Origin of the sequence: Aeromonas sp. R2-2 (assembly GCF_040908355.1) — a bacterium.
Lineage (GTDB): Bacteria > Pseudomonadota > Gammaproteobacteria > Enterobacterales > Aeromonadaceae > Aeromonas > Aeromonas veronii.
Genome location: NZ_JBFODQ010000062.1, coordinates 1 through 52,517 on the forward strand (window position 1 = coordinate 1; position 52,517 = coordinate 52,517).

General features: G+C 60.1%; 41 protein-coding genes. 21 read left to right on the forward strand and 20 right to left on the reverse strand.

Translation table 11 applies throughout. The features are described 5' to 3' along the window. The 6 genes from AB5Z09_RS12525 to AB5Z09_RS12550 all read left to right on the forward strand — a co-directional run. Nucleotides 1-1,082, forward strand: a 1,082-nt coding sequence (locus AB5Z09_RS12525; protein ID WP_368195402.1) for an IS4-like element ISAs18 family transposase, incomplete at its 5' end; no start/stop codon positions are given. Nucleotides 1,083-1,123: 41 nt separating this feature from the next. Then, entirely contained in the window at nucleotides 1,124-1,381 is a 258-nt protein-coding gene (locus AB5Z09_RS12530) for a hypothetical protein (RefSeq protein ID WP_368195414.1), read from the forward strand. A 160-nt stretch (nucleotides 1,382-1,541) separates the two neighbouring features. Further along, a complete protein-coding gene (locus AB5Z09_RS12535) occupies nucleotides 1,542-1,835 on the forward strand; it encodes a hypothetical protein (protein WP_159157245.1) in 294 nt (97 codons plus the stop codon). A 90-nt stretch (nucleotides 1,836-1,925) separates the two neighbouring features. Beyond that, on the forward strand, nucleotides 1,926-4,025 hold the full coding sequence (locus AB5Z09_RS12540) for a capsular polysaccharide biosynthesis protein (protein ID WP_368195415.1): 2,100 nt from the start codon (nucleotides 1,926-1,928) through the stop codon (nucleotides 4,023-4,025). A gap of 14 nt (nucleotides 4,026-4,039) precedes the next feature. Then, the gene (locus tag AB5Z09_RS12545; protein WP_368195416.1) at nucleotides 4,040-5,284 is read left to right on the forward strand and encodes a capsule biosynthesis protein; all 1,245 of its coding nucleotides are present in this window, start codon (nucleotides 4,040-4,042) and stop codon (nucleotides 5,282-5,284) included. Between the two features lie 112 nt (nucleotides 5,285-5,396). After that, nucleotides 5,397-5,900, forward strand: coding sequence for a hypothetical protein (locus AB5Z09_RS12550; protein WP_368195417.1), 504 nt, complete (start codon nucleotides 5,397-5,399; stop codon nucleotides 5,898-5,900). Between the two features lie 392 nt (nucleotides 5,901-6,292). Here AB5Z09_RS12550 and AB5Z09_RS12555 read toward each other — a convergent pair whose 3' ends face one another. Both AB5Z09_RS12555 and AB5Z09_RS12560 read right to left on the reverse strand, forming a co-directional pair. After that, on the reverse strand, nucleotides 6,293-9,427 hold the full coding sequence (locus AB5Z09_RS12555) for a multidrug efflux RND transporter permease subunit (RefSeq protein ID WP_368195418.1): 3,135 nt from the start codon (nucleotides 9,425-9,427) through the stop codon (nucleotides 6,293-6,295). 15 nt (nucleotides 9,428-9,442) lie between these two features. Next, nucleotides 9,443-10,600 (reverse strand): efflux RND transporter periplasmic adaptor subunit, encoded by a 1,158-nt coding sequence (locus AB5Z09_RS12560; protein WP_368195419.1) that lies wholly within the window; start codon nucleotides 10,598-10,600, stop codon nucleotides 9,443-9,445. A gap of 157 nt (nucleotides 10,601-10,757) precedes the next feature. On the opposite strand from AB5Z09_RS12560, the gene AB5Z09_RS12565 reads away from it, so the two are divergent. The 3 genes from AB5Z09_RS12565 to AB5Z09_RS12575 all read left to right on the forward strand — a co-directional run bounded on the left by AB5Z09_RS12565 (nucleotide 10,758) and on the right by AB5Z09_RS12575 (nucleotide 16,877). Beyond that, entirely contained in the window at nucleotides 10,758-11,486 is a 729-nt protein-coding gene (locus AB5Z09_RS12565; RefSeq protein WP_139473459.1) for a response regulator, read from the forward strand. Continuing rightward, a complete protein-coding gene (locus AB5Z09_RS12570) occupies nucleotides 11,483-12,568 on the forward strand; it encodes an ATP-binding protein (protein WP_368152818.1) in 1,086 nt (361 codons plus the stop codon). Before AB5Z09_RS12565 ends, AB5Z09_RS12570 begins: the two co-directional genes overlap by 4 nt. 433 nt (nucleotides 12,569-13,001) lie before the next feature. Further along, nucleotides 13,002-16,877, forward strand: a complete 3,876-nt coding sequence (locus tag AB5Z09_RS12575; protein WP_368195420.1) for an SNF2-related protein — start codon at nucleotides 13,002-13,004, stop codon at nucleotides 16,875-16,877. Between the two features lie 141 nt (nucleotides 16,878-17,018). On the opposite strand, the gene AB5Z09_RS12580 is transcribed toward AB5Z09_RS12575, so the two are convergent. Continuing rightward, nucleotides 17,019-17,912 (reverse strand): DNA replication terminus site-binding protein, encoded by an 894-nt coding sequence (locus tag AB5Z09_RS12580; protein ID WP_368195421.1) that lies wholly within the window; start codon nucleotides 17,910-17,912, stop codon nucleotides 17,019-17,021. A 523-nt stretch (nucleotides 17,913-18,435) separates the two neighbouring features. Between AB5Z09_RS12580 and AB5Z09_RS12585 the strand changes: the two genes are divergently transcribed. Together AB5Z09_RS12585 and astE are read left to right on the forward strand one after the other, a co-directional pair. Next, a complete protein-coding gene (locus AB5Z09_RS12585) occupies nucleotides 18,436-18,645 on the forward strand; it encodes a DUF1127 domain-containing protein (RefSeq protein WP_033114254.1) in 210 nt (69 codons plus the stop codon). Nucleotides 18,646-18,939: 294 nt separating this feature from the next. Further along, nucleotides 18,940-19,965: a succinylglutamate desuccinylase gene (gene astE / locus AB5Z09_RS12590; protein ID WP_368195422.1), complete on the forward strand. Its 1,026-nt coding sequence runs from the start codon at nucleotides 18,940-18,942 to the stop codon at nucleotides 19,963-19,965. 160 nt (nucleotides 19,966-20,125) lie between these two features. Here the strand turns inward: astE and AB5Z09_RS12595 are convergent, their stop codons facing one another. Beyond that, complete coding sequence (locus AB5Z09_RS12595; protein WP_005361719.1) at nucleotides 20,126-21,679, reverse strand: LysM peptidoglycan-binding domain-containing protein; 1,554 nt, start codon at nucleotides 21,677-21,679, stop codon at nucleotides 20,126-20,128. Between the two features lie 70 nt (nucleotides 21,680-21,749). Further along, entirely contained in the window at nucleotides 21,750-22,514 is a 765-nt protein-coding gene (gene gloB / locus AB5Z09_RS12600; RefSeq protein ID WP_181221659.1) for a hydroxyacylglutathione hydrolase, read from the reverse strand. 72 nt (nucleotides 22,515-22,586) lie between these two features. Here gloB and AB5Z09_RS12605 point away from each other — a divergent pair, with 72 nt between their 5' ends. Further along, a complete protein-coding gene (locus AB5Z09_RS12605; protein ID WP_033138893.1) occupies nucleotides 22,587-23,309 on the forward strand; it encodes a methyltransferase domain-containing protein in 723 nt (240 codons plus the stop codon). On the opposite strand, the gene rnhA is transcribed toward AB5Z09_RS12605, so the two are convergent. Beyond that, nucleotides 23,297-23,761 (reverse strand): ribonuclease HI, encoded by a 465-nt coding sequence (gene rnhA, locus AB5Z09_RS12610; protein ID WP_005353268.1) that lies wholly within the window; start codon nucleotides 23,759-23,761, stop codon nucleotides 23,297-23,299. The genes AB5Z09_RS12605 and rnhA overlap by 13 nt on opposite strands. Nucleotides 23,762-23,840: 79 nt before the next feature. Here rnhA and dnaQ point away from each other — a divergent pair, with 79 nt between their 5' ends. After that, nucleotides 23,841-24,575: a DNA polymerase III subunit epsilon gene (gene dnaQ / locus AB5Z09_RS12615; protein ID WP_368195423.1), complete on the forward strand. Its 735-nt coding sequence runs from the start codon at nucleotides 23,841-23,843 to the stop codon at nucleotides 24,573-24,575. Continuing rightward, nucleotides 24,572-25,837, forward strand: coding sequence for a TIGR03503 family protein (locus tag AB5Z09_RS12620; RefSeq protein WP_368195424.1), 1,266 nt, complete (start codon nucleotides 24,572-24,574; stop codon nucleotides 25,835-25,837). The genes dnaQ and AB5Z09_RS12620 overlap by 4 nt, the downstream gene beginning before the upstream one ends. 102 nt (nucleotides 25,838-25,939) lie before the next feature. Here the strand turns inward: AB5Z09_RS12620 and AB5Z09_RS12625 are convergent, their stop codons facing one another. Next, nucleotides 25,940-27,457 carry an HD domain-containing phosphohydrolase gene (locus tag AB5Z09_RS12625; RefSeq protein WP_368195436.1) on the reverse strand — a complete coding sequence of 506 codons (1,518 nt, stop codon included), beginning with the start codon at nucleotides 27,455-27,457 and terminating at the stop codon, nucleotides 25,940-25,942. Nucleotides 27,458-27,781: 324 nt separating this feature from the next. On the opposite strand from AB5Z09_RS12625, the gene AB5Z09_RS12630 reads away from it, so the two are divergent. The 5 genes from AB5Z09_RS12630 (at nucleotide 27,782) to AB5Z09_RS12650 (ending at nucleotide 32,626) form a co-directional block, all read left to right on the forward strand. Then, nucleotides 27,782-28,585 carry a siderophore-interacting protein gene (locus tag AB5Z09_RS12630; RefSeq protein WP_368195425.1) on the forward strand — a complete coding sequence of 268 codons (804 nt, stop codon included), beginning with the start codon at nucleotides 27,782-27,784 and terminating at the stop codon, nucleotides 28,583-28,585. Between the two features lie 175 nt (nucleotides 28,586-28,760). Beyond that, complete coding sequence (locus AB5Z09_RS12635) at nucleotides 28,761-29,777, forward strand: iron ABC transporter permease (protein WP_258720402.1); 1,017 nt, start codon at nucleotides 28,761-28,763, stop codon at nucleotides 29,775-29,777. A 7-nt stretch (nucleotides 29,778-29,784) separates the two neighbouring features. After that, entirely contained in the window at nucleotides 29,785-30,822 is a 1,038-nt protein-coding gene (locus tag AB5Z09_RS12640; RefSeq protein ID WP_033114265.1) for an iron chelate uptake ABC transporter family permease subunit, read from the forward strand. After that, the gene (locus AB5Z09_RS12645) at nucleotides 30,822-31,625 is read left to right on the forward strand and encodes an ABC transporter ATP-binding protein (RefSeq protein ID WP_368195426.1); all 804 of its coding nucleotides are present in this window, start codon (nucleotides 30,822-30,824) and stop codon (nucleotides 31,623-31,625) included. Before AB5Z09_RS12640 ends, AB5Z09_RS12645 begins: the two co-directional genes overlap by 1 nt. A gap of 83 nt (nucleotides 31,626-31,708) precedes the next feature. Next, a complete protein-coding gene (locus tag AB5Z09_RS12650) occupies nucleotides 31,709-32,626 on the forward strand; it encodes an iron-siderophore ABC transporter substrate-binding protein (protein WP_058058834.1) in 918 nt (305 codons plus the stop codon). Nucleotides 32,627-32,744: 118 nt separating this feature from the next. Here AB5Z09_RS12650 and AB5Z09_RS12655 read toward each other — a convergent pair whose 3' ends face one another. The 11 genes from AB5Z09_RS12655 to AB5Z09_RS12705 form a co-directional block, all read right to left on the reverse strand. Continuing rightward, complete coding sequence (locus AB5Z09_RS12655) at nucleotides 32,745-33,098, reverse strand: copper-binding protein (RefSeq protein ID WP_368195427.1); 354 nt, start codon at nucleotides 33,096-33,098, stop codon at nucleotides 32,745-32,747. Between the two features lie 46 nt (nucleotides 33,099-33,144). Further along, nucleotides 33,145-36,267 carry an efflux RND transporter permease subunit gene (locus AB5Z09_RS12660; protein WP_368195428.1) on the reverse strand — a complete coding sequence of 1,041 codons (3,123 nt, stop codon included), beginning with the start codon at nucleotides 36,265-36,267 and terminating at the stop codon, nucleotides 33,145-33,147. A gap of 73 nt (nucleotides 36,268-36,340) precedes the next feature. Further along, nucleotides 36,341-37,873, reverse strand: a complete 1,533-nt coding sequence (locus AB5Z09_RS12665) for an efflux RND transporter periplasmic adaptor subunit (protein ID WP_368195429.1) — start codon at nucleotides 37,871-37,873, stop codon at nucleotides 36,341-36,343. Between the two features lie 297 nt (nucleotides 37,874-38,170). Further along, nucleotides 38,171-38,671, reverse strand: a complete 501-nt coding sequence (locus AB5Z09_RS12670) for a hypothetical protein (protein ID WP_368195430.1) — start codon at nucleotides 38,669-38,671, stop codon at nucleotides 38,171-38,173. Between the two features lie 57 nt (nucleotides 38,672-38,728). Continuing rightward, on the reverse strand, nucleotides 38,729-39,481 hold the full coding sequence (locus AB5Z09_RS12675; RefSeq protein WP_368195431.1) for a substrate-binding periplasmic protein: 753 nt from the start codon (nucleotides 39,479-39,481) through the stop codon (nucleotides 38,729-38,731). Between the two features lie 115 nt (nucleotides 39,482-39,596). Next, the gene (locus AB5Z09_RS12680; protein ID WP_139473795.1) at nucleotides 39,597-42,707 is read right to left on the reverse strand and encodes an efflux RND transporter permease subunit; all 3,111 of its coding nucleotides are present in this window, start codon (nucleotides 42,705-42,707) and stop codon (nucleotides 39,597-39,599) included. Nucleotides 42,708-42,716: 9 nt separating this feature from the next. After that, complete coding sequence (locus AB5Z09_RS12685; RefSeq protein WP_323917574.1) at nucleotides 42,717-43,916, reverse strand: efflux RND transporter periplasmic adaptor subunit; 1,200 nt, start codon at nucleotides 43,914-43,916, stop codon at nucleotides 42,717-42,719. A gap of 397 nt (nucleotides 43,917-44,313) precedes the next feature. Beyond that, complete coding sequence (xthA, locus tag AB5Z09_RS12690) at nucleotides 44,314-45,120, reverse strand: exodeoxyribonuclease III (protein WP_323917431.1); 807 nt, start codon at nucleotides 45,118-45,120, stop codon at nucleotides 44,314-44,316. 236 nt (nucleotides 45,121-45,356) lie between these two features. Beyond that, entirely contained in the window at nucleotides 45,357-46,319 is a 963-nt protein-coding gene (locus tag AB5Z09_RS12695) for an ion channel (RefSeq protein ID WP_069555464.1), read from the reverse strand. Between the two features lie 66 nt (nucleotides 46,320-46,385). Then, entirely contained in the window at nucleotides 46,386-48,032 is a 1,647-nt protein-coding gene (locus tag AB5Z09_RS12700; protein WP_368195432.1) for a tetratricopeptide repeat protein, read from the reverse strand. Nucleotides 48,033-48,191: 159 nt separating this feature from the next. Continuing rightward, on the reverse strand, nucleotides 48,192-49,238 hold the full coding sequence (locus AB5Z09_RS12705) for an FAD:protein FMN transferase (RefSeq protein ID WP_368195433.1): 1,047 nt from the start codon (nucleotides 49,236-49,238) through the stop codon (nucleotides 48,192-48,194). Between the two features lie 335 nt (nucleotides 49,239-49,573). Here AB5Z09_RS12705 and azu point away from each other — a divergent pair, with 335 nt between their 5' ends. Then, the gene (gene azu, locus AB5Z09_RS12710) at nucleotides 49,574-50,014 is read left to right on the forward strand and encodes an azurin (RefSeq protein WP_005337768.1); all 441 of its coding nucleotides are present in this window, start codon (nucleotides 49,574-49,576) and stop codon (nucleotides 50,012-50,014) included. Between the two features lie 114 nt (nucleotides 50,015-50,128). On the opposite strand, the gene AB5Z09_RS12715 is transcribed toward azu, so the two are convergent. Further along, complete coding sequence (locus tag AB5Z09_RS12715; protein WP_368195434.1) at nucleotides 50,129-50,686, reverse strand: HutD family protein; 558 nt, start codon at nucleotides 50,684-50,686, stop codon at nucleotides 50,129-50,131. Between the two features lie 85 nt (nucleotides 50,687-50,771). Then, complete coding sequence (locus AB5Z09_RS12720) at nucleotides 50,772-51,464, reverse strand: YceH family protein (protein ID WP_368195435.1); 693 nt, start codon at nucleotides 51,462-51,464, stop codon at nucleotides 50,772-50,774. A 67-nt stretch (nucleotides 51,465-51,531) separates the two neighbouring features. Between AB5Z09_RS12720 and AB5Z09_RS12725 the strand changes: the two genes are divergently transcribed. Next, on the forward strand, nucleotides 51,532-52,479 hold the full coding sequence (locus AB5Z09_RS12725; RefSeq protein ID WP_012564931.1) for an IS30-like element ISAeca1 family transposase: 948 nt from the start codon (nucleotides 51,532-51,534) through the stop codon (nucleotides 52,477-52,479). Nucleotides 52,480-52,517: the final 38 nt, after the last annotated feature.

Genomic DNA, 52,517 nt, shown 5'->3' on the forward strand with positions numbered 1-52,517 from the left:
CTAAGCGTGTTCTTTCCCTCGCCAATGCTACCCTCGGGGTTATCGAGTCAGGTTCACTGGCCATCCACGCCATCGGTAGTGGCCTCTCCTTGGCCAACGGTCTCGAACGTAAACATGCGGTTAAACAGGTGGATCGCCTGCTCACTAACACCAAGCTCAATGTCTGGAGCCTCTTTGACGATTGGGTGCCCTATGTGGTCGGTGAACGTACCGAGATCGTAGTCTCCATGGACTGGACCGAATTCGATGCCGATGATCACAGTACCTTGGTTATCAGCCTGCAAACCAACCACGGTCGCAGTACTCCGCTGCTGTGGAAAACCCATCGGAAATCGTTGCTCAAAGGGCAACGCAATGCCCATGAGAAAGAGCTGCTCACCAAGCTCAAGCAGACGTTGCCAGAGGGTATCTTCGTGACGGTAGTAGCTGACCGCGGCTTTGGTTACATGGAGCTGTTCGAACGCCTGGAGCAAGAGCTAGGCTTTGCTTATCTCATTAGATTTAAAGGAAATGTTTTGGTTGGTTACCCTGGTGTAGAGCAGGTTCCAGCTCGGCACTGGCTAACGCCGACCGGGCGCACCCGAACCCTCAAAGCGGTGGAGCTAACTGGGCAGCGACAGCCTGTCGAACGGGTCTATTGTTGTCATAAGAGTGGCATGAAAGACGCGTGGTTTCTGGCCAGTAACCGGACCGACCTGAGCGCCGCCAAGGCGTTGCAACTATACGGCCAGCGCTGGGGTATCGAGACCAGTTTTCGTGATATCAAAGATTACAAATTCGGCATGGGTATGGGAGATGTGCACATCAGTAATCCGGTCCGGCGCGACCGACTGTTTTTATTCAGTGCCCTGGCCATCGTCTTGCTGACGCTGCTGGGTAAGGCTGGAGACAGTGTCGGTCTAGAGAGAACGATCAAGGTCAATACCAGCAAGAGCCGAACCTATTCGTTCTTTCGGCAAGGGGTCATCTATTACCAGTTGCTACCTAAAATGAAAGAAGCCAATGCGGTCTTGTTGATGGATAAATTTATCTACTACCTGAAGCAACACCGCTTATATACCCGCACACTTGGAATTATTTGAGTCTCTAAAAATGAGGGGATCTCTGAGGTAACGATCAGTTATTGGAACAGATGCTGTCTCGCACGGAAGCCGAGCGGGGACCACTAAAAGGGCCAGTGGTGCCCTGCAACGATCTTGGCGGAGAGCTTCCGGATTTTCGGGAGTGGATGATCCGCTTGCAGGAGGAGGCGGGTTATCCGGTGAGTGAATATCCGGGGCTCTTACGTTGGCAAGAGGGTGTGCAGCGCAAGCGACCACTGTGGCGCAAGCTGCGCAAACTCTATCTCAATCCCCGGGCCTTTTTTGCTGATATGCGTTAAGCCGACTCTTCATCTCTATTCAACATTCAGAGGCTGTTTGCCTCGTCAGCTTGGACTTCCCATGAAACCTGTTCTTGTTGTGAATTTGAAAGCGACCTATTCCGCTGGTCGTCATCCTGAAAGCTGTTCCCGCTCTTCGTGGCGAGTGGCCGCAGCTCGGGTGCCTGATATTGATACCGTGGTCGGTGTCTATGAGGGCATGGTGGTGGCGGTGATCCGTGGATGCTCTCTGGTGCCGAGTACACCCGAGGTGGTGGGTGCGGATTGGGATGAGGGCTGTCTTGGTCGTTACTATGCGTTGGGCGGTGTGGCTTTTACCGATCGGGATGTGTCCGTCTGGTCGCTGACCCGTTGTCCACAGTTGCTGGCGCCCTTGTCGAGCGTACAGGGGATCCGTTATCTCTCGCGCGACGAGTTCGACAGGATCCCGATGGGAAATGTGCAGTTGAAGTGATCCGGATTGGCAAGCCCCTTGGTATTCGATTTAACCGATATTTTTAAACCATCCCTCTTTTATCCCCCTTACTGAAACCCGAGATTTTTCATGACTCTATGGACACAATCCAGCGGCATTCTGGCGCGCAGGCGGCAGATCTCTGCCTGTCTCGGTCAGCCATTGGCCCGACTTGAGCCCTCTTCCGAGTGCGTGCCACAAGCGGGCGATGTGCTGGTCGGCTGGGGCCAGAAGGCCAATACCGGTCAGATTAAACAGAAGGCGCAGGAACTGGGGTTGCCCTACTGGCAGCTGGAAGATGGTTTTATCGGTTATATCGGTCATCCCGCCAGAGAGGGGGTGGCGCTCTCTCTTATCGCCGATCCGGTGGGCATCTATTACGATGCTCGCCAGCCCAGCCAGCTTGAGCAGTTGATTGCCACCCCTTGTGATGTCGAGATGCAGGGGCGCGCCGAGCGGCTGATCGGCGAGCTGGTGCGCCTTGGCATTACCAAATACAACTGTTATGCCACGCGGCCCGATACGCTTGCTACCCAGGCGCAGTATGGTGAAGAGCAGGGGGCGCTTGTCTCTTTGGCCGAGGGGTTGCTGCAAGATGGCAGGCCAAGGGTATTGCTGGTCGATCAGGTGGCGGGGGATCTCTCCATCCCGGGGGCGTTGGCTTGTAATGCCGATTTTCTGGCGATGGTGGCCGCCGCTCGGCGCAATCATCCCGGTGCCCGTCTGCTGCTGCGCACCCATCCTGATACGCGTATGGGTAAAAAGATCGGCGTATTGGCGCGATTGGCGCAAAAGCTCCCTGAGCTGGCAGATCTGGAGATAGTGAGCGAGCCCTGTCATCCCCATCTCCTGCTCAAGAGGGTGGATGTGGTCTATACCGTCTCTTCGCAACTGGGGTTCGAGGCGTTGCTGCTTGGCAAGCCGGTCCACTGCTTTGGCATGCCTTTCTACGCCGGTTGGGGATTGACCCATGACAGCAAGCTCTGCTTGCGGCGTGTACTGGCAAGGGCCGATGAGGCGGTTTCGCTGCCACAACTGGTAGCGGCGGCGCTTATTCGTTATCCCCGTTATTGTGACCCTGTGCTGGGAGAGCGTTGCGAAGTCGAGGATGTCGTCGAGCTGCTGGCCCGCCAGCAGATGGCGCCAGCGCGTTGGCGGCGACTTTATCTGGTGGGCTTTTCGCTCTGGAAGCGCGCCTTTATGCGCACCTTTTGTGCCCATCTGGCCGATGAGCTGCGGTTTGTCAGGCGCCCCCCCAAGCGGTTGACTGGCGATGAGCAGGTGCTGGTATGGGGCAGCCATTACCCTGAACTGGTCTCGGCGATCCGGGTCGAGGATGGTTTTATCCGCTCGAGCGGCCTTGGCTCCAATCTTTGTCGACCGTCGTCACTCTCTATCGATCCGGTCGGGATCTACTTCGACAGTCGCCGCCCCAGTGAGCTCGAGCAGCTGCTTAACTACGAGCCGATCGACGAGGCTCTGCTGGCAAAGGGGGACCAGTTGCTGACGCTGCTGCGTGAATCCCGGGTCAGCAAATACAACGTGGGTGAGGCAGAGCCATTCCAGCCGCCGCAAGATGGTCGCGAGCTGGTGCTGGTCGTGGGTCAGGTGGATGGCGATGCCTCTATCCTCTGCGGTAGTCCGAAGATCCGCAGCAATGAGCAGCTGCTTTGGGCGGTGCGAGCCGCCAAACCGCAGGCGCATATTCTGTTCAAGCCCCACCCTGATGTGGTGTGTGGCAACCGGGAAGGGACCATCTCGGCAAGTTGTCTGGCCGAATGTGTCGATAGTCAGGTGATCCAGTGCGATCTCGCCTCCCTCTATCCCTATATCGACGAGCTGCACACCATGACCTCACTCAGTGGCTTCGAGGCGCTGGTGCAGGGGGTCAAGGTCACAACCTGGGGGCAACCCTTTTACAGCGGTTGGGGCCTGACCCACGACATCCATCCGCCTGCCAGACGCGAGCGTCCCTTGCCGTTGGCGGCACTGGTTTGTCTGACCCTTGCCACTTATCCCCGTTATATCGATTGGCAATCAGGCTTGTGGTGCAGCCCCGAACAGTTGATCCGCAAACTGGCGACACACAAGCCCCTCGCCATGAGCGGTGCGAGCCGTTGGCGACGCTGGCACCTCAAGCTCCGTTTTCTGGTTGATACCCTCAAACCCACTCGCTCTCTGTTCTCCTGATGGATCCTCATTGTATGAATGTGTTGTTGTTACAGGGGCCACTTGGCCCCTTTTATCAAACCTTGAGCCAGCATCTGGTTCGGGCTGGTCATCAGGTGGTGAAGATCAATTTCAACGGTGGTGATGAGTGCTGGCCCTGTGCCGGGATCTCTATCAGTTATCACGGCGAGCCAGATGGCTGGAATACGTTTCTGCGGCGGATGTTGAAGGAATATTCAATCAATACAGTGCTTTGTTACGGCGATTGTCGTTATTACCACAAGGTGGCGAGCCAGGTGTGTGAGCTCAAGGGATTGTCATTCTGGGCACTGGAGGAGGGGTATCTGCGTCCCGATTTTGTGACCCTTGAGCCGGGCGGCGTCAATGCGTTCAGCCCCTGGTATGAAGAGCGCGCCAGATTGCCGCGAGTAGACTGGCCTGCCGAGTTTATTGCACCTCTCAAGGTGGGCAAGACGTTTGCCGCCAGAGCCTGGTATGCCAGTCGCTATCACATCAACAAAGCAATCAAGCGGCCACGTTATCCCCATTTTGTCGATCACCGCCCCTGGACGCTCTGGCAGGAGGCGAGGGGGTGGCTGAGAAGTGGGTGGATCAAATATGGTCATCGGCATCGCGATCGAGCACTACTGAATCTTTTCAAGGAACATGCCAGGCGGTTCTTCTTGGTGCCGCTGCAGGTGAGTGAAGATTTTCAAATAAGAGAGCACTCCGAGTTTGGTGACCTGGAGGAGATGATTTCGGAGGTGGTCAGCTCGTTTGCCCGCCACGCCAATCCGGATGATGTGCTGCTGTTCAAACATCACCCCATGGATCGGGGGTATGTTAGCTACCGTGACTGTATCGATCGACTCATCGCCGAGCATGGTTTGGCGGGGCGGATCTTTTATGGTTATGAATGGCCGCTTCCGGCCCTTTACCCGTTGCTCAAGGGGGTGATCACCATCAATAGCACGGTTGGGTTGTCAGCCCTGTTGCATCGGGTACCCACCATCTGCCTTGGCCGTGCGATCTATGACATTAAGGGGTTGACCACCACAGGTCCGCTTTCCTCTTTCTGGCAACATCAGAGCCCGGTCTGTGAAGCGACCTTTCAGCGAGCCAGAAACTCCCTGCTGCACCTCACCCAGCTTAATGCCAGCTTCTATCGCCATCTTGATACGGGGGCTGAGGCGGTGCTCGCAAGGATGCGGCTTGCGGAAACGGCGGTCACTCATGGACCTGCGTTGCACAGAGAGCCAACTCGTTCACGTGGAGCATAGATAAGCAGGGAAATTGATCACCAGAGCCATTCCCCATAGGGACTCCGATATGTTCAACCCACGAATTTCATTCTCTTTCGTAAAAAAATAAATAACCATCAAGGATGCTGATATGAAAACCAAGCCATATATGTTGGCCATTCCGCTATTGTGCTTGCCTATCGTTTCGCGTGCCGCGGATGATTTTTCAATTTTAATTCATGGCGCAGCAATTCATAGTGATTGCACCAAAGGAAAGGGAAAGAAAAGCAAGAGTTGTGATTTTAATAATTTCAATCCGGGATTAGGGTTGGCCTGGGCTTTTTGGGGCGATAACGACACTGGCAAGCTGGCGGTGCGCGGAGGGGCATATAAGGACTCTTTCAGCGAGACGGCTTTATACGGTGCGCTCTCATATCGCAAGGAGTGGTATTTTACCGAGCATGCCTTTGCTGGCCTGGGGTTTCAGGCCGGTTATCTCAATGGTTCTGGCCTGGATGGCTTCGCTGCCTTGCCGATGGTGACGCTGGGCTACAAGTCAGTGGCGTTGGAAGTGGGATATGCGCCAAAGCTCGATTTTGCATTGGGTAGCAAGCATGTTGCCGTGACGACATTCTCTTTACGCTGGAACTTGTGACTATAAGACATCATTAATGATTGGGTTATATGTCGGCGTTCAGATTTGACATGCGTATAGTGATTTAAAACTATGTAAAGTGCATTGCGAATGTCTTTATGGATGTATTTTAATAAGGTTTGTGTTTTTAGGTGTAATGAAATAACAAGGTTTGCTGGCCATTTACAAAGAATAATCCTCAAGGGTTCTAGTCATTAATTTACGGTTGATGACTATAAAAATATAACCATGGCTGGCCTGGCTATTAGCTTCACCGATGAATTCTTTGTACTCGAATTTGATACAGTGGCGAGTTGTCTTTCTGTCCATACCAAGCCCAACCTGTTTAGCAGGTTGGGCTTTTTCTTTTTGGTGATGTGCTGAGGACTATCCGGCCGCCTGTGTATCTGTGGTCATCGATCCGGATGAATGCTGTTGGCTGCTCGTCGTGCCCGCCAGGCCTGAATGCGCGCCTGGGTGCCGATGACGAAGACGAAGAAGACCGGCACGAAGAAGATGGCCAGCAGGGTGCCGCTGATCATGCCGCCAAACACGCCGGTGCCGATGGCGTGCTGGGTCTCCGCGCTGGCGCCACTGGCGAGCATCAAGGGTACCACACCGAGAGTAAAGGCCAGCGATGTCATCAAAATGGGGCGCAGGCGCAGGCGGGCAGCAGTGACAGCCGCATCAAGCAGCGAGCGCCCTTCACTGTGCAACTGGCGCGCAAACTCCACAATGAGGATGGCGTTCTTGGCCGACAGACCGATGATGGTGATCATGCCTACTTTAAAGAAGACGTCGTTGGGCATGCCGCGCAGCATCACGGCCGCGACGGCACCGAGCAGGCCCAGCGGCACCACCAGCATCACCGAGAGCGGGATCGACCAGCTTTCATAGAGTGCCGCCAGCACTAGGAAGACCACCAGCGCCGACAACAGCATCAGCAGGGGGGCCTGCTCGGCCGACTGGCGCTCTTGCAACGACTGTCCCGTCCAGGCCAATGCGAAGCCTGGCGGCAATTGCGCCACCAGACGCTCCATCTCCGCCATCGCCGCTCCGCTGGAGATGCCGGGCGCTGCCCCCCCGGCAATACGCACGGCAGGGAAGCCATCGAAGCGCATCATCTGTTGCGGCGATTCGCGCCATTCCGGTGTCACCACCTCCCGCAAGGGGACCATGCCGCCGCTGGCATTGCGCACCCGCAGGCCGAGCACGTCATCGAGCTGCATGCGCGCCGACGCGTCGGCCTGCAGAATGACCTGCTGCATGTGCCCGCCGTTGGGGAAGTCGTTGACGTAGAGCGACCCCATTGCGGCCGACAGGGTACTGCTTACGCTGGCGAACGAGAGTCCCATGGCTTCGGCCTTCTGTCGGTTGATCTCGAGGTGAATGCTCTCGCCGGGAGGCTGGTTGTCGGGATACACATCACTGACCACCTTGCTGTTGGCGGCCAGTTCCAGCAGTTGTGCCTGAGCGGCCAGCAGCGCGGCATCTCCCCGGTTGGCCCTGTCTTGCAGGAACAGGGTGAAGCCGGAGGCGGTGCCCAGCTCGTCGATGGCGGGTGGCAGCAGGCTCATTACCGTGCCTTCAGGAATGTTTGCCATGGCTGCTTGTGCCAGATCTGCCTCTTCGGCTGCCGTGGCGCCATGACGCTGATCCCAATCTTTGAGCATGGTGAAGGCCATGGCCGCATTGGGGCCTGCGCCGGAGAAGCTGAAGCCCTGCACCACCAGGTTGGTGTCCAGCGCCTCGCGAGAGGCGACGTGAGCCTCGAAGGCCTTGACCACCTCAAGAGTACGCTCGCTGGTGGCGCCGGTCGGCAGCTGGATGGAGGTCATGAAGTAGCCCTGATCCTCGTCCGGCAGGAAAGAGGAGGGCAGCTGGGCGGCGGCGATGGCCAGTACGACGCAGAGGGCGGCAAAGGTTGCCATCATCCGTCCGCTGCGCCCGACCAGCCGGGTTACCCGCGCACCGTAGCCTGCAGTGAACCGCTCGAACCCCCGGTTGAAGGCACCGAAGAAGCCGCGCTTCTCATGATGATCCGGACTGACCGGACGCAGCAGGGTGGCGCAGAGCGCTGGCGTCAGGGTCAGGGCAAGGAAGGCCGAAATCAGAATCGAGACCGCCATCGACAGGGTGAACTGCTGGTAGATGACACCCACCGAGCCGCTGCCAAACGCCATGGGGAGGAACACCGCCGTGAGCACCAGGGTGATGCCGATCACCGCACCTGTGATCTCCTTCATGGCCTGCGACGTCGCCTCCCTGGGCGACAGCCCCCGGGTGGCCATCAGGCGCTCGACGTTCTCCACCACCACGATGGCGTCGTCGACTATGATGCCGATGGCCAGCACCATGCCGAACATGGTGAGGGAGTTGATCGAAAAACCGGCCAGCAGCATCACCGCGAAGGTGCCAAGCAGAGCGATGGGGGCGACGATGGCCGGGATCAGGGTGTAGCGCAGGTTCTGCAGGAAGAGAAACATCACCAGAAACACCAGCACCATGGCTTCCAGCAGGGTGTGGATCACCTTTTCGATGGAGACCTTGACGAAGGGGGCCGAGTCAAACGGGATCGAATAGGCCATGCCCGCCGGCAGGGTGGGAGCGAGCTGGGCGAGACGGGTGCGCACCGCATCGGCGGTACGCACGGCGTTGGCGCCGGGGGAGAGCTGGATGGCGGCGCTGGTGGCGGCCACGCCGTTCTCCCGGTTGGAAAAGGCGTAGGATTGCGCCCCCAGCTCGACCCGGGCGACATCACCCAGAACCAGCTTGGCGCCATCACCACCTGCTCGCAGCACGATGGCGGCGAATGCCTCGGGGGTCGTCAGCTGCCCCTGAACCGTGAGGGGAACCGTCAGGCGCTGCCCCGGCAAGGCGGGTTCGTCACCGAGGCGCCCCGGGGCAATCTGGATATTCTGCTGCTCGATGGCCTGTGCCACCTCGCTGATAGTCAGCCCGTAGGCGGCGAGTTTGGCCGGATCTACCCAGATGCGCATGGCCTGCTCGGCGCCGAACAGTTGCACTCGTCCTACCCCGTCGATGCGGCGCAGCTCCTGCACAATATTGCGTGCCATGTAGTCGTTGAGGGCAACCTCATCGAAGCGGCCATCCGGTGAGGTCATGCCGACCATCATCAGAAAGCCGGATGAGGCGGACTCCACCTGCAGGCCGGTTTGCCGCACCGCTTGTGGCAAGCGAGGCTCGACCGCCTTGATGCGGTTTTGCACGTCCATCTGGGCCAGCTCCGGATCGGTGCCCGGCTTGAAGGTGGCAGTGATCTGCGCGCTGCCCGAGGCGTCCACCGACGACTCGAAGTAGAGCAGGTTCTTCACTCCCGACAGCTCGCGTTCGATAAGGCTCACCACCGCATCATTCAGGGTCTGCGGCGTGGCGCCCGGATAGGTGGCATAGAGGGTCACCGACACCGGCGCCACCGAGGGATAGCGGGAGATGGGGAGCTTGGGGATGGCGATGACCCCTGCCAGCACGATGAACAGGGCGATCACCCAGGCAAACACTGGGCGATGGATAAAAAACTGCGGCATGGATAACTCTCCGATTCAGCGAATGCCGCTGTCAGCCGGTTGGCTGACGGTGGGTGGTTGCCAGGGGGAGGCAATGACCTGAACCCCCGGGGTCAGACGGTCGATCCCTTCGATCACCACCTGTTGCCCGGCACTGAGCCCGGATGCGATGCGGTACTGGCTATTCACCAGTTCAGCGGTGTTGACCGGAACCAGCTGTGCCTGCCCCTGGCCATCCCCCACCCACACGCTGGTCTGACCCGATGTGCGCACTACTGCCTGCTGGGGCACGGTCAGGGCGTTGGCATAGCGGGCACGGGGAATGCGCGCCTGCACGTAGAGACCGGGCAACAGCCGCCTCTCGGGATTGTCCACCAGCACCCGCAGCAGCACATCGCCGGTCCCGGCATCGACCTCGATGCCGGAGAAGAGGATGCGCCCCTGCATGCCCAGCGGTGTGCCATTGCTACCGAGGATCTCCACCGCCAGTTCCGGTGCCGTTGAGCCAGCCTGCTGGCGCAGGGATTCCAGCACCGAGGCCGGTTGGCGCACATCGACGTAGACCTGATCGATCTGCTGGATCCGGGCCATGGGGGTGGTATCGGTGGGGGACACCAGTGCCCCTTCACTCACCAGCGCCTGATCGATACGTCCGGCGATGGGGGCCTCTACGCTGGCAAATTGCAGGTTCAGTTGGTGCCGGGCCAGGGTCGCCTTGGCCTGGGCTACATCGGCAGCCGCCTGATCCCGCTGGGAGACCGCATCGTCATAGGTCTGGCGGCTGATGGCGTCGGTGCGCAGCAGCGGCCGCAGGCGGTCAATCTGGATGCGGGCGCGGGCCAGCACGGCCTCGGCCCGTTGCAATGCGGCGGCGGCGCTGTCGACATCGGCCTTGAAGGGGGCCGGGTTTATCTGGAACAGTACGGTGCCTGCGCTGATCTCGGCGCCCTGCTCGAACAGGCGGCGCTGCACGATGCCGCTGATCTGGGCGCGAATGTCGGCGCTGCGCAGTGCCGCCACCCGGGCGGGCAGATCCTCGCTGATGACCAGCTCCCGACCAGTCAGAGTCAGCACCGATACCTGAGGAAGGGCGGGTGCCTCCTGCTCTTGCGGCGCGACATCGCAACCCGCCAACCCGAATGCGGCAATGACGGCGAGCAGGGCGCCCGCATACCGCTGTTTTACAAACATCATCCACTCACCTCGTTGAACCGTCTCTCCGGTGTGATGTGACCGGAGAGTGCATCGAGCGGTCATTATGGCGAGGGGCTATTGCGAATGATTCGAGGCTTTGTGGAGAATCCATGGAGGCGATGATAAAGTTCAACGCCACCTTTTTTCGAGTCCGACTATGTCCCATCTCAATGCTTCCGCCAGCCCGGCGGGCCAGTCACTGGTACTGATTGCAGAGGATGAAGCCGAGATCGCCGACATCCTCGCCGCTTACCTGCAACGTCATGGCTTGCGCTCCCTGCACGCCGCCGATGGCCGTGAAGCGCTGGCCATGCATCAGGCATTCAAACCCGATCTCCTGCTGCTGGATGTGCAGATGCCGCTACTGGATGGCTGGCAGGTGCTCAGCGAGATCCGGGCGCGCGGCGATACGCCGGTGATCATGCTGACCGCCCTCGATCAGGATCTCGACAAGCTGATGGGGCTGCGCATGGGGGCGGATGACTATGTGGTTAAACCCTTCAATCCGGCCGAAGTGGTGGCGCGAGTGCAGGCTGTGCTCAGGCGCACCCGGGCCGTAAAGCCTGCCACGGCGAACGTGCTGCGGGTCGGCCAGTTTCAGATCGATCTGGAGAGCCACGAGGCCAGCATTTTCCGCGATGACCAGCAGCAGGTGCTGGAGCTTACCCTGACCGAGTTCAAGTTGCTCGCCTCTTTGATGCGGGCGCCGAAACGGGTGTTCAGTCGCGCCGAACTGCTGACTCACTGCTTGCCGGAGGGGGATACCCAGGAGCGTACGGTGGATAGCCACATCAGCAAGTTGCGCAAAAAACTGGAGACACACGGTATTCAGGGGGTCCCCGCCAGTGTCTGGGGGGTTGGCTATCGCTTCGGGGGCGATGCATGAAATCGGCGCCCGGCCTTCGCAGGCAGATCATCCGCTCTCTGGGCTTGATGACGCTTGGTATCATCTCCCTCGCGGTGATCGGCACCTATGTGTTTTATGGTATCGCCGTGGCGTTTGTGCCGGGCAGCATCTCCGAGACCTGGGTGCCCTCCAGGGTCGAGATGTTATGGATCGGCTCCACCATTCTCATTGCATTGGGGATGGCGCTTTACGTGGCGGTGCGCCTCTCTCGCCGCATCCTGACTCCCCTCAACTCGGTGGCAACCAGCCTGCGCGAGGTGGCCGAGGGCAAACTCGATGCCCGTGTGCCGGAGGATGAGCAGGCGATCGGGGAGACGGCGCAACTGGTGCGCGACTTCAACGCCATGGCCGAGCGGCTGCAGAGCATGACCCGCGAGCGGGAGTTCTGGAATGCCGCCATTGCCCACGAGTTGCGCACTCCGGTGACCATTTTGCGCGGCCGTTTGCAGGGGCTGGCCGAAGGGGTATTTCCTCCCAGCAGCGAACTCTTCGAGGGGTTGCTGCGTCAGGTGGAGGGGCTCAATCACCTGATCGAGGATTTGCGGGTATTGAGCCTCAACGACAGCGGCCATCTGGAGTTACAGCGGTCCGAGGTCAGGCTGGCCGACGAGCTTGCCGTGGTGCTTGAGGCATTTGCCAGCCCTCTGGCGGCGAGCGGATTTGTGTTGCAGCGGGAGCTCGATAGCGAACTTCATGCTTGCTGCGATCTGTTTCGTATCCGTCAGGCTCTGATGGCGCTGTTGGAAAATGCCCAGAAGCACGCGCTGCCGGGCCTGCTGACCGTGCGGCTGTATCGCTCGGAGAGTGTGTGCGTCCTGAGTGTGGAAGATGAGGGGCCAGGCATCAGCGAGGAGATCGCCGCCTGTATCTTCGATGCGTTTCGTCGGGGAGATCCGTCACGCTCGCGCAAGAGCGGCGGCAGCGGACTTGGACTCGCCGTGGTCAAGGCGATTGCCGAGGCCCACGGCGGCAGCGCGGTTTGCCAAGCTACCGGACGGGGAGGGAGCAGATTCGTGCTCTCCTGGCCCATCTCGGCCATGTCCGGTTGCCCTGAAATCTAGCCTGGGGGTGGCAGGTTCTGATGAAGCTATACAGCTGACAGCTGCCCGCACAGGGGCGTACGACAAGCGACCGTTATAGGGTTTTCTACCGCTTGTGCCGGGTGAGCAGGAGTGGTTGGGACATGGCTCATTTGGCGCGAAATCATGGTTTTTTGCCGCTAAAAATTGAAACCGTTTTCAGAAATCCTTTTCAACTGTGATCCGCTTCAAAGCTTTTTCGGGCGCCAACCTCTAGCATTGGCTCCACGAATTAGGGGCTAGCGCTCCCGATTTTCCCGCTGTGGGAGGTAACCGGATGATCCGGCTATTTCCTTCGTTACTTTCGACGGTCATCATGGATGGCCGTTTTTTTTTGAGTTATTTCACGGTAAAGGGTCGAGCCGCTGGCGCTTTACCGTTAAAATTCCGCTTTTGCACTTGCCCGTGAGTCTTGATGTCTGCGTCCACCCTCTCTTCGGATAGTTATGCCCTGCTCGCCACCCTGCAATTGCAGCGCGTTGCCAGTACCCGTTTGCTGCAAGAACAACTGGCGATAGGCCATGCCCTGATCGATAAACTGACCCGACTGCAGGATGCGGGGCTGGTCAGATTACGCGGGGAGCAGCAGTGGAGCCTGACCGCCGAGGGGACGCTGGCGCTGATCCTGGGGGTGCGTGCCGGTCTCTGCCCGGCGCCGGACTGGAGCCGGGTGCCCTCATTGACCGGGCAGGATCTCACCCATGCGGTGGTGCGCGAGCTCTGCCGCGGCAAGGCGGGGGAGATCCCCACCTATTTCTCGGCCAGCGATCTGCTGACCCTGCTCGATACCCCGGATGCTCACCAGTTGCTGGCGGGCTCCAGCCCAGCCTGGCAGCAACTGCTGCTGGAGCACTTCTCGCTGCAACTGCTGCTCGATGCCCCTTATGAAGAGCGCTGGCCGCTGGCCAATGCGCTGGTGCGCTGCGCCCCCGAGGTGCAGGCCCGGGCCAAAGCGTTCGAGGCGGAGTGGCGCTGGCTCTGCGGGGATGGCGAGAGCACGTCGCCAACCGGGGAGGGCAACGACGCCGTGCCCGGCTGGCCAGCCCTGCAGGCGCTGGCCCAGCAGAGCCAGAGCGGCCCGCTCGGCGAGCGACTGCTCACCGCGCTGGGTCAGTGGCAGGCAGCCGATGAGGGTGAGGTGGGCCAGTGGCCCCGTTCGTTCAGCGCCCTGCTCTGGCTTGGCTGGTTGCAGCAGGCCGATCCCGTCATTGCCAGCGAACAGCGCAAGAAGTGGCAGCGCAACCTGACCGGCCAGTTCCCCCTGCTTGCCGACCTGCTCAGCCAGTGGGCGGGCGATCGCCACGGTCATGCGGTTGGCCTGTTCGATACCCTGCAACTGCCGGTGGAGGAGCTCCACTGGGGCTATCTCTGGCTCGATCTCTGCGCGCTGGCCCGTCACGGTGCCCAGAGCCCGCAGGTGGCCATGTTGCACAAGTGGGATCTCTCCCATCTGCTCGATGCCGAGCCCCATCATCGTCTGATGGCGTTTTGTCAGGATCTGCTGCGCCTGTTGTTGGGCGAGGCGGCCAAGGGGGCCCCCCTTTGCCAGCTGCGCGGCAGTGAGGAGAGTGCCCCGGAGAGCAGTGACGAGCAGGATGATGAAGGGGACGAGGATAAAACCGCGGCCTCTGCCAGCTGGCTCAACTGGCTGCAGGGGCTGGGACGCTCCAGTGGCGTACGTAAGCCACAGGAGCGGTTGGTGTGGCTGCTCCATGCCGAGGGCCCCGAGCTGGAGTGCAAGATCCAGAAGCTCAGCACCAAGGGGGAGTGGACCGCTGGTCGCCGGGTCGATCCGGCCCTGCTCTCCACCCAGTATGCCGCCATGCTCGATGAGCATGACTGGGCACTGGTTCGCACCCTGCCACGGGTGATGGGGCGGTTGCCGCGGGATGTCTGGGCACCGCTGGCCGATCATCCTCGCCTGTTCAACGCCAAGGGGCAAAAGCTGCAACTGGCCATCAGCGCCCCCCTGCTGCAGGTGGTGGCCACCGAACAGGGGATGAGCGCGCAGCTCTGCCCCGATGCGGCCGCCCGCGGGGCCCATATCATGCCGCTGGCGCAGGATCTGTGGCAGCTGATCCTCACCCCACAGCCGCTGCTCGACCGCTTGCCAGCGCTCGAATCCATCCCGCTGCTGCCCGCCGAGGGGCTGGCCGAGCTGCAACGCACGCTGGATGCCATTCCCGAGTTGCCCTGGCACAGTCAGGTTGCGGGGCTGAGCGGCAACGCCGAACTGGCTCCCTGGCCGGGCATTCCTTCGGTGCAACTGGATTGGCAGGATGGTCAGCTGTCGGTCAAGCTGGTGACTCGCTTTGAGGATCTGCCGCCCCAGCCCCTTGGCAAGGGGGAGGCGATCGTGCGGCAGGGGATCAAGGCGTACCACTACTGGCAGCGGGATCTCGGGGCCGAGAAGCTGCAGGCCCAGTTGCTGCGCAATCAATTGCCCATCGGCCTGCCCGGCAGCGAGTGGCTGCTGCAGGGGGAACAGGCGCTGGCGCTGGTCAATGCCCTGCCCGAGCTGGTGGATGCCGGTGTGGTCATTCACTGGCATCAGGACAGCGCTCGCCTCAAGAGCCTTGATGAAGCGGCCCTGAGCCTGCGCATCGAGCGGCGGCAGGACTGGTTCCAGGTCGAAGGGGCACTGGCGCTTGATGAGCACCAGATCCTCGATTTGCGCCTTATTCTGCGCCAGATGACTCCGGGGCAGCGCACCGTTCAGCTCGACGAGAAGACCAGCCTGATGCTGAGCGACAAGCTGGTGGAGCGGCTCACCATGCTGGGGGCCATGCTCGATGAAGAGCAGCGCATCAACAACAAGCTGGCCTATCCCCTGACTCGTCTGCTCTCGGTCATTACCACCGAAGGGGATGCAGCGTGGCAATCCCTGCAGCAGGAGTGGCAGCAGGAGGTCGATTGCCCGGACGAACTGCTCACCTCCCTGCGGGACTATCAGAAAGAGGGTGTGCGCTGGATGGCGACCCTGGCCCATCACGGTTTTGGTGCCTGCCTGGCCGATGACATGGGTCTGGGCAAGACGCTGCAGGCGCTTATCGTGCTGCGGATGCGCCAGCACCTTGGCCCTGCGCTGGTGGTGGTGCCCAAGTCAGTGGTCACCAACTGGCAGGAGGAGGTGACCCGTTTCGCCCCCGAGCTTGATGTGGTGGTGTTCGAGAATCCGGCCGAGCGGGAGGGGATCATTCGCGAGGCCAAGGCCGGTCAGGTGATCCTCATCAACTACGGCATGCTCGGCAGCCTGGCGGAGGCGCTCAAGTCCCGCCGCTGGTCGAGCATGGTGCTCGATGAGGCGCAGCAGATCAAAAACGCCGGTACCCAGCGCGCCAAGCTGCTGTTCCAGCTCGACGGCGATTTTCGCCTCGCCCTCTCCGGCACCCCCATCGAGAACCATCTGGGGGAGCTGTGGAGCCTCTTCACCTTTATCAACCCGGGGCTGCTCGGCAGCCTCGGCGAGTTCAAACGCCGCTTTGGCAAGGCAGTCAAGGATCCCCAGCACATGGCCTTGCTGCGGGCGGTGATCAGCCCCTTTATCCTGCGTCGTCTCAAGCAGCAGGTGCTGACCGAGCTGCCGGACAAGACCGAGATCATCCACCACATCAGCCTCTCCCCCGAAGAGCGCCAGCTCTACGAGGCGACCCGGCGTGAAGTGGTGCAGCAGGTACAAAGCGCCGATGGCCGCGCCCTGATGCATGTGCTGAGTGGCCTGACCCGGCTGCGCCGTCTCTGCTGCTCGCCGGAGCTGGTGATGCCCGAGTGGTCGCAGACCAGCAGCAAGCTGGACGAGGCGATGGCGCTGCTGGAAGAGGCGATCGACGGTGGTCATCGGGTGCTGGTGTTCAGTCAGTTTGTCGATCTGCTGAGCCTGCTGCGGGCCCGCATCGAGCAGAAGTCCTGGGATTACTGCTATCTGGATGGGGGCTGCTCCGCCAAGTCCCGTCAGGACTCCATCCTGCGTTTTCGCCATGAGGAGGTGCCGCTGTTCCTCATCAGCCTCAAGGCAGGGGGGACCGGCCTCAACCTCACCCAGGCCGATACCGTGCTGCACCTCGATCCCTGGTGGAACCCGGCGGTGGAAGATCAGGCGAGCGATCGGGCGCACCGGATGGGGCAGACCCAGCCGGTGACCGTGTACCGGCTGGTGTGCGAGCAGACGGTGGAGGAGAAGATCGTCGCTCTGCACGACGAGAAGCGGGCGCTGGCCGATGGCCTGCTGAGCGGCCAGTCCGAGGTGCGCGGGCTGGATGTGGAGAGCCTGCGGGCCCTGCTGATGGGCTGATTGGCGACGCCGCCTTACATACCGTCTATCGATACAGAAAAGGGGAGAACATCCAGAGATGTTCTCTCCTTTCTTATTTGGGGTGCTGATGCGGGATACTTCGTTTATCGCGGCAAGGCGGCCCAGCTATTCCTGATCCAGTCACCCCTGATAGAGATAGAGGTGCAGCCGCTCGATGATGGGCTCGCCGCCAATCTTGCGATCCCGCCGCGCCTGCCGGCTCTTGGGGGGATAGTTGCCCAGATGGGTGACCGCGGGCGGGGTATCCGAGCAGAGCAGCAGAGGCAGGCTCGCCTTGATCTGCTGCTTGCGCGGGGTGCGCTCCAGCCAGAGCAGGTTGATCATCGGGTGAGTCTTGACCGGGCGGCGGATCCGCAGCTCGGCATCGGCAGGTAGGCGGCGAATGTCGTACACCTCCTGATCCACCATCTTGCTCCACTCCTCGTTGTTGGAGAGGGCCGGTATGTAGCGGCGGCTGCGCTCCAGCATCTCAAGCACCTGCTCGCGACTGAGGCGATTGATGGTCTGCTTGTCGGCCCAGGTAAAGCCGAGGGATTGCAGCTCCCCCGCCAGCAGGGTCAGTTTGCGGTAGACCTGCAGAGTGATCACCCCGGGCAGGGCGGTATGTACCAGCTCGAACTTCTCGTCCCGTCCCCCCGCCTGCTGCACCAGCGCTTTGAAATCGAGTTTGTGCTGGTTGATTTGGTCGATCAGCGGTTGCAGCAAGGGGGCTGCGGCGGCAGGAAAGCGCAACCAGCCGGGCAGCCGGTGAGTCGCCTTGGTGGAGCAGCCGGGGCGGGCGCTGTGGTCCTGATAGGCGGCGAGGGTGGCCGCCAGCGCGGCTTCACCGTTGAGATAGCCCACCTCAATTTGCTCGATCGGGTCGTGCTCTTCCCCCTGCGCCACCGGGGGGAGGGGATAGACATGGGCCTCCTGCAGATCGAGTTGGCCAAGCAGATCGGCCAGCTGGTTGAGAGCGCCTTCAATGGCGGCCATCTGTTGACGCAGGGCGGCGGTCGGGGTAAAGGTATCCATCGATGATCCTGTGGTTTCATCCGCCGCTGACGGCATAAACGATGGCGCCAGGGCAGGGGAATAAACTACTGTATAAATAACCATACCAGCATGCCGGTTGCACGCCAAGAGGGGCGTTTTCGGGTCTTCATCAAGGGAGCGGCGAGGGAGGAAAGGTAAGTTTTTTTTATGTTTCATTGTGTTAATTTAAGATCACCAAGAGATCGCAGAATTAACAATCGAATGTAATGACGGGGTTGCCACCCATGGCGCGTCCATTGGTGAATGCATAGGCAATGCGGTAAATTGCATATGTAAGGTGGTGCCATGCAGCACAATATGCTGCGGGCCATTGATGGTCGAATGGTGATTTAATTATTCTTTATAAATCAAAGTATTAAAATTGTATCAGCCAGTTTTTTACTATTAGTTTTCCTAATGTAACGTATCAAAATTCGTCAATTGAGTCGGCCCTGCTCCCTGACTAAGCTTTGCGCATCAAATAAAGCCCAGTGCGTAAACAAATATTCAGAGGAGCCACATCATGGCCAACATGACTTATACCGAAACCGGTTACCAGCATTCCAGCCAATTGAATCTGGTTGCTCGCGTTAAAATGACCGTTCTGACCTGGCTGGATCGCAGCCGCAGCCGTCGCCAGCTCTCCGAGCTGCCCGAGTACCTGCTCAAAGACATCGGCCTGAACGAAGCTGACCGTTATCAAGAGACCACCAAGCCGTTCTGGCGTGGTTGATCAGCCGGGCATGGATGCCTTGTTTTTCTGCTGAGTCGTTTGCTGTTCTGCCCCTGTGGGGACCAGCCGCTAGGTCTGCCATTGTCTGTTTTATCTCTCCCCGTTTTCCCCCTGTTATTTGTTGGTCCTTTTTCCTCTCCTCTTTATTCCACATTGCTACTGCCATTGCTGTCGTCGTTCGATTGTTATCACACTTGTATCGTTAATGTTTGAATTTGTTTAAAAAACGATTTTAAGCCGCGATGCCTTGCGTATAATCCGGCCATAGTATTCCAGCGCAAGAGGGTGAGACGGATGATTCCCCAGCACGATTTTTTGACCTTGACCCGTAGCCATGAGTGGCAGCTTGAGCCCTTTGAATTTGCCCTGCCCGATGGTGCGCGGGTCAGCGTCTGGGATACGGGCGTGCTCTGTCTGGAGCCTGCCAGTGGCACGGACGACCAGCCGGGAGGACGCAAGGATATCGTCCTCTCCTGCGGCATCCACGGCAACGAGACCGCTCCCATCGAGATCTGCAACCAGCTGCTGAGTCGTCTGCTCTCAGGCGAGCTGAGCGCCCGTCATCGGGTGCTGTTCCTGTTTGGCAATCCGGCGGCGATGAATCTGGGGCTGCGGGAGGTGGAGGAGAACATGAACCGGCTCTTCTCCGGTGCACACAGCAAGGGAGAGGGGCTCTGCAATCGGGAGCGGATCCGCGCCATGCGCCTCGAGCAGTATGTGAGCCGCTTCTTTGCCGATCCGGCTCGTCCCCGCTACCACTACGACCTGCACACCGCCATTCGCGGTTCGCGCCACGAGAAGTTTGCCGTCTACCCCTTCCCCCACGAGCGGCCCCACTGCCGCGAGCAGGTGCAGTTCCTCGGCGCCTGCGGGGTGCGTACTATTCTGCTCTCCGCCAGCCCGACCACGACCTTCAGCTACTACAGCTCCCGCCAGCATGGTGCCCACGCCTTTACGGTGGAGTTGGGCAAGGTGCGCCCGTTTGGCGAGAACGATATGACCCGCTTTATCGAAACCCGCCAAGCGCTGCAGGAGCTCGTCAGCCAGGATGAGGTGGCGCTGGAGCCGTGGCGGGCGGATGATTTCACCCTGTTTGCCATCGATCGGGTGATCACCAAAAAATCGGCGGACTTTCGCTTCCTGTTTGCCAGCGATGTCGACAACTTCACCGAATTCCCCCAAGGGTTCGTGCTGGCCGAGGATGGCGAGCTTCGCTACATGGTCGAGAAGCCGCGTGAGGCGGTGGTCTTCCCCAATGCCAACGTGGCGATCGGTCAGCGCACCGTGCTGATGGTGGTGCCGACAAAGCTCTGGGAATAGCGGTGATAGTTTTGCCTGCAGAGCGGTGATGCATCCGCAGGTGGCGCCAAGCCATTGTTTTAGTCGGCGGCTCAGACACAGCAGCGGTTAGCCGCAGTAATAAAAAACGGGGCCAGTCAGATGACTGGCCCCGTTTTTTATCGGGTTCAAGCGGTGAGGCTTAGCTGTTGTTCTTCACAAACAGGGTCAGCTCCTGACCAGGCTTGAGGTAATCCCCTTTATCCAGCTGATTCCAGCGCATCACATCGTTGATGGCCACCTGGAAGCGAGCCGCGATGGAGGAGATGGAGTCGCCACGGCGAACCTGATACACCATCGATTTGTCGCTCTTCTTCCCTTGCTTGGGATAGACCACCAGCTTCATGCCTGGCTTGAGCGCCGACTTGGCATTCAGACCGTTCCACTTGGCGAGCTCTTCGTGGGAGACGCCGTGTGCCTGGCTGATGCTCCACAGGTTGTCACCCGAGCGCACCTTGTAACTGACTTTGGCCTTCTGGCTGCTGCCACGGCTTGCCAGCTGCTGCGGTTTGCTGGCGGAGCTGGCCTTGCTGCTGACCTGACCGTGGGTCGGGATCACCAGTTGCTGACCGCGACGCAGGTTGTTGCTGCGCAGATTGTTGGCCAGCTTCAGCTCGTTCACGCTGACGCCATGATTCTGGGCGATGCGCGACAGGGTATCGCCACTGGTGACCTGATAGGAGCGGGTACGAATACGCTCGCTCTTGGGCAGATCGGCCAGTGCCAGCTCCAGGGTATCGGCATACTCTACCGGTACCAGCAGGCGGTAAGGGCCACGGGGCGACATCACGCCACGGCTCAGGGCCGGATTGACCTCCTTGAGCTGTGACGTGCGCAGACCGGCCAGTTGGGCGGCCACATTCAGATCGATCTGGCTGCCGGTCTCCACCACTCGCAGCTTCGGCTCGTTGGCGAGCACCGGCAACTGTATATTGTACTTGTCCGCATTGCTGATCATGTCAGCCATGGCGAGGATCTTGGGCACATACATCCGGGTTTCGCGGGGCAGATCGAGCGACCAGTAGTCGGTCGGTTTGCCTGCGCGCTGGTTACGCTGGATGGCGTTGCGCACCCGTCCTTCACCGGCATTGTAGGCGGCCAGCGTTTGCAGCCAGTCACCGTCAAAGAAGCGGTTCAGGTACTCCAGATAGTCGAGCGCCGCATTGGTGGAGGCCAGCACATCGCGCCGTCCGTCATACCAGTTGTCGTGGCGCAGACCGAAGTTTCTGCCTGTCGCTGGCACAAACTGCCAGAGTCCGACGGCATTGCTGCGGGATCGGGCATGGGGATCAAACATGCTCTCGATCATCGGGACAGTAATAAGCTCCATTGGCAGCTCACGCCGTTCAATCTCCTCTACCATCAGATAGAGGTAGGGTTCAGCCCGGCTGGCAATGGTCGCCAGATGCTTATCATTGCGCAACAGCCACTCACGTTGCTGGCGGATGCGCGGGTTGTCCGGAGTTTCCAGTTGCATATCATCGCTGATACGCACCCACAGATTGTCCGTATCTTCCATTTCGTCCAGCTGTTCATCGCCAAACAGGAAATGGGAAGAGTGTTTTTTATGCGCTTTTTTCTTGACCTGGGGGGACTTGATCGGCTCGATTGCCGTTAGCGCCCGGTCATCCTGATGGCTCAGGTTTTGGCAGCCGCTGAGCAACAGCGCTGCCAATAAGGCCGTTCGTACCTTCATCTCGTTCCGGTCATTTTTGGGAAAAACAGCTCGCATCATAAGGGGCAATGGCCCCCTGATCAAGGTTTGTTCAAAAAACGTCCTTCCACTGACGCAGGATGGTGAAGGTATCTACCGGATTTTCCACGCATTTTAGCCCATGTTTTTCAGCAGAAAATTTCACTGAATCCTGTTCGCATCGCAGAAAAATGTTGAAAGTGCGTTCGTCACCCAGCCGGGTTGGCAGGCTTGGCAGCCCTTGTTGCCGCAGTTTGCTGATCAGCCCGATCTGGCGGCGGATCGCCGGGTTGTCCGGCTCGACCGCATAGGCAAAACGCAGGTTGGAGAGGGTGTACTCGTGTGCACAATAAATGAGTGTCTCATCGGGCAGGGCGGCGAGTCGTTGCAGCGAGTGGTACATCTGCTCCGGCGTCCCTTCAAACAGGCGGCCACAACCGGCCGAGAAGAGGGTATCGCCACAAAACAGCATGCCGTTGCCGTGGTAGGCGATGTGGCCGCGAGTGTGCCCGGGCACATGGATCACCTCGAGGGCGAGGCCGTGCCAGTTGATCTGATCGCCATCTTCCAGCCACTGACCGTGGTGATCCGGCATCGGGTCAAGTTTGGGGCCATAGAGCCGGGCGTGGGGGAAGTGGGCAAGCAGGTCGGTGACGCCCCCGACATGGTCGTGATGGTGATGGGTCAGCAGGATGGCATCGAGCACCAGCCCCAATGCCTCGAGCCGCTCCAGCACGGGTGCGGCATCGCCCGGATCGACCACCAGACAGTGATTTTCTTGGCGGATCAACCAGATGTAGTTGTCATTAAAGGCTGGAACTGTGATCACTGGATACATGAGTCTGCTTCTCTTTAGGGAGGGTATCTTATATAACAGGATGGCGTTCGAAACCCCGAGTTGAGCCCTATTATGCAGGTGGCACGTACCGAACAACAAATCGAGATCCCGACCAGCTGGTCTGCATTGCCTATGGGGGACTGGGTGGCGGCCGAGATCCAGGAGCGGCTCGACAACTGGTGTCCCAATCTGTTTGGGTATCATCTGCTGAAAATTGGCGCTCTGAGCGCCGAACTCTCCTGCAAACGCTCCTCCATTCGTCACCAGATCGGTGTCGCCCCCGGCGGGCGGCTGCTCGACATGTATGGCGATCCCCTCGATCTGCCGGTGCGGACCGGCAGCGTCGATGCCTGCCTGCTGGCCCACTGCCTCGATTTCTCTGCCGATCCTCATCAGGTGTTGCGCGAAGCCGAAAGGGTGCTGACCGACGATGGCTGGCTGATCATCAGTGGTTATAACCCCATGAGTCTGGTCGGGATCGGTCACTGTGTGCCGTTCTTGCGGCGCAGAATGCCCTGGTCGGCACGGATGTTCACCCCGGGGCGGGTGACGGACTGGTTGCATCTGCTGGGATGCGAGGTGATGTTCGACGAGCGTTTCGGTTACTCGTTTATGGGGAAACAGAGCTGGCACAGCTGGTGGCGGGAGAGTATCGGGCGGGATTATTGCAGGGCATTTGCATCGGTATACGTGATTGCGGCCCGTAAACGGCGCTTTCCACTGATCCCGGTGCGGCGGCGCTGGCAACTGCCAAAGTCCCTCGCCACACCGGGAATGGCCCGTCAGGGCTGGTAGCCGGTATCCTCGGCCAGATCCTTGCCGCAGGCGGCCTCTCTGGCCAGCTCGTCGCACCGTTCGTTCTCCGGGTGGCCGGAGTGACCCTTCACCCAGAGCCACTCAATCTGGTGGCGACCCACTTCCGCATCCAGCTCCTTCCAGAGATCGACGTTCTTGACCGGTTGCCGGTTGGCGGTCATCCACCCTTTCTTCTTCCAGCCGATGATCCACTGGGTGATCCCCTGGCGGACATACTGGCTGTCGGTAGTGAGGCGCACCTTGCACGGTTCGTTGAGGGTACGCAGCCCCATGATGGCGGCCATCAGCTCCATCCGATTATTGGTGGTCAACTTGAATCCGGCGGAAATCTCTTTGCGGTGCTTGCCGTAGACCATGACGGCCCCGTAACCACCCGGGCCCGGATTGCCGAGGCAGGAGCCGTCGGTATAGACATCAATCTGTTTTAACATGAGCAATCAATCTGTTTTAACATGAGGCTTGGGGTAAACTAGCGAGTAAGTAAAGCCGAAGTTTGACATAGATTGGATCATGAACACACCCCAACTGAATCGCCAGATCATTCTGGATACTGAAACCACAGGTATGAATACGGCGGGCGGCCCTGTCTATCTGGGGCACCGCATTATCGAAATCGGCTGTGTGGAGGTGATCAACCGCAAGCTGACCGGTAACCACTATCACGTCTATATCAAGCCTGATCGTCTGGTCGACCCGGAAGCGATCCAGGTGCACGGTATCACCGACGAGTTTCTGCGTGACAAACCGTCGTTCAGCCAGATTGCCGACGAATTCCTCGACTTCATCCGCGGCGCCGAACTGATTGCCCACAACGCGCCGTTTGACGTGAGCTTCATGGACTACGAGTTCAGCAAGCTCGGACTCAACTTCAAGACGGCGGATATCTGCACCATCACAGATACCCTGGCGATGGCGCGGGATCTCTTCCCCGGCAAGCGCAACAATCTGGATGTGCTGTGCGATCGTTACGGTATCGACAACTCCCACCGTACCCTGCACGGGGCTCTGCTCGATGCGGAGATCCTGGCGGACGTCTACCTGCTGATGACCGGCGGCCAGACCAAACTCAATCTGGCCACCGAAAGCAACGAAAACGAAAGCAATCAGGACACCAGCATTCGCCGGTTGGAGAGCAACCGACCCACCCTCAAGGTGGTGCGTGCCAGTGCCGAGGTTCAGGCCCTGCACGAAGCGAGACTGGATCTGGTACAGAAGAAGGGAGGAAGTTGTCTGTGGCGGCAATGAGCAAGTGGTGTGCCGGTCTGCTGCTGTTGCTCTCGCTGGGAGCGACGGCAACCGAGGTATTTGCTCCCTCCGATATTCCGCTGCTGGATAACCGCTTTCGCATCGATTACGGCGTGAAGGAGATCACCTTCATTATCAAGCGCAAGCCGGGCTCCCCCTCGGTGATCCTGGTTCGCCCCGATGGCAGCAAGCTTTACGTGGGCAAGGTCAAACCCGCCGACGTGGGTTGGCTGGCGCTGCCGGAGCATGATCTCATTACCCTGCGCAATCCCATGCCGGGCCCCTGGCAGGCGATTGGCGAGGTGGATCCCGACAACCGGGTGCGCATTCTCTCCGATATCCGGCTCGATATCGCCGCCCTGCCGATGCAGCTCTATCAGGGGGAGGTGGTCAAGCTCAAGGCGTGGTTGCTGATCAATGGTCAGCCGCCGAAAGATAAATACTATCTCTCTGATCTTGGCATGACCGTCAAGCTGCAATCGTTCAGCGATGCCGATAAGAAAGAGGTCGTGCTGGATCAAGTACTTGGCCACTATCGCGATGATGGCAAGGGGCTCGACGAAGTGCCGGGCGATGGCATCATGACGGCGGAAGTGACGCTGCAGGATATTCCCGGTGGCAAGTACCGCGCCATGTTCAGCACGGGCAATCAGGTGTTTGTCCGTGCCCGTTATCAGGATGTGCTGCTTTACCCCTATCCGTTCAGCTATAACTTGTCGCCGCCTTCGGATGAGCTGGGTGCCAAGCTCTCACTGCTAATCGACCGTGATGAGCTGGATCCCGCTTCCGTGGTGGTCAAGGGGAGTGTGACCAGCAATGTGGGCAGCCTCTACGAGTTCAGCGAGACCGCCAGCGACCCCAAGCTTGATATCGATCTCTCCAACATCAAGGAGGTCGGTCAGCATGAGGTGAAAGCAACCCTCTATGGCACCACTCGCCTCGGCCGTGAGCTGAAAATCGAGTTGCCGGTGAAAACCTTCAATGTCTTCCCGCCACCGCCGCCTCCTGTAGAGGTGGTGTCGGCCGCCGCACCGGCCTCCAGTGCCGAGGCGACCCATGAAGCTCCGGCAGAGGAGGAAATGGGCTGGCTGATCTGGGCATTGGCGGGTGGTGGTGTGCTGCTGGCGGTATTGGGTGGGGTCGGGTTTGTGGTGATACAAAAACGGCGTGCCCTGAAGCGTGCTCTGGCCGCTGCGCAGGCCGAGAACCAGCAAGCCGGACAACCTGCTGCCAAGCTGGATCTCAATCTGCCAGAGCAGTAACCCTCGTACTTCTCGCTCTGAAGTGACGTGATGCCAGATATAGAAAACCGCCCTGATAAGCAGGGCGGTTTTTTTTAGTTCATAAACAGAACATGCTGGCTATCAGTGTTCGCCGATATAGACATCCTTGTTCTGCTCGCGGATCTCGAGGAACTTGTCCAGATTGGCCATCATCAGCTCGACCAGCTGGGGGTCGAAATGCTGCCCCTTCTCCTCTTCAATCAGGGTCAGCACCTTGTCCAGCGGCCACGCCTTCTTGTAGCAGCGATCCGAACCCAGGGCATCGAACACGTCAGCCAGCGCCACAATCCGCCCCTCCAGCGGAATATCCGTCCCTTTCAGACCGCGGGGATAGCCACTGCCATTCCATTTCTCATGGTGATTGCCAGCGATGGTGGCACCAATCTGAAACAGCGCCAGATCGCTGCCGGAGAGCATATCCTGCCCGAGCTGGGCGTGGGTTTTCATGATCTCCCACTCTTCCGGTGTCAGCTTGCCCGGCTTGTGCAAGATGGCATCGGGAATTCCCACCTTGCCAATGTCATGGAGCGGCGAGGCACGTTTCACCAGCTCGCTCTGCTCTTCGCTCATGCCCATCAGGTGGCAGAACTGTTCTGTATAGAGCGCGACCCGCTTGACGTGCAGCCCTGACTCTTTGGAACGGGTTTCGACCAGTTCGCCGATGCGATAGATGATCTCCCGCTGGTTGTCGGCGATCACCTCATTGAGCCGGATATTCTCCAGCGCCACTATGATGTTTTCGGTAAACAGGGTCAGCAGACTGGTATCGATCTGGCTGAGCTGGCGGGTGGTCTCGATGTGGAACAGCAGGTGGTGGCGCGGATTCTGGCAGTAGAGCACCATCTGGGTGGCGTTATAGACGTTGCTGCGCTTGCTCATAGCCTGGCGCAGGATCTCCGGCGCTTCTGTAAGGAGCATGGAGGGATGGCCGGGGAGCAGGGGCTCCAATACTTGATCCTTCACCTCATAGGCGTATTGCTTGACGTCGTATATCTGGGTTTCCCCCAGATGGAGCAGGGCGCTGAGCTGCTCCTGGGCGCCTTCGACAAACTGGCGCAAGGCCCGTTTCTCAAAGATCCCCTTGGAGGCTTCGATGACTTTTTCCAGCCCCTGACGGTTACTCTCCAGGGTGCGGATATCCCGATATGAGCGCAGGCTGGCCCGCAGCAGGGTGCGCAGCTTCTGGGAGGTGAGCTCGGTTTTATCCTTATAGTCGTTGATGTCGTAGTTGGTGACCACGTCATCTTCCGGCGCCTGGCCGGGCTGGCCGGTACGCAGCACGATACGTACCATCTTGTTTTGCAGGTCTTCACGGACGTATTTGACGACATCTAGGCCGGCGTGGTCGACCTCCATCACCACGTCCAGCAGCAACAGAGCAACGTCCGGGGTGGTGGCCAGCAACTCTTTGGCCTGTGCCGCGGAATAGGCATGCAGAAAATCGATGGGGCGATTGTCAAACTCGAATTTGTTCAAGGTGATTTTGGTGATGCGATGCACTTCAGGCTCATCGTCAACAATCATCACCTTCCAGCCCGCTTGCTGTGCGTCGGGGAGGGAGAGATCGTCATCATCAATAATCAGGATCTGGTCATCCATCATACAATCCTGTTTGGCATCCTGTGCTTACATTAACTGCTTCACTAAGGATAGGAAACTTATTGGGAAATAAAATTTGATCTCGAAAAACTATGGTCGAAATAAGCAAATGGAACCCTTTGTGACTGTGGCGTTGTCCGGCTGCTTTCTTTGCCCAATCATGGAGCTAGCGTGCATAAAGCCTATGTCTGGATTGGGGTGTGTATGCCAGTGGTTGGGGATGTTTGAATCCAGCTTGTAGCTATTAGACGAGAAGTAATCTTATTTGATAGTAATTCCTATTTGCGTGTAGCATGGGCGACACACTCAACGAGGAGCCCCATCGTGTCCCCATCTCTGCCTCCCAATCGCCCCCGTCTGCTGACTGTCAAAGCCATTACCCAGATCACCCCCCATTTGCGTCGCATCACCTTTGGTGGCAGCGAGTTGGCTGACTATCCCTTTACCTGTGGTGGGGCCCATATCAAGGTGATGCTGGCCCAGCCCCATCAGGTAGAGCCGGTGCTGCCTGCCATGACCCCGAGCGGCCCGCGCTGGAGTGACCCGGCTGACAAGCCGGTGATCCGCACCTACACCATCCGCGCATTTCGCCGTGATGAGCAGGAAATTGATATCGACTTCGTGCTGCACGGTGACGGCGGGCCCGCCAGCGCCTTTGCCACCCATGCCAAGCCGGGAGAGAAGGTGATCCTCTCCGGGCCGGGTGGTCCCAACCCCATGCTGAAACCGGCCGATCACTACTGTCTGGTGGGGGATCTCACCGCCTTGCCCGCCATCATGGCGATGTGTGAGGTGATGCCTGCCGAGGCCAGAGGGGAAATTGCGATTCTGGTGCCGGATCAGGCCGATGCTCAGCCGTTGACGCTGCCGGTCGGGGTGCGCTGTCACTGGTTTGTCGGCGAGCCCGAGTCCAGCGGCCTGTTGGAGCATGTGATTGCTCTGCCGCTGGTGCGCGATGGCGGCTTCTTCTGGCTGGGTGGGGAAGAGGCGCTGGTGCTGCCGCTGCGCCGCCATTTTCGCTCTGTGCTCGAGGTGGATCGCCAGTCGCTCTACACCGTGCCGTACTGGCGGCGGGGCAAGAGTGAAGAGGCCTATCACCAGGCCCGTCACGATGTGATGGATAATTAAGCGGATGCGAAAGAATACCTGATTCACTCTTGCAAATAAAAATGATTTGCATTTAGTATTGCGCCGTCCGGGTATTCGTCCGGGCGGCGTTTTTATTTCCGTTGACACAAGAGCGCCCTGTTTTCACGTCGGTTTGGCTGCATGTTGTCAGACCCAACGCAAGGAGTCGTAAAGGGTGGTTAAGTACCAGACCCCTCTGTTCTGGCTGGCATTGTTCCTTCTCTGCACGCTGTTTTGCCTCTCGCTCGCCACCGGTGCGGGCGTCTATGGTGCCCGCGAAGTGCTCAGCTACCTGATGGGTGACGCGCCTTGGGCGAGTGACGAGAAGCTTGCCATGGTGCTCAATACCTTGCGACTGCCGCGCACCCTCTGCGCCATGGTGGTCGGCGCCTCTTTATCTCTGGCTGCTTCCTTGTTGCAGAGCGCGACCCGCAACCCGCTGGCGGAGCCCGGCCTGCTTGGGGTCAACGCCGGGGCCGTCTTTGCGCTGGTGGTGGGGCTTACCTGGTTCGGGGTGGAGTCCGCCTACGGCTATCTGCTCTGGGCCGGACTCGGCGCGCTGCTCGGCAACGTGATTGTGCTGGGGCTTGGCATGATGATTGGCCGCTCCAATCCGCTGAAGCTCATTCTGGTCGGGGTGGCGCTCTCCGCCACCTTCGGCGGTCTCTCCAGCTTTCTGCTGCTCTCCAACAAGATGGTGCTGGAGCAGTACCGCTTCTGGAACCTCGGCTCCCTGTCGGCGGCCAATCTCGATGCCATCATTGCCGTACTGCCCTTCGTGCTGGCGGCGTTTGTCATCACCCTGCTCCTCTGTCGTCAGCTGACCCTGATGCAGATGGGGGACAGTCAGGCCCAGGCGCTGGGGATCCGCCCCAACCGGGTGCGAATTGGCGTGCTGCTGGCCGCCACCCTGTTTACCGCCAGTGCCATCGCCATCGCCGGCCCTATCGGCTTTGTCGGCTTTCTGGCCGCCTACTGTGGCCGACTGGTGGAGCCGGTGAAGCTGTCGGTGCAGGTCTGTTTCTCCGCCCTGTTCGGCATGCTGTTTCTGCTGTTGGCCGACATTCTGGCGCGCTGGCTGATCCAGCCGTTCGAGTTGCCCAACGGGGTCATTCTGGCCCTGATCGGTGCACCTGTGCTGATCGCCATCGTTCATCGCGGGGGCTTTCGTACCCTGCTGACCGTCAAGTGAGGGGCTGATGCGTACACCTACCGATATGCTTTGCCTGCGGGCTGGCAACCGCTCTGTGCTGATCCATCTGCCGAGTTGGCGCTGGCTGGCTCTGCTGGCCATGGCGCTGCTGGCGCTGGCTCTGCTGGCCTTGAGTGTTGGCGGCGGCAAACTCGGCTTTGCCGGGGTGGTCAACACCTTGCTGGGGGAGGGGACCCGGCTTGAGCAGCTAACCCTGTTCAAGATCCGGCTGCCGCGCATTCTTGGGGTGGTGGTGGCGGGGGCCGCCATGGGGCTCTCCGGCTGTCTGGTGCAAACTCTGGTGCGCAACCGGCTGGCTACTCCCGACATGGTGGGGGTCAACAACGGCGCCTCTCTGGCCATCATCGTCTTCTCCCTCTACCTGACGGTAGGCAGCTGGCCCTGGTGGGCGGCCCCCATCGGCGCTATCTTCGCGGCGCTGGTGCTCTATGCCCTCTGCCGCAAACCGGGTGAGCAGGGCTATCTGTTCGTGGTGATCGGTATCGGCCTCTCCGAGCTGTTCGAGGCGCTCGGCCAGTTCGTGATGTCCACTCAGGCCCTGCTGCACTTGAGCTCCCTCTATCTGTGGAATATGGGCAGCTTTATCGCCGTGGGGTACAGCACCATCACCCCCATCGCCATCCTGTTGCTGCTGCTCTGCCCCTGGATTGTTTATCTCTCTCGCTCGCTGGCGGTGCTGCGCTTTGGCCCCGAGATGGCCAGAGGGCTTGGCGTCAACGGCGATCGGGTACAACTGGGCATTCTGGCCCAAGCCATTCTGGTGGCGGCACTCGGCACCGCCATCGGCGGCCCCGTGGTCTTTATCGCCATGGCGGCCCCCATTCTTGCCTCCTGGCTGGTGAAAGACCGGGTAGTGCCGCTCTGGCTGGCGGCACTCAGCGGCGCACTGCTGCTGCTTGCCAGCGATACCCTGGTCCGGGTGCTGGCCAGCCCCCACGAGGTGGCGACCGGTATCATGACCCGCATTCTCGGCGGCCTGTTGCTGCTGTTTCTTCTTGTTAACGATCGCCAGAGGGCTGACTGATGACGCTCACCGTAAATCGCCTCCACTTCGCCTATCAGCAGACCCCCATCCTGCGGGACATCTCCTTCAGCGTGCCGAGGGGCAAGCTGGTGGGGATCGTCGGCCCCAACGGCTGCGGCAAATCGACCCTGCTCAAGCTGCTATCCGGCCAGATGAAAGCCCAACACGGCGAGATCCTGCTCAAGGGCAAGCCGCTTGCCAGCTACCCCATGAAGGGGCTGGCGCGGGAGCTCGCCTATCTGCCCCAGCGGCCGACTCTGCCTGCCGGCATTCTGGTGGAGCAGTTGGTGCAGTATGGCCGCCACCCTCATCAGGGCTGGTTCAATCAGTGGGGCGAGGAGGATGCCCGCATGGTACGCAGCGCCTGCGAGCGGATGCAGCTTGAAAGCATCTGGCAGCAGAGCGCCGTGTCCCTCTCCGGCGGGCAGGCGCAGCGGGCCTGGCTGGCGATGATCCTGGCGCAGGACAGCGACATGGTGCTGCTCGACGAGCCCACCAGTGCCCTCGATATCGGTCACCAGACCGAGGTGATGGAGGCGATCCATCGCATCACCGCCGAGGGCAAAACCGTGCTGCTGGTGATCCACGATCTGGCGATGGCGGCCCGCTACTGTGACGAGCTGATCGCCATCGGCGAGGGGACCATTGCCGCCATGGGCCCGGCCCGGGAGGTGGTGACCAAATCCCTGATCGACCAGCTCTACCAGACCAGTGTCGACATTTTGCATGCCCCCGGCGATGGGGCGCCCATTATCGTGCCCTGTCGCCACGAACATGGCCGCACCCTGCGTTCGGCGAGTTGAGTCATATGGGCCTGCTCTGTGGGCCCGCCGAGTATATTCACGCGGCCGATTATCCGGGCCGTGCAACGAGAAGGAGTGAGATGATGAAGCGTTTTGCCGCCCTGGCAGCAGCCATCCTGATGCTGGCCGCGCCGCTGGTTCAGGCGCAGGAGATGCGTGAAGTGACTGATGCGTTTGGCCAGAAGGTGCAGGTGCCAGTCCAGCCAACACGGGTGGTGGTGCTGAGCGAGCTCGAACTCGACAGCACCCTGACCCTGGGGCTGACCCCCATCGGCGCCGTCAATGGCCGTGGTCAACCTACCTTGCCTCGCTATTTGCTGAACAAGGCGGGCATGGGGATCCAGGTGATCGGCGATCTCGACAGCCCCAATCTGGAGTCGCTGATTGCGCTGGAGCCCGATCTTATCCTGACAGGCCAGACCCGTCCCGAGCTGCTGACCTTGCTGGGGGAGATCGCGCCGACCGTGGTGACCAGCAAGTGGGGTGAGCCGTGGCAGGATAGCTTCCGCCGCACTGCTCACACCCTCAACCGCGACCAGCAAGGGGATACTTTCTTGCTGCAGTATGCCGAGCGGTTGACTCAGGCCCGCAGCAAGCTGGCCAAGCATCAGGGGGAGAGCATCAGCATAGTGCGCTGGAACCCCAAGGGGCCGAGCTTTATGTATCAGGGCACCTTTGCCAGCAGCGTAGTGGAGTCGATGGGGCTGGTGCGTCCGAGCAAACAACAGGGGACTGGCGCGCCCCACTCACCGGCGCTGAGTCTGGAGTCCCTCAACCTGCTGGATGCAGACTGGCTGGTGGTCGGCACTCTGAGCGCCAGCGGTGATGCGGTGGATGCCATGCGTCAGGCGGAGCAGACCCCGGCGTTCCAGCAGCTGCCGGTGATCAAGGCCAAGCGCTTTGGCGCCGTGGATGGGTCGCTCTGGACCTCCAGCGGCGGCCCGCAGGCGGCCCTCAAGGTGATCGAGGATGTGGAGCAGTTGCTGGCAACTCGCAGCTGAGTGCCATGCGCACCAGAGGTTGACCCAACGAACAGGTTGAGCAAAAGAAGAGGGAGGCCGATGCCTCCCTCTTGCGTTGTCACTGTCTATCGTGACCTCTTCGGCGAGCCAGAGCCGTTTATTGCGGCTGGATGGCTGTCACTGTGAGCTTGCCGCTCTGGCTTTCGGCATGAAAGTGGATGGCATCCCCCACCTTGAGCCCTTTGAACTGGGCCGGATCTGCCACTCGAAAGACCATGGTCATGGCGGGCATCTTGAGATTCTCGATCGCCTCGTGCTTGATGCCGACTTTGCCGCTCCCCTCATCGAGGCGGGTAATGACCCCCTTGGTCATCACCATTGCGCCCTGTTCGCTCATCTCACCCGTCTGGCTCATCTCGTGCCCTTCATGGTGCATCATCTCCTCTGCTTGCAGGTTGGTCTGGGTGGCAAAGCCAAGCAGCAATGTCAGGATCAGCGTCTTGTAGTTCATGGTGTTTTCCTTCAATCGTTCAGTCGAAAAGGGTTGGGAAATCGGGTCATTCGGATTGTTGATAAGCAGGCAGGTTGCGGCTGCGCCACAGGTAGTAGGCTGCGGGCAGCACCAACAGGGTCAGCACTAGCGCGCTCACCATGCCGCCGATCATGGGAGCGGCGATGCGCTGCATCACCTCGGAGCCGGTGCCATGGCTCCACATGATGGGCAAGAGGCCGGCGATGATGGTGACTACCGTCATCATCTTGGGGCGAAGGCGCAGGGCGGCGCCGTGGATCACCGCCCGGTGCAGACCCGCCTTGTCCGGCTTGCCGCTGGCCACGAGGTCATCCCAGGCATGGTTGAGGTAGACCAGCATCAAGACGCCGGTCTCTACCGCCACCCCCGCCAGAGCGATAAAGCCCACCCCGACTGCCACAGAGAGGTTGAAGTCGAGCAGCCAGAGGGTCCAGATCCCGCCCACCACCGCCAGCGGCAAGGTGGTGAGAATGAGCAGCACCTCCTGAACGCGGCGAAACGCCAGATAGAGCAGCAGCACGATAATGGCGACCGTCAGCGGCACCACGTAGGCGAGGCGCGCCTTGGCCCGCTCCATGTACTCGTATTGGCCAGACCAGGTGAGGGCGTAGCCTGCCGGCAGCACCAGCTGTTTGTTCACCTCTGCCTTGGCCTCATCGACGAAGGAGCCGATATCGCGGCCGCGAATGTCGACGTAGACCCAGCCGTTGAGGCGCGCGTTTTCACTGCGCAGCATGGGGGCTTCATCGCTGATGTAGACCCGGGCCACGTCCGCCAGCGCGATTCGTGCCCCGCTCGGCGTCACCACCGGCAGCAGCTCTAGGCTCGCCACCGAGTCGCGATAGCTCTGGGGGTAACGCAGGTTGATGGGATAGCGCTCGCGCCCCTCGATGGTCTGGCCCACCTCCATGCCGCCCACCGCGGTGGCGAGTACCGCCTGTACGTCGGCGATGTTGAGGCCGTAACGGGCCGCTTTGAGCCGGTCGATATCCACCTTGACGTAGCGGCCACCCGCCACCCGCTCGGCGTAGACCGATGAGGCACCCTCCACCTTGCCAACGATCTGTTCGAGCTGTTGGCCGAGTTGCTGGATCACCTTGAGATCCGGCCCCGCTATCTTGATGCCGACCGGGGTCTTGATACCGGTAGCCAGCATGTCGATGCGGGTCTTGATGGGGGGCACCCAGGCGTTGGTGAGACCTGGGAAACGGATGAGGGAGTCGAGCTCCTCTTTGAGCTTCTCCGGGGTCATGCCGGGGCGCCACTGATCGCGGGGCTTGAGCTGGATGCTGGTCTCCATCATCACCAGATCGGCAGGGTCGGTGGCGGTTTCGGCGCGCCCCGCCTTGCCGAACACGTTTTGCACCTCGGGCACGGTACGAATGAGCTTGTCGGTCTGCTGCAAAATCTCCCGCGCCTTGCCCACCGAGATATTGGCCGCTGTGGTGGGCATATACATGATGTCCCCCTCATCGAGCGGCGGTATGAACTCGGAGCCCAAGTACTTGAGCGGCCAGAAGCCCGCCACCGTCACCACGGCGGCGATGGCCAGGGTGGTTTTCGGACGGGCCAGCACGGCTTTGAGCAGCGGCACATATGCCTGGCTTAGCCAGCGGTTCAGCGGATTGGCCTGCTCGGCCAGCACCTTGCCACGGATAAAGTAACCCATGATCACCGGCACCAGCGTGATGGCGAGCGCGGCAGCCGCCGCCATGGCATAGGTCTTGGTGTAGGCGAGGGGGTGGAACATCCGCCCCTCCTGCGCCTCCAGCGCGAACACCGGCAGGAAGCTGATGGTGATGATCAGCAGGGAGAAAAAGATGGCAGGCCCCACTTCGATGCTCGCCTTGGTGATGATGTGCCAGCGGTTCTTGTCGGTGAGCGCCTCCCGCTCCATGTGCTTGTGGACGTTCTCGATCATCACGATGGCGCCATCCACCATGGCGCCGATGGCGATGGCGATGCCCCCCAGCGACATGATGTTGGCGTTGATCCCCTGCAGGTGCATCACGATAAAGGCCACCAGAATGGCGATGGGTAGGGTGATGACCACCACCAGCGACGAGCGCAGGTGGAACAGGAAGGCGAGGCAGACCAGCACCACCACCGCAAACTCCTCCAGCAGCTTGCCGGAGAGATTGTCGATGGCACGCTGGATAAGGTCGGATCGATCATAGACGGTGACCACCTCCACCCCCTCTGGCAGGCTGCTCTTCAGCTCCGCCAACCGTGCCTTGACTCCGTCGATGGTGTGCTGGGCATTCTCGCCGTAGCGCATCACAATGATGCCGCCCACCACTTCCCCTTCGCCGTTGAGCTCGGCAATGCCGCGCCGCATCTGGGGGCCGGTGACCACATCCGCCACATCCCCTAGCAGCAGCGGGGCGCCGCGTACCGTGGTGCCGAGCGGGATCTGCTTCAGATCCTCGACACTCTTCAGATAGCCGTTGGAGCGCACCATGTACTCCGCTTCCGCCATCTCGATGACGGAGGCGCCTGTCTCCTGATTACCCTGCTTGATGGCGGTCTCGATAAGAGAGAGCGGAATGCCGTAGGCGCGCAGCTTGTCCGGATCGACCCGTACCTGATACTGGCGCACCATGCCGCCGACTGTGGCAACTTCGGAGACCCCATCCACCGTCTGCAACTCGTACTTGAGGAACCAGTTCTGCAGGGAGGTGAGCTGGCTGAGGTCATGCTTGCCAGTTCTGTCCACCAGCGCGTATTGATAGACCCAGCCCACCCCGGTGGCATCGGGGCCGAGCTGGGGGCGGGCGGAGGCGGGCAGGTTGGGGGCCACCTGGCTCAGGTACTCCAGCACCCGGGCACGGGCCCAGTAGAGGTCGGTGTTGTCGTCAAACAGCACATAGACGAAGGAGTCGCCGAAGAAGGAGTAGCCGCGCACCGTGGTCGCCCCCGGCACCGCCAGCATGGCGGTGGTGAGCGGGTAGGTCACCTGATCCTCCACCACCTGAGGTGCCTGGCCCGGATAGGCCGTCTTGATGATCACCTGCACGTCGGAGAGATCCGGCAGGGCATCCACCGGGGTTTGCTTGACCGACCAGAGCCCCCAGGCGGTGAGCATGAGGGTCAATAGCAGCACCAGAAAGCGGTTGCCGATGGACCAGCGAATAATCGACGGGATCATGATTGAACTCCTTTCTCACCAAGTACAGAGAGCGGAGAGCGGTTGCCTGCTAGGCAGCGAATGATGGCAGGGATCATGATTTCTTCTCCACCTCGGGCATCGCCATCTGATGTTGGCTATGGTCCATGCCTTCCATCTTTTCCATCTCATCCGTTCCACGCTTGGCGTCGCCGTCAGTAGCGGGTGCCTTCTCCTGATGGATGGTGGTGATGCGGTACTCATCCCCCTCCTGCATCACCTGCAGGTGCAGGGTCTGCCCCTCGACCAGCTTGCTGATGTCGACTCCTTCGGCGACGGTGAACTCCATCTCCATGGCGGGCCACTGCCACTCGGGGATGGGCTGGTGGGAGACCATCAGGGTGCGGTTGGCCAGATCGATGCTTTCAACCTCGCCCTGGGTCCACACCTGGGCAGGGCGCACTGCCGTCATACGCTGGAAGTCTGAATCGATGGCTGACTCGGAGTCGAGCAGGAACTGGGCCGAGCTGACGATGTTATCCCCAGCCTCTACCCCCGCCTTGATGGCGACCTTATCGCCAAACTGGGTGCCGAGAGTGACGGCGACCGACTTGAAGTTGCCATCCCCCAACGCCAGCACCAGCCGATCCTGACTGCCGGTGCGGATCACCGCTTCGCTCGGCACCACCAATTGCGGCTCTCCCTGCCCGGTGCGAATGCTCACCTTGGCAAACATATTGGGTTTCAAAAACTCGTCCGGGTTGGCAAAGCGCAGGCGCACCTTGAGGGTGCGGGTAGCTGCGTCCAGTGTCGGGTAGAGGTAATCCACCTTACCTTGCCAACTGCGACCGGGGGCATAGTCGAGAGTCATGGTGACCGGATCCCCCACCTTCAGCTGGGCGGCTTGACGTTCAAACACCTCGGCACTGACCCACACCTGCTGGAGGGTGCTGATGTTAAAGAGCGCCGCAGCGGGCTCAACATACTGGCCCTCGCGCACCTTGAGCTCGGAGACATAACCGCTGCTGGGGGCGTAAATGCTGATGGTTTCGCGCACCTGACGGCTGCGTTTGAGGGCCGCTATCTGATCCGCCGGCACCTGCAGGGACTTGAGCTTGCCCTCGGCAGCGCGCAGCAGCAGCGGGTTGGCGGTGTTGAGTGCCAGCAGGTATTCGTGCTGGGCGTTGACCAGATCCGGCGCGTAGAGCTCGTAAATAAGGCTCCCCTTGCTCACCTGCTGCCCCTCGCTCTTGATGGCGAGGGTGCGGATCCAGCCTGCCATGCGAGCGTTGATCGCCTCCAGCCGATCCTCGTCATACCCGACATAGCCCACCGTCTCGATCTGCTGGTGGATAGGCAGTCGCTCGACCTTAGCCAGTCGCACCCCCAGGTTCTGCCGGATCTCGGGGCTGATGGTGACGGTGCCCGGCGAGCCGTTTTTTTGTTCCTCATAGACGGGGATAAAGTCCATCCCCATGTTGTCCTTGGCAGGGGCATCGCGCTTGTCGCGGGGATCCATGGGGTTGACCCAGTAAAGGGGCGTCTTCTCTTTGACACTAGAGCCATCGGAGGTCTGTTTGGCGGCCCAGTAGCCGCCACCAGCTCCAAGGGCAAGTAGCAGGGCCGACATCAGGACGGTCTTGTTCATGACTGGCCTCCGGCGCGGATCTGCATGCAGAAAGTGCAGGAGGGTAATGCGCCCGCAAAGGCAGCAACCTTGGACGGTGAAAAGTGGGCTGGTGACATAATACGTCTTCTCTTTTGCAGGCCGCCGGTCGGGTGAGGTGCAAGGCATCACCAAAGGGGCTGGCGGCAAACGGGGCGCAGCTGTATCAGTGCGCACGGCTCCCTGTGAGCGGACCGGTTTGGCCGGGGCACAGGGTCAAGGCAAGGCGGCAGGAAACGGGCAAGTTAAAGCTTGCCTGTGCCGCAAGAGAAGGACTTTCTAGTGGCGTAACACCGACAGCATCAGATGTCGGCGTGGCCAGGAGGGAGGGTGAGTACCGCGCGAGCGCAGGAAGGGATCCCGCAACCAGTTATCAAGCAGTGACGCTGCGACGTTGTTGCCAAGTAGCAGGGGGAAGATCAGCAGGGCGACCAGTACACCCAGCAGAGCCATCGCGCCGAAGGAGGGGGCATTGATGCCTGTCTGCATCTGGCACTCATCGCCCATGGCTGACCCCTCGTCTCCCTGATGGCAGGAGAGGGGCATGACATCGCCCGGGTGATCCATAGCAGGCATTGCATGAGAGATATCGCCATCCGCCATCGCCATGGATGAATCGAACATCACCATCGACTGGGCGCTGCTTGGGGTCGGCTCGGAGGAGAGGGGAGAACCATGCCAGCTGATGCAGAGAGTCAGATTGCAGACGAGCAGCAGCGCCAGCAATAGCCGGGCCAGAGCAACTGAGGGCAATCTTGCAGCAAGCTGGGTGAGTGACAATCCGGGCATCCTTCGGGAACAAGTTGCCAAACTCTAAACCTTGCTCGCAGGAGAAGGTCAAGGTTTCTGCTGGCGCTGCTGTTGCAGGTAGAGGTCACTGTATTTCTCCAGCAACTGGTCTATCCATTGGCTAATGCCGAGCGCTTGCAACATGGGCTCCAGTTGTTCGAGGGTGCCAAGATGCGGAGATTGCAGTGAAACAGAAATATAGAGCTCACCACGCTGCAGTGGCCACTGCAGATCAGCCAGCTCGCTGTCCGGGTAATTGTCGCTCAGAAACAGGCGACCGGAAGAGCGGCCGTAAGGAACGAAGTCGACTCGGTCACTAGCCAGCAGGCCAAATACCTGCTTGAGGGAGTTGACCCTGTAGATGCGGGTATTCTCTTGCAAAAAATCATCCATTTCGCTGCCAAGGCTAACGCCTATCATCATGGCGCCCCGCAATCCGGTCAGATCCTCCCGTCGTTGCAGCAAGCGGCTTCCGGGTTGGCGCACGAACACCGCCATGTCATTGATGGCCATGGGCGTTCGGGTAAAGCGGGAGTAGTGCGCTCTCTCTTCGTTGCGCAGCGCACAGATATTGATGTCGACCTCTCCTTTCGCCACTTTCTGCTGACAGCGGGCCCAGGGGCCCACATAGGAGAGATCCACGTTGAAACCCAACCGTTGATAGAGGGTACTGACGACTTCGGCACAAACGCCGATGATCTTGCCATCGCTCAGCCAGTTCCAGGGGGGATAATCGTGATGACCACAGGCGGAGAGGGTAGTGGTCGTCAAGGTTGTCGCGAGCCAGAGCTGAGCCAGCATATCCGGATCCTGTGCAAAAAAGTCTCTATGTGTGTCATTGAAGCACACCGCAGACAAAAAATACCCCCGCACGGGCGGGGGTAGTTTGTTATCGGTGGAACGCCTGGGGAGAGCGTTACTGCTTGGCGCGCTTTTCCGATCCTCTCATGATGAGGCGGAAGAAGAGCGGGATAAAGAAGATGGCGATAAAGGTGGCCGCGAGCATGCCGCCGATCACCGGCCAGCCGAGGGCGTGACGGCTTGCCGCACCGGCCCCGCTGGAGGTGACCAAAGGCACACAGCCGAGGATGAAGGCGAGCGAGGTCATCACGATGGGACGGAAACGCAGGCGTGCCGCCTCCAGTGCCGACTCGATGAGGCTCATCCCCTCTTCGTGCTTCATCACCGCGAACTCCACGATCAGGATGGCGTTCTTGGCGGCAAGGCCGACCAGGGTCACCAGCCCGATCTGGAAGTAGACGTTGTTGGTCAGCCCCACCAGCCAGGTGGCGAGCAGGGCACCGAACAGGGCGAACGGTACGGCGGTGATCACCGCAAACGGCAGGCTCCAGCGTTCATACTGGGCGGCCAGAATGAGGAAGATCATCACGATACCGAAACCAAAGGCCATGCCTGCGCTGCCTGCGGCCGCTTTCTCCTGATAGGCGGAGCCGGTCCACTCCAGCTTGGCGTCGTTGCCAAGAGCCTCATTGGCGACCTCTTCCAGCGCGGCGATGGCCTGACCCGAGCTGTAGCCTGGGGCGGGCTGGGCCATGATCTTGGCGGCCTGGAAGATGTTGAAGCGTTCGACCAGTTCGGGGCCGGTGGCATCACGCACCGTCACCAGACTGCTGAGCGGGATCATCTCCCCCTTGTCGGAGCGGACATAGACGTTGCGGATGTCGCTCTTCTTGGCGCGGTAGTCGGCCTCGGACTGCAACTGCACCCGGTAGGTACGGCCGAACTGGTTGAAGTCGTTGACATAGACCTGGCCGAAGGTGGCCTGCATGGTGTCGAACACCGCGTTGATCGGCAGCCCAAGCGCCTTGGCCTTTTCGCGATCCAGGTCGAGATAGACCTGCGGCACGTTGGCGCGGTAGGTGCTGGTGACGCTGGCAAACTCCGGGCGCGCCTTGGCCGCTTCGAGGAAGCGTTGCACTTCGCCTGAGAAGGCCTGGGCGTTGCCGGTGCCACGGTTTTGCAGATAGGCCTCAAGGCCACCTGTGGTGGACATCCCCTGAATGGGAGGCGGGTTGAAGGAGGCGACAAAGCCATCCGCCAGCCCCATCAGGCTCAAGCCCTGGAAGGTCTTGGCCAGCGAGAAGGAGTCCTGCCCGGCCCCCTGACGCTCACTCCAGTCCTTCAGGGTAATGAAGGTCATGCCGCTGTTGCTGATGATGGCATTGGAGAGAATGTCAAAGCCCGAGAAGGTGATCACATCCTTCACATGGGGGTTGGCCATGGCGATCTTGTCGAACTGATCCGCCACTGCTTGGGTCCGGCTCATCGCGGCGGCATCCGGCAGCATGACGGCGGAGATGAGGTAGCCCTGATCTTCGTTTGGTACCAGTTCGCCCGGCACTTTCAGGAAGAGGCCGTAGATGGAGAGGATCAGCACGGCGATGATGGCAAAGGCGACCCCCACCCGACGGTTGAGGAAGGCCACACCCCGTACATAGCCGCGGGTCAGCTGGTCAAATTTTTCGTTGAACCAGACGAAGAAGCGGGCCGGTTTGTGGTGTCCCTCTTTCAGCAACACGGCACAGAGGGCCGGGGAGAGAGTCAGTGCCACCAGACCGGAGATGGCGACCGAGACCGCGACCGTGATGGCGAACTGTTTGTACATCACCCCGGTCATGCCACCCATAAAGGCGACCGGCAGGAACACGGCGCAGAGCACCAGCACGATGGCGACCACCGGACCGGAGACCTCCTGCATGGCGAGGATGGCAGCCTCCTTGGCGGAGCACTTCTTCTCGCTCATGATCCGCTCGACGTTTTCGAGCACCACGATGGCGTCATCCACCACGATGCCGATGGCAAGCACCATGCCGAACAGGGTCAGCAGGTTGATGGAGAAACCGAGCACCAGCATGCCGGCGAAGGTCCCGATAAGCGACACCGGCACCGCGATACAGGGGATCAGGGTGGCGCGGAAGTTTTGCAGGAACAGATAGACCACCACGAACACCAGTACGATCGCCTCGAACAGGGTGTGTACCACCTCTTCGATGGAGATCTTCACGAACTCGGTGGTGTCGTAGGGGATCTGGTACTCGATATCCTGCGGGAAGCGCTCCTTGAGCCGCTCCATGGTGGCATGTACCGCATCGGCAACCGCGACGGCGTTGGCGCCCGGCTGCAGATAGGTGGCGATACCGATGGCCGGTTTGCCGTTGGCGCGGGCCACCAGGTCATAATCCTTGCCCCCCAGCTCGACCCGGGCGACATCGCGGACCCGGATCTTGGAGCCATCGGGCATGGAGCGGACGATGATGTTCTGGAACTCCTTCACATCCTCAAGGCGCCCTTTGGTCTGCACCGTGTAGGTGAAGTCGATGGGGGCCGTGGTGGGTTGGGCTCCGATCTTGCCCGCAGCGAACTGGGTGTTCTGCTCGCGAATGGCGCCGATCACGTCGCTCGGGGTGAGCTCGAGCTGGGCCAGTCGATCCGGCCGCAACCAGATGCGCATCGCGTAGTCGGTACCGCCAAACAGAGTGGTATCACCGATGCCGGGAATCCGCTTGAGCTCATCGATGATGTTGAGCAGGGCGTAGTTCGACAGATAGGTGGTATCAAACGAGCCGTTCGGTGACTGGAGGGTGACCACCTGCAGGATGGAGGTCGATTTCTTCTTGACCGTCACCCCCTGCTTTTTCACCTCTTCCGGCAGCTGGGCCATGGCGGCTGAGACCCGGTTGTTGACGTTGATGGTGGCCTGATCCGGATCGGTGCCGATCTCGAAGTAGACGTTGAGGTTCATCTGGCCGTTGGAGGCCGACCCCGACTGCATGTAGATCATCCGCTCGACGCCGTTGATCTGCTGCTCCAGCGGCGCTGCCACGGTCTGGGAGATCACCTCCGGGGTTGCGCCCGGATAAAACGCCGTGACCGAGACCACCGGCGGGGTGATCTGGGGATATTGCTCGATGGGGAGCGCCCGCATCGCCGCCAACCCGCCCAGCACGATAATGATCGAAATCACGCTGGCGAAGATGGGGCGTTCTATGAAGAACTTGGAAAACATACGGGCTCCTTACTTGGCCGCAGACTGGCTGACCACCTTGCCGGTGATCGCCTTCATCTCGTCGGCAGAGACAGGTTTCACCACGGCGCCGGGGCGAGCCTTCATCAAGCCTTCGACGATATAGCGCTCACCTGCCTGCAGACCGTTCTCGATCAGCACGCCGGAGTCGACTGCCGCGCCCAGGGTCACCGGACGGGGCACCACCTTGTTGTCGGCATCGACCACCATCACCATGCGGTCAGCCTGGGACTGGACGATGGCGCGCGGCGGCACCACGATGGCGTTTTTGCGGGTGCCCAGATCGATGGTCATACGGACAAACTGGCCGGGCAGCAGTACGCCGTCCTTGTTGTCGAAGATGGCACGGGCACGGATGGTGCCGGTCTGGGGATCGACCCGGTTGTCGGAGAAGTTGAGCTTGCCCGCCTCCGGATAGAGGGAGCCATCGGCCAGACGAATATGGGTGCGCCAGGTGGTGGCATCCTTCGCCTCAATCACCCCTTTCTTTACCGAGTTTTCGAAGTTGAGGCGATCCTGCTCCGAGTAGGAGAAGTTGACATAGAGCGGATCAAACTGGGTGATGGTAGTGAGCAGGCCGTTGTCGCCGCTGGTGGAGATAAGGCTCCCCTCGGACTGGGAGCTCTTGCTCGCCATGCCGTTGATGGGGGCGGTCACCTGGGTGTAGCTGAGGTTGAGCTCCGCCTCTTTCACCTTGGCCTGAGCGGCCTGATGGCTGGCGATGGCCGCTTCATAGTTGGCGATGGTGTCGTCATAGTCCTTGCGGCTCACCACCTGACGCTTGAAGAGGGGAATGATGCGATCCCGATCGGCACGGGCCTTGTTGAGACGGGCCTGCTCCTGAGCCAAAGTCCCTTTGGCCTGCTCCAGTGCCACTTTGTAGGGCTCCGGGTCAATCAGAAACAGCTCCTGACCGGCGGTAACCGGCTGGCCTTCCACATAAGTGCGCTTGAGCAGGATGCCACTGACCCGGGAGCGCACATCAATCTCGCGAAAACCGGCGGTCTCTCCCACCATCTCGGTGGTGAGCGGCACATCGGTCAGCTTGACCTCGGCGACCACCACAGGGACGGCGGGCATGGTCTGGGCCGTCTGGGTCGTCTCGCCGCCACAGGCACTCAGACCGCTGATCAGCGCCAGGGTCAGCAAGCTGCGTTTGTAAACCTCTCTTCCGGCATTGGGCACCTTCATCATCACACTCCTGTTGGATCGATTTCGGCTGCTGCGTTCAGCATGTTTCTCCATACACATCATTAACTTCATGATTAAAAAAACAACTTCTTTATGATTGGAATGGGAGATGATAGGGCGGCAACCTTGAACACAACCTTCTCAAAGTGACAATTAGGGTTGCCGATTGACGAAAAAAGTCTGACTTTTCCGATTTGGGCGGGGGGCTTCGGGGATGTTCATCCCGGGCCCGGGCTCTTCGTAACCGTATCACGCCAGCCACTCCTTGCTGCAAAAAATAAGGTGCCATAAGGCACCTTGTCTGGATGGGTTTTTTACGCCCTTTTATCGCAGGCAACCGCGAGCCGCTTCACAGTTTACGAATTCGTCGCGGCTCATCGGTTAATCTTGCGCCGCATCAGGCGAAGCAGGCCCAGATGGGGGCGTGGTCGGAGGGTTTCTCGATGCCGCGCAGCTCGTAGTCGATACCGGTCTCGGTCACCTTGTCCTTGAGGGCGTCCGAGGCCATGATGAGGTCGATGCGCAGGCCGCGGTTCTCGTCAAAGCCCTTGGAGCGGTAGTCAAACCAGGAGAAACGCTCGCACTCGGTGGGGTTGGCGGCGCGGAAGGTGTCGGTGAGGCCAAACCCTTTCAGTCGCTCCATCCATTCGCGCTCGATGGGCAGGAAGGAGCATTTGCCATCCCGCAGCCAGCGTTTGCGGTTTGCCTCGCCGATGCCGATGTCGAGATCGGTGGGGGAGATATTCATATCCCCGATCAGCACCAGCTGGTCGTCCGGGGTGTGGTTGGTCTCGAGGTAGTGCTGCAGATCCTCGTAGAACTTCTGCTTGGCCGGGAACTTGGTCTCGTGATCCTGACTTTCACCCTGCGGGAAGTAGCCGTTCATCACCTTGATGAGAGAGCCGTCTTCGCGCTCGAAGATGGCCATGATCATCCGGCGCTGGGCCTCTTCGTCATCGGTGGGGAAGCCTTTCTCCACCTTGACCGGCTTCTGCTTGCTCATGATGGCGACCCCGTAGTGGGCCTTCTGGCCGTGAAACTCCACGTGATAGCCCATGGCCTCCACATCGGCCAGCGGGAAGGCTTCATCGTGCACCTTGATCTCCTGCAGGCCGATCACATCGGGCTGGTGCTTGTCGATGATGGCTTGCAGCTGGTGCAGACGGGCGCGCAGGCCGTTGATATTGAAAGAGATGATCTTCATGTCCAGGGTGCTCATGTCATTATTATAAGTGGCTATTGGACTAGGAATCGGCTGTGGATGCAAGTTCGGGGGCTGTGACTGGTGCAGCGGCTTGGTAACCTGTTCACGATCCGTCGCGAGAGGCTGTCAGCAAGGTGAAGCGCAGCGCAGGAACCGGATTGTATATGTATACATGAGGATTCCGAGCAGCACATGAGCCTTGATCACAGCCTCGCAGTAGGATCGTGGACAGGTTTTCAGCGGGTCATCTTTTTGACGAATACCACCACAAACAGCGCCAGCGTGAAGCTGCCGGTAAAGGCTTCAAAGGCGGCGAAGATCCTGGAGAGGCCGACTGGAGTGAAGTCGCCGTACCCCAACGTGGTGAAGGTGACCACGCTGTAGTAGAGGCATTCGAGCAGGAAGATGGCATTTTGCTCGAGCGGGGCACCGGGCTGGTAGATGAGGTGCTCGCCCTGAAAATGCAGTCCGCAGAAGAAGTAAAAAATGCTGCAGATAAAGATGAGCAGCAACGAGAAGAGCACCACCCGCATCGGGGCCTCGCCATAGCCGCAGAAGAGATCGACCACCCAGGAGGTAAAACGCTGGGTCGACCAGAACGGCAGTTGCAGGCGGCGCATGGTGAGCTCCTGCTGGATATAGTTGCCGGACATGGTGAAGATCCCCTGTGCCTCGGAGGCTTTGCGCAGATCCCTGTAGGTCTCTTCCGCCTCCTTGAACCAGATGCGCGCCTGTTTGGGATCCCGTTCGCGGCGCCCCTTGCGATCCTGCATCACCCGTTTGCCGGTCTGCATGTTGTCGAGTCGGGTGTTGTGCCAGCGTATGCCGAGCAGGTTGACGTCATCGAGGGTAGCGCACTGGAGGTTGGCATCACTGAGATCGGCCTTCATCAGGCTGCCGCCCTTCATGCGCAGGCCGTAGAGGTGACCACCGCGCAGGTTGGCGCGATAGAGGTTGCACTGCTCCAGCAAAAATCCCTGATCGGACTCCTTGTTGACCAGATTGAGACCCGCCAGATTGGCCCGTGACAGCTGCAGGCCGTGGCAGAGTCCGCCAGCGCGAACGTACTGTTCAAGCGCCTCGGCGCTGCGGGCTTCCTGATGGGTATGGTGGGGATCATGCCAGTGGCAGAGATCGTGCTCGCCAGCCTCTTCACTGCAGTGGCGGCCATCGGCCACCAGATAACGACACATCGCCATCTTCGTTTCCCTCGCATTGCCGAACTGGTTTCAGCATAGGCGGGGAAAAGGGGGCGTGGCGGCGTCTTAGCTGAACTGGTTGAACTCCTGCCGCAGCTTGCGAAAACGCTCCTGCTGGGCCGGGTTGAGGGGGATGCCGTCGAGCACGTCCAGGGTGTCTTTGCACTCGGCACCAAACTCCGGGCTCTTGCGGTTTTTCTGCATCAGTTGCAGCAGCACCTGGATCTTGTTGAGAGCCGCACCGGTATTGGCGGGGGCGCGGCGCAGGGCCTCGCGAAAATGACCGAGGGCCTGCTCCAGCTCGCCGCTCTGATAGGCCTTGATCCCCAGATCGTTGAGCTGCTGGTAGCGCTGACGCCGCTCCAGCACCGTCTTGTCATCGCGGGTTGCCTGAATGCAGGTGGTGAGCAGCCGATCTTCGTCCTCCGCCAGCAGCCCTTGCAGGCTTTCGGCATATTCAAACTCGCCGAGCTGGTAGAGGGCAAGGATGGTCTCGCCAAGCAGGGCGGGGGGCATGGTGGCCGGTTCATCGAGCCAGTTCTGATTGGCGCGATAGAGCATCTTCTTGCCCTTGAGCAGCTCGCCCAGCGCAATCTGCACCCGGGCCTGACAGATCTGCTCGAACACCGGGTAGTTGAACTCCGACATCATCAACGAGTCGCGGATGCGCGACAGGGCGGAATTGACCTGCTTTTGCAGGTTGGCGATGTGGTAGCTGTCGTTGCTGTTGAGGGCGTAGAGGGTCAGGGTCTGGATATAGGCCCCCAGATAATGGGGCGTGCGGTGAATGGAGTTGCGCGACAGGTCGATCAGCGACATCAGTACATCCTTGGCCTGGGCGTAGTCGTGGCGCTGCAGGCACACCTCCGCCAGTCGTCGGGAGAGTTGCACCGACTGGGGGGAGATATCCACTGCCCGTCTGAGCTCCTGCTGCGCCTGCTCGTCATTGCCAAGGGCCAGCAGGGATTCTGCCAGCCAGAGGTGAGCCTCCACCATCAGTGGGGTATTTTTGAGGGTCGCCTGCAGATGGCTGACCGCCTCTTCGTGGAGCCCCAGGGTGTTGCACGCCTTGCCCAGCGTCAGGCGGGCCCAGCTGTTCTCTTGCCCGGCCAGCAGCTGGCGCATTAAAGAGCGCGCCTCCTGTGCCTGACCCAGCTTGAGGTGGGTATCGGCCTGCAGGCAGCGGCAGTAGTTGGCAAAACGGGGCACCGCATCGGCCCGCTCGGCACAGGCGGTAATGAGGGCTGCCAGATTGTCATCGGCCAGCGCGGTAAAGACGCTGGCCAGCGCATTGCGCCGGGCGAGGGCACGCTTCAAGCGAAACGAGAACTGCTCCTGAGAGAAGGGCTTCATCAGGTATTCGTCGGGCTCGGCCTCCAGCGCGCTCAGTACCATGGCGCGGGAGCTGTCGCCACTCACCATGATCACCACGCTCTGGGGCGGGATCAGATCTTTGTCGCGCAGGCTCTCGAGCAACTGGCGGCCATTCTCGCCACCCCCCAGATCGTAATCGATGAGATAGATGTCGAAACTGCCCTTCTGGCAGCGGCGCCGCGCATCCTCGGCGGTATTGGAGTAGGTGATGTTGCTGATACCCAGATTGAGCAGCATCGCCTTCATCATCACCTGAAACGAGCGCTGCTCATTGACCATCAGAATGCGTTGTGGCTTGGCTGGGCTCTTTTTTTCTGGCTCTTGTTCAGGTGTCTGCATCTGTCTGGGTCGAGGCGCTACGGGCTGATGGGAGAAAGTGTGCCACCAAAGCGCCCGAAGAGGCAATTGGCCAAGTTGTCGATTGCGAACCATCTCCGTTTGTCCGCCTATTGCCCGCGATGAGTGAAAGAAAAAGGCCCTGTTGCCAGGGCCTTGAACTCAATGTTTTTTCTCTGCCAGATAGGGAGCAAATTGCGGCGTGTACTCGGCCTTGAACCCCTGTTCGGTCTTGATGATGAGATAGACCGCCAGCTGGTGCTGCTTGGCAAATGCCAACCCCGCTTCAGGCCCCATCACCATCAGCGCGGTATCGAGGGCATCGGCCTCCAGTGCGGTCGGGGTGATGACGCTGGCGGAGACCAGCTTGTGGGTGACCGGCTGGCCGGTGGCGGGGTCGATGATATGGGAGTAACGCTGGCCATCCAACTCGTAGTAGTTGCGATAGCTGCCCGCGGTGCTGAGCGCCATGCCGTTGGGGATGACGATATCGGAAAACGCTCCCGGCTGATCGGAGGGTTCGACGATGGCCACTTTCCATGGCGAGCCCTTGCTGTTGTTGCCCTTGCTGCGCACCGCACCGGCCACTTCGATCAGGTAGTTGTGTACCCCCTTGCCTTCGAGCAGGGCGGCAATCTCGTCAGAGGCGGCACCCTCGCCAAGGGTGGAGAGGTCGAGATAGAGATCCGGGATCGTTTTTTCGAGCAAGAAGTGATCCCCCTGCGGGGTCAGGCTCAGCTTGTCGATCCCTACCTTGTGGCGGGCGGCGGCGATGGCCGCCTCATCGGGCCGCTTGACCGGCCGTTTGTCTGGGCCAAAGCCCCATAGATTGACCAGAGGCCCCACGGTCACATCCAGCTTGCCGTCGGTCAGCTTACCGGCATCAATCCCCTGCTGGACTATGATGGCCATGGCGGGCGGGATGGCAAACGGGGTATTGGCGGGCCCCTGATTGAAACGGGAGATGAGCGAGCCCGGATCGTAGGTGGAGATCTCCTTGTTCATCCGGGCCAGCAGGCTCTCTACGTCGCTTTTGAGGGCTGGCTCCCCACCAGGGTAGCTATCGCTCAGGGTCACCACATAGTAGGTGCCCATGGTCTTGCCCTGAATACGGGTCTGGGCAGGCGGGGTGGGCTGGCAGCCGGCCAGCGCCAGCAGCAGGGTCAGCAGCAGGCCGCGCATGGCCGCCACGGGGGTTATCGCAATCATCCGGCGCTCTCATCTGGAGAAGGTTCATATCGGGGCGCTAGCTTAGCCAAGGGGCGCCCTTCGGGCGAGCCCTGATAGGGCCAATCGGGGGGAAAAGGGCAGAAAAAATTAAACATTTTTGAACCTGTGACAGCCGAGCGCCGTATCGTCCATCCGTGAGGGAGAGAGTGGCGAGTAGAGCACCGTCTGGTGACCTGGCCCGCAGCTTTGGCCAAAAGCCATAGCCGATTGAAGACAATTGAGTAAAATGAAGGTCGATTTAGACGGCATCTTTGCGAAGCGTTCACCGCATCCGCCAAGTCGTTGCCATCCATTGCCAATCAAAGGAGAAGATGATGAAAAAGGCGATTACCCTGCTGTTTCTGAGTACCCTGGCTGCCCCTGTGCTGGCGGATGAGTGTGCACTGGTCATCGAAGGCAATGATGCCATGCAGTACAACCTCAAAGAGATGAGCGTGCCGGCCACCTGCAAGGAGGTGACGGTCACCCTGAACCATACCGGCAAGCTGCCCGTGACCGCCATGGGCCACAACTGGGTGCTGGCCAGCACCGCTGACTATCAGACCGTGGCAACTGCCGGGATGAGCGCCGGGGCCGAGAACGGTTATCTGCCCAAGGATGATCCCCGTGTGCTGGCTCACACCAAGCTGATCGGCGGCGGCGAGAGCAGCAGCGTCACTTTCAAGACCGACGGTCTGGCGGGCAAGGATCTCACCTTCTTCTGCTCCTTCCCCGGCCACTTTGCCATGATGAAGGGCTCCTTCAAGGTCAACTAAGGTGCTGACCGGCACGAGCCGGTTGCCTCAATAGCAAAAGCCGGGATTTCCCGGCTTTTTCATCTCTGCTGTTTGTGTGTGGCGTGGCATGACTGCACACCGCCGACTTTTGCGCTATTTAGTCTGCAGGGTAAAGAAGGCGATGGCGGTCTTCTTCTGGCATTCGAAGTGAATGCTCTCTTCACCGGTCACCACCAGCGTCTCGTTGATGGCCACCTCTTTGCCCTGCACGGCCAGCTGGCCGCTCAGCAGGTGACAGAGGTAGGTCTTCTCTGGCTCGAGGGTAAGGGTCAGCGGGAAGGGGAGGTTCAGCACCCGCACGTTGGCGCTGATGCGATCCGGATGGTAGATAAGCCCCAGATCGGTCACCTCTTTTTTCAGCAACTCGCAGTGGGTCTCCTCATCGCCGCTAAAGTGCGCCGCCTCGAAGGTGGCGTAGGGGTGGCCGTTGAGCACAAAGCCAGCCCCGTTCACCGGCAGCAAAATGCGCTGATAGCCGGGAAAGGGGGAGAAGGGGCCCGCGCTCTTGATGGGGGCCGAGCTCAGTCGATAGTCAAAGTCGAGTTTGGCAAGGTTGCTCCCCTTGGGGGAGATGAGGATCTGGCTGGTGGTGCCCTGCTGGTTTTTCCAGGGCATCTTCTGGTGGTCTGACTCTTTAATCAGGGAGATCACGGGCACTTCCTCACGATGAAAAAACGCAGGGAGCCGGGGACATCAGCCCCGGCTCCCTGATAGAGATTGGCGATGGTAAAGGCGATCAGCCCTGACCATCCAGCGCAGCCAGCCGCGCTTCCATGGCGGCGAGACGGCTCTTGAGCTCGCTCACCTCCTGCTCCAGCTCGCTCAGACGGTCGGCGGCAGGGGAGGCATAGGCCGCGGCGGGGGCAGCATCCATCATCGCCTGAATATCCACTTCGCCGCTAAACAGGTGGGCGTAGCGGGATTCGCGCTTGCCCGGCTCGCGCGGCAGCTTGACCACGTAGGGGCCACGCTCGATGAGTTGGGTCAGTACCGCATCTACCTCGGTGACATCATCGAAGCTGCAGAGGCGGTTGGTGCGCGAGCGCAGCTCCCCCGGGGTTTGCGGGCCGCGCAGCAGCAGTTCGCAGACGATGCCAAGCTCCTGGGCACTGAATTTCAGCTCGCCAAATTCGGTGTTGCAGAATCTGTGCTGATAGCGGGGCACCCGGGCGTTGAAGCCTGCAGTGTTGACCACCAGCCGCTTGCGGATCAGCTCGTCTACCACGGCGCGGATATCGAGCTCGGAGAGCTCCAGCACCGGCTCGCGGTTGCTCTTCTGGTTGCAGGCGTTGACCAGTGCATTAAGGGAGAGGGGATATTGATCCGGGGTGCAGATCTCTTTTTCAATCAGACAGCCGATGACGCGGGCTTCCAGCGGGCCAAGTACTAACCGTGAATTCAGATAATAAGTGCAATGCCCATGGTGCATAGGAGAGAGGCGGTCAACTACCAGTTAGGGTACGCTTCTTCTCGCCAAAGAAACAAAGCGATACACCATGAAATACCAGCAGTTGACCGAGGGGCTACGATACCAGATTGCCTGCCTCCGTGACCATGGCCTGTCACAGGCCCGCATTGCCAAACAGCTCGGGGTTCATCCATCGACTATCAGTCGTGAGCTTCGTCGTAATTGTGCTGGGCAGGCCTATCAGCCGCAGCAGGCTCACCAACTTGCCACGGCACGACGGCTGACGAGTCAGAAGCGTACTGTCCCGTCTGATACCATCGACTTTGTTTGCATGGCGCTGGTCGCGGACTGGAGTCCCGAGCAAATCAGTGGCGTTGGAGACATGATTAACTGCCCGGTTAGCCACGAGTGGATATACCGCTATGTGGCACGCGACAAGGCCAACGGTGGCACGCTATACCGGCATCTGCGTCAGGGTCACAAACGCTATCGCAAGGGTAAGAACAGCAAACGCAGTGTCATTCCCAATCCGGTATCGATTGATGAACGCCCTGCGATAGTCAATGAGCGGAGCCGTGTGGGAGATTGGGAAGTCGATACCGTGTTGGGTAAGCAAGGCAGCGGTGCAATAGTGAGTCTGTTGGAGCGTAAGAGCCGGCTCTACCTGGTTCAATACGTTCCCAGCAAAACAGCCAGCGCGGTGGCGGACACCATTATCAGCATGCTGAAACCCTACCAGGCACATGTCCATACCATCACAGCTGACAATGGTAGCGAGTTTGTCGAACATGAACGTGTTGCAGCAGAGCTGGAAGCGCAGGTGTACTTTGCGCATCCATACAGTGCATGGGAACGGGGACAGAATGAGAATAGCAATGGTCTGCTGCGGCAATATGTGCCCAAAGGCAGTGATTTGAGTGTGGTGACAGCAGAGGCACTGTCAGCCGTCGAAAAGCGGCTGAACTTCAGGCCGCGCAAATGCTTGGGATTCAAACAGCCACAGGTGGTTTTTGACGAACTTCTGAAAGCAGCCTGATTTTTAATCGGGAATTGCACTTCGAAGTTGAATTCGCG

Excerpts from the sequence above, each read along its gene's own strand:
- AB5Z09_RS12570 (WP_368152818.1), top strand. The coding sequence starts at position 11,483 with ATGAAATCGGCGCCCGGCCTTCGCAGGCAGATCATCCGCTCTCTGGGC.
- gloB (WP_181221659.1), bottom strand. The coding sequence starts at position 22,514 with ATGTATCCAGTGATCACAGTTCCAGCCTTTAATGACAACTACATCTGG.
- AB5Z09_RS12720 (WP_368195435.1), bottom strand. The coding sequence starts at position 51,464 with ATGCACCATGGGCATTGCACTTATTATCTGAATTCACGGTTAGTACTT.
- AB5Z09_RS12675 (WP_368195431.1), bottom strand. The coding sequence starts at position 39,481 with ATGCTGGCTCAGCTCTGGCTCGCGACAACCTTGACGACCACTACCCTC.
- AB5Z09_RS12595 (WP_005361719.1), bottom strand. The coding sequence starts at position 21,679 with ATGAAGGTACGAACGGCCTTATTGGCAGCGCTGTTGCTCAGCGGCTGC.
- AB5Z09_RS12665 (WP_368195429.1), bottom strand. The coding sequence starts at position 37,873 with ATGAACAAGACCGTCCTGATGTCGGCCCTGCTACTTGCCCTTGGAGCT.
- AB5Z09_RS12685 (WP_323917574.1), bottom strand. The coding sequence starts at position 43,916 with ATGAAGGTGCCCAATGCCGGAAGAGAGGTTTACAAACGCAGCTTGCTG.
- AB5Z09_RS12580 (WP_368195421.1), bottom strand. The coding sequence starts at position 17,912 with ATGGATACCTTTACCCCGACCGCCGCCCTGCGTCAACAGATGGCCGCC.
- AB5Z09_RS12640 (WP_033114265.1), top strand. The coding sequence starts at position 29,785 with ATGCGTACACCTACCGATATGCTTTGCCTGCGGGCTGGCAACCGCTCT.
- AB5Z09_RS12565 (WP_139473459.1), top strand. The coding sequence starts at position 10,758 with ATGTCCCATCTCAATGCTTCCGCCAGCCCGGCGGGCCAGTCACTGGTA.
- AB5Z09_RS12585 (WP_033114254.1), top strand. The coding sequence starts at position 18,436 with ATGGCCAACATGACTTATACCGAAACCGGTTACCAGCATTCCAGCCAA.
- AB5Z09_RS12655 (WP_368195427.1), bottom strand. The coding sequence starts at position 33,098 with ATGAACTACAAGACGCTGATCCTGACATTGCTGCTTGGCTTTGCCACC.
- AB5Z09_RS12725 (WP_012564931.1), top strand. The coding sequence starts at position 51,532 with ATGAAATACCAGCAGTTGACCGAGGGGCTACGATACCAGATTGCCTGC.
- AB5Z09_RS12560 (WP_368195419.1), bottom strand. The coding sequence starts at position 10,600 with ATGATGTTTGTAAAACAGCGGTATGCGGGCGCCCTGCTCGCCGTCATT.
- AB5Z09_RS12680 (WP_139473795.1), bottom strand. The coding sequence starts at position 42,707 with ATGTTTTCCAAGTTCTTCATAGAACGCCCCATCTTCGCCAGCGTGATT.
- AB5Z09_RS12705 (WP_368195433.1), bottom strand. The coding sequence starts at position 49,238 with ATGATTGCGATAACCCCCGTGGCGGCCATGCGCGGCCTGCTGCTGACC.
- AB5Z09_RS12625 (WP_368195436.1), bottom strand. The coding sequence starts at position 27,457 with ATGGATGACCAGATCCTGATTATTGATGATGACGATCTCTCCCTCCCC.
- AB5Z09_RS12695 (WP_069555464.1), bottom strand. The coding sequence starts at position 46,319 with ATGGCGATGTGTCGTTATCTGGTGGCCGATGGCCGCCACTGCAGTGAA.
- AB5Z09_RS12645 (WP_368195426.1), top strand. The coding sequence starts at position 30,822 with ATGACGCTCACCGTAAATCGCCTCCACTTCGCCTATCAGCAGACCCCC.
- AB5Z09_RS12650 (WP_058058834.1), top strand. The coding sequence starts at position 31,709 with ATGAAGCGTTTTGCCGCCCTGGCAGCAGCCATCCTGATGCTGGCCGCG.
- AB5Z09_RS12620 (WP_368195424.1), top strand. The coding sequence starts at position 24,572 with ATGAGCAAGTGGTGTGCCGGTCTGCTGCTGTTGCTCTCGCTGGGAGCG.
- AB5Z09_RS12540 (WP_368195415.1), top strand. The coding sequence starts at position 1,926 with ATGACTCTATGGACACAATCCAGCGGCATTCTGGCGCGCAGGCGGCAG.
- AB5Z09_RS12545 (WP_368195416.1), top strand. The coding sequence starts at position 4,040 with ATGAATGTGTTGTTGTTACAGGGGCCACTTGGCCCCTTTTATCAAACC.
- AB5Z09_RS12550 (WP_368195417.1), top strand. The coding sequence starts at position 5,397 with ATGAAAACCAAGCCATATATGTTGGCCATTCCGCTATTGTGCTTGCCT.
- azu (WP_005337768.1), top strand. The coding sequence starts at position 49,574 with ATGAAAAAGGCGATTACCCTGCTGTTTCTGAGTACCCTGGCTGCCCCT.
- xthA (WP_323917431.1), bottom strand. The coding sequence starts at position 45,120 with ATGAAGATCATCTCTTTCAATATCAACGGCCTGCGCGCCCGTCTGCAC.
- AB5Z09_RS12605 (WP_033138893.1), top strand. The coding sequence starts at position 22,587 with ATGCAGGTGGCACGTACCGAACAACAAATCGAGATCCCGACCAGCTGG.
- AB5Z09_RS12575 (WP_368195420.1), top strand. The coding sequence starts at position 13,002 with ATGTCTGCGTCCACCCTCTCTTCGGATAGTTATGCCCTGCTCGCCACC.
- AB5Z09_RS12660 (WP_368195428.1), bottom strand. The coding sequence starts at position 36,267 with ATGATCCCGTCGATTATTCGCTGGTCCATCGGCAACCGCTTTCTGGTG.
- dnaQ (WP_368195423.1), top strand. The coding sequence starts at position 23,841 with ATGAACACACCCCAACTGAATCGCCAGATCATTCTGGATACTGAAACC.
- rnhA (WP_005353268.1), bottom strand. The coding sequence starts at position 23,761 with ATGTTAAAACAGATTGATGTCTATACCGACGGCTCCTGCCTCGGCAAT.
- AB5Z09_RS12700 (WP_368195432.1), bottom strand. The coding sequence starts at position 48,032 with ATGCAGACACCTGAACAAGAGCCAGAAAAAAAGAGCCCAGCCAAGCCA.
- astE (WP_368195422.1), top strand. The coding sequence starts at position 18,940 with ATGATTCCCCAGCACGATTTTTTGACCTTGACCCGTAGCCATGAGTGG.
- AB5Z09_RS12555 (WP_368195418.1), bottom strand. The coding sequence starts at position 9,427 with ATGCCGCAGTTTTTTATCCATCGCCCAGTGTTTGCCTGGGTGATCGCC.